This is a genomic window from Pseudomonas sp. GW821-FHT10C09, assembly GCF_059415465.1.
In genome coordinates this window covers 281612-338076 of record NZ_JBWKNG010000001.1, presented here as the reverse complement: position 1 = coordinate 338076, position 56465 = coordinate 281612, and the positions used below count along the sequence as shown (strand labels likewise).

Here is a 56465-nt window from a genome sequence, read left to right as displayed (position 1 = left end):
GCAGCTTCACGGAACTCGGCGATCTGGTCGAAGGACAGGTAGCGGTAGACATCGGCCGCCATGCTGTCGATCTTGCCAGCGTATTCCATGTACTCCTCGACGGTCGGCAGGCGACCCAGGATGGAAGCCACGGACGCCAGCTCAGCCGAAGCCAGGTAGACGTTCGCGCCGTCACCCAGACGGTTCGGGAAGTTACGGGTCGACGTCGACACCACAGTGGCGTTCGGCTCCACACGTGCCTGGTTACCCATGCACAGCGAGCAGCCCGGCATTTCCATGCGCGCGCCGGCCTTGCCGTAGATGCCGTAGTAGCCTTCTTCGGTCAGTTGGTGAGCGTCCATTTTGGTCGGCGGCGACAGCCACAGACGGGTTGGAAGCTGACCCTTGACCTGATCCAGCAGCTTACCGGCAGCGCGGAAGTGACCGATGTTGGTCATGCACGAACCGATGAACACTTCGTCGATCTTCTCGCCAGCAACGCTGGACAGCAGACGGGCGTCGTCCGGATCGTTTGGCGCGCAGAGCACAGGCTCTTTGATGTCGGCCAGGTCGATCTCGATGATTTCAGCGTATTCGGCGTCAGCATCGGCAACCATCAGCTCAGGGTTGGCGATCCAGGCTTCCATCGCTTGAGCACGACGTTCCAGAGTACGTGCATCGCCGTAGCCTTCGCCGATCATCCAGCGCAGCAGGGTGATGTTGGAGCTCAGGTACTCGGTGATCGACTCTTTCGACAGCTTGATGGTGCAACCGGCAGCCGAACGTTCGGCCGAGGCGTCGGACAGCTCGAAAGCCTGTTCGATGCTCAGGTTGTCCAGGCCTTCGATTTCGAGGATGCGGCCGGAGAAAGCGTTCTTCTTGCCTTTCTTCTCAACGGTCAACAGGCCAGCCTGAATCGCGAAGTAAGGAATGGCGTGAACCAGGTCACGCAGGGTGACGCCCGGTTGCATCTTGCCTTTGAAGCGCACCAGGATCGATTCCGGCATGTCCAGCGGCATAACGCCGGTGGCTGCAGCAAACGCAACCAGACCGGAACCGGCCGGGAACGAAATGCCCATCGGGAAACGGGTGTGCGAGTCACCACCGGTGCCGACGGTGTCCGGCAGCAGCATACGGTTCAGCCAGCTGTGGATGATGCCGTCGCCCGGACGCAGGGAAACGCCGCCGCGGGTCATGATGAAGTCCGGCAGGGTGTGGTGGGTGGTCACGTCGATCGGCTTAGGGTAAGCCGCAGTGTGGCAGAACGACTGCATCACCAGATCAGCGGAGAAGCCCAGGCACGCCAGGTCTTTCAGTTCATCACGGGTCATTGGACCGGTGGTGTCCTGGGAGCCGACGGTGGTCATCTTCGGTTCGCAGTAGGTGCCTGGACGCACACCGGCTACGCCGCACGCCTTGCCGACCATTTTCTGCGCCAGGGTGAAACCTTTGGTGCTTTCGATCGGGGCATCCGGTTTCTTGAACAGGTCGAACGCTGGCAGACCCAGTTCGGCGCGAGCCTTGTCGGTCAGGCCACGGCCGATGATCAGCGGAATACGACCGCCGGCACGGACTTCGTCCAACAGCACCGGGGTCTTCATTTCGAAGGTAGTGATGACTTCGTCGGTACCGTGCTTGCAGACTTTGCCAGCGTGCGGGTACAGGTCGATCACGTCGCCCATGTTGATGTTGGTCACATCAAATTCGATTGGCAGGGCGCCGGCATCTTCCATGGTGTTGTAGAAGATCGGGGCAATTTTGCTGCCGAAGCAGAAACCGCCAGCGCGCTTGTTCGGCACGAAAGGCACGTCGTCGCCGAAGAACCACAGCACCGAGTTGGTGGCGGATTTACGCGACGAACCGGTACCGACCACGTCACCGACGTAGGCGATCGGGAAGCCGCTGTTGCGCATTTCTTCGATCTGCTTCATCGGACCGATGGAGCCTTGTACGTCCGGCACGATGCCGTCGCGAGCCATTTTCAGCATGGCCAGGGCGTGCAGCGGGATGTCCGGGCGGGACCAGGCGTCCGGAGCAGGGGACAGGTCGTCGGTGTTGGTTTCGCCGGTGACCTTGAACACGCGCAGGCTGATCTTGTCGGCCAATACCGGGCGGTTCTTGAACCACTCGCCGTCAGCCCAGGATTGCAGCACGCCTTGTGCGTGAACGTTACCGTTCTTGGCGCGTTCAGCGACGTCGTGGAAGGCATCGAACATCAGCAGAGTGTGCTTGAGTTCTTTGGCAGCCACTGGCGCCAGTTCGGCGTCGTCCAGCAGGTTGACCAGGGTCACGATGTTGTAGCCGCCCTGCATGGTGCCGAGCAGTTCTACAGCGCGTTTCTTGTCGATCAGAGGGGATTTGGCTTCGCCTTTGGCGAGGGCGGACAGGAAGCCGGCCTTTACATAGGCTGCTTCGTCCACGCCAGGTGGAACGCGATTGGTGATCAGGTCAACGAGGAAAGCTTCTTCGCCAGCCGGAGGATTCTTCAGCAGCTCGATCAGGCCTGCAGTTTGTTCGGCGTTAAGCGGCTGGGGAACGATACCCAGTGCTGCACGCTCTTCGATATGTTTGCGGTAGGCTTCAAGCACAGTTATTACCCTCATCAGTGGTCCCAAATGGGTGTCCGGGACGCTCATCCCGAAATTGCCGTACTCATGCGCTGCGTGGCGTTGTGGGCCACTTAGCCAGAATTACCGACAATTCCTTACAGAAGCTGCTTTCAAAGTTTTACGCCTGCAGAACGGGAGCTGATGAGGGTTGGCGTTGGACTTTTCCCCGCTGGAAAAACCCTTCGCCAACACCGCTCTGAAGGAACGACTGTGCTCGTGACGCTTTGAAAACAGCTTCTAACGGACATTGGCGCCTTAAAAGGCTGGCTGATTCTACGGCAAAAAAAATATAAACGTAAGTTAGCCCCTGAACTTTGAGGGGTGATGAATGTTAGACAAAGGGCTAACATGCCGACCTGTTCTGCTTTCCCGTGTTTTGCCTACCTATGCCCAATCAGACCATCAAGACCCCCTGCGTCGGCCTCTGCTCCACTGTTTACGGTGACTTGGTGTGCCGTGGCTGCAAGCGTTTCCACCATGAAGTGATCAACTGGAATGGTTACAACGAGGAGGAGAAGCGCGCGGTATGGCTGCGTCTTGAGCAATTGCTGTCCCAGGTGATGGCCAGCAAGCTGGAGGTTTTCGACTCACAGCGCCTGCGTCTGCAACTGGAGCAACGCAAGATTCGCTTTGTGCCACATCAGTCGGAGTATTGCTGGGCGTATCAGCTGATTGCCCGTGGGGCGCGGGTGATCAATAACCTGGAGGCGTACGGGATGGTGCTGATGCCGGAGTTTCGTGACTGGAATTTGCCGGAATTGCGTGATGCCATTGATCGGGAATTCTTTTTGCTGTCCGAGGCGCATTACCAGCGGTACATCGCACCCGGTTTCTTAAAAGACGCCTTCGGCGCCTAAAAGCTTCGCGAGCAGGCTCGCTCCCACACTGGATCTCCAGTGTTCATAAATCCCTTGTGGGAGCGAGCCTGCTCGCGAAGGCGTCAGTGCCGACACCGCCCATCTCAATGCTGAGCCAATTCCTCAAGGTGATCCTCAATCTCCTGCGGCTTGAGCACCAACACATCACTCTCCACCGAATCCAGCACCACTTCCGCCGTATTCCCGATCAATGCCCCCGACAACCCCGACCGCGCCACGGTGCCGATCACGGTCACCGCTGCCTGCAGCTTGTGCACCATGAACGGAATCAACACATCCGCCGGACCTTCCTCGATGTGCAAATGCGCATCGTCGATGTCGAATTCAGCCTGGAATGACTTGCACTGTTCGCGATAGCGCGCCTCGATGGTTTCCTTGAGCTGGAAGGTCGGATCGGCCGACGACAGCATCGGCGAGGGATGCGCACTGATCACGTGCAGATGCGCCTTGGCCAAACTGGCGATGTCATAGCCGTGATCGACGATAGTGTTGTGCAAGTGGCGATGTTCGAGGTCGGTGTTGCCCACATCAATGGCAGCCAGAATGACTTTGTCTTTCCAGGAACCGGCCGTTTTTACCAGCAGCACCGGCGTCGGGCATTCACGCAGCAGCTTCCAGTCATCCGGGGTCAGCAGCGCCTTTTTCAGCGAACTGTCCGGGTAATGCTGCTTGACCACCAGCCCACAGCCTTCGGCCTGCTGCACGTCAATGATGGTTTGGTGCAGGCTGTCATTCCAGGCCTGTTCGGTGGTGACGCTAAAGCCGTCCGCCAACAAGGCTGCCTTGAGCACGCCCAACATGCCACTGTGATCATGCTTGCGGTCGCACACCAGCAGATGCAACTGCGCCTGAGTCACTCCGGCAATCAGTTTGGCCCGTTTGAGCGCCAGGCTCTCCGAGTGTTCGGGTTCGATGACCACCAGGATGCTGCGAATGGCTTGCATGATCGGGATCTCCATAAACGGCTAAAAAGCACGGCGTTGCACAACTATAGTTGCTGCTCGCCAACCAGGTACTTGATGCATATCAACGGTTGGCGACTGGTGGTCTGCCGGCAGGCCGGTATAATCGGCGCCCTTCGTTTTGACCATTTATCCGTGAGCCCCATGATCCTTCCCGAAATTCACGAGTTCCTCGGCTGCCGTACCCCTGACGGCTGGGTGCAGGCCGCACTGGCCGATCAGGAAACCTTGCTGATCGACCACAAGAACTGCGAATTCAAGGCCGCCAGCACGGCGCTGAGCCTGATTGCCAAGTATCACTCCCACGTCGACCTGATCAACCTGATGTCGCGCCTGGCCCGGGAAGAACTGGTGCACCACGAGCAAGTCATGCGCCTGATGAAAAAGCGCAAGATCGAGCTGCGCCAGTTGTCCGCCGGGCGCTACGCCTCGGGCCTGCGCAAAGTGGTACGCAGCCATGAGCCGGTGAAACTGGTGGATACGCTGGTGGTGGGCGCCTTCATCGAAGCCCGAAGCTGCGAGCGTTTCGAAGCGCTGGTACCGCATCTGGACGAAGAACTGGGCAAGTTCTACTTCGGCCTGCTGAAAAGCGAAGCCCGGCATTTCCAGGGTTACCTGAAGCTGGCTTACCAGTACGGCGACGCCAAGGACATCGCCCAAGTGATCGACAAGGTGCGCGCGGCCGAGCAGGAACTGATCGAGTCACCGGACGTGGAATTCCGTTTCCACAGCGGTGTGCCTGCTGCGGCGTGATGCTTTTTCAGCGGCAAGCGTTCAAAACGTAAAACCTTCGCGAGCAGGCTCGCTCCCACAGGGGGAACGCATTCCCAATGTGGGAGCGAGCCTGCTCGCGAAGGGGCCATCAGCAACACCACCAATTTGAAATGGCTTAGCGGCTTAATCCCAGCCGTTCATGCCAGTCGGCGATGGACTCCTCGGGATACACCTCGAACTGCTGATCCCCCGCATGCACATCAACCTCCACCCACGGTGCTTTTGAACCGAGCATCAAGTGCGTGTGCTCCGGTGGTACCGGCAGCGGGGTGTCGATGGCGGAGGCAAACGGGTGGATCAGCTCCGGCCATTCAGGGCTGAACAGCCACAGTCCCGTCCCGCACAGCGAGCAGAAATGCCGCTCGGCAGTGCTGCTGTGCGCACGTTTATCGCCTTCGTCCTTCATGCGCGCATGGTAGATCGCGATGTGTTTGCGACCGCGTACCTTGAGGCTCCCGGCATCGCCGCCGAGGTTGATCGCGAACCCGCCACCGCCCTGGGTCTTGCGGCAGATCGAGCAATAGCAACGCTGATAAGGGTAGGGGTGGGCGCTGTTCAAACTGAACGACACCGCACCGCAATGGCAGGAACCTTCGAGTTGCATGGCAACCTCCGACCGGTCTGGGGTTTATCCAGACAGACTAGACCGGCACCAGAATCGCATCACCCGTCGCCACCAGTTTGAGTTGATCACCGCTCTGGGCAAACAGCTCGGCGCGGGCGAATACCTGTTTCTTGCCGGCCTTCACCACCCGGCCGCGCGCGATGAACACTTCACCGACGGCTGGTGCCAGGCAGTTGACCGAAAAGTGTGAGGCCAGCACGTTGCCGGCGACCGTGCCAGCGGCAAAACCGCACGCGGTGTCGAGCAGCGCGCCGATCAGGCCAGCGTGCAGGAAGCCTGCATATTGCGCCATATCGGTGTCGCGAAAAGCCATGGTCACCTCGGCTTCACCGCTGGCGGCATGGGTCACTTCGAATCCGGCCCAGCGGTTGAAGGCTGAGGTTGAGTTGATCTGTTTGAGTGCGTCAAGCATGGCGAATCCCTCCGGTTGAGGCACCAACATGCGCCGGGTCTGGAGGGAAGTCATGGTGGATAAGGGAGGGTGATGGGGCGGTGGATCTGTGGTGAATGTGCTGGCCCCTTCGCGAGCAGGCTCGCTCCCACATTGGATCTTCGGTGTTCACAAACCCCCTGTGGGAGCCGAGCTTGCTCGCGATGAACGATAACGCGGTCCCGCTGGACGCCCGCGAATGGCCAAGGCAGCATGGACGCCCCCATCACCCGGTCCGAACTCATGCGACGACTACCCTCTCTGGCCGCCCTGCGAACCTTCGAATGCGCCGCCCGTCACGCGCACTTCGGCCGGGCCGCCGCCGAGTTGTGCGTCACCGACAGCGCCGTCAGCCATCAAATCCGCCAACTCGAAGAACACCTCGGCGTTTCGCTGTTCATCCGCGAAGGCCGACAGATTCGCCCGACCATGGCCGCCGGCCGACTGATGCAAAGCCTGCAGCAAGCCTTCGAACTGATCGGCGATGCCTGCGATGAGCTGCGCGATCCGTCATCGCTGGCGGTGTTGCGCCTCGCTGTTACCGCCGAGCTGGCGCAAAAGTGGCTGATGAGCCGGCTCACGGATTTCTATGCGCGTTATCCGCACATCACCTTGCACCTGTACGAGCAACCGATTGACGGCACGGCGCCGGGTGAAGACATCGACCTGGCGATCACCTACGGCACCGGTCCGGTGGACAGCAGTGCGTACTTCGTCAGGCCCTTGCCGGCGTTGCAGTTCTTCCCGGTGTGCAGCCCCGGCCTGTTCAATCAGGGCACATTGAAAACGCCGAAGGATCTGGCGCGGCATTGCCTGCTGCACGACGATCAGGACGGCAAGACCTGGACCGCCTGGCTGACCAGTCATGCCGGTGATCAACGCCCCGAACGGCAGCTGTATTTCGCTCACGCCGGCCTCGCGCTGGAAGCCGCGGCCCAAGGGCAGGGCGTGGCCATGGGCGATAACCTGACGGCGCAGGAAGATCTGCTCAGCGGGCGCCTGGTCCGGCCTTTCACCTCGAGCATGACTGCCCTCGGCCAATACGCGCTGGTGTGCGAGCGGGTGCGGCTGGAGCGTCCGGCGGTGGCGCAGATGCTGGAATGGTTCAACGATCAGTTGATCGATTGATGAGTTGAATTCAACTATTCCGAAATAATCATCGTTGGCGAGGACGGCGCCAGCGACCTTAGCCTGTGGTCATTCCAACCCCCGCTGATGAGGTTTGACCATGGCACGTTTGCTCGATTCCACCCCCAAGCAAGACGGTTTCCGTTTGCCCGGCGAATTCGAAACCAAGTCCGGTTGCTGGCTCGGCTGGCCGGAGCGCACCGACGTCTGGCGCAACGGTGCCAAGCCTGCGCAGAAAGTCTGGGTGCAAATCGTCACGGCGATCTCGCACAGCGAACCGGTCACCGTTTGCGCCTCAGCCGCGCAGTTCGCCACTGCCCGCCGCCAGTTGCCGCCGCAAGTGCGCGTAGTGGAGATGACCTGCAACGACACCTGGTTCCGCGACAGCGGGCCGTGCTTCGTGGTCAATGACCACCGCGGCGAAGTGCGCGGCGTCGACTTTGAATTCAACGCTTACGGCGGTCTCGACGGTGGTTTGTACTACCCGTGGGACAAGGACGATCAGATCGCCAGCAAAATCCTCGAAATCGAACGCTTCGACCGCTATCGCGCACCGCTGATCGCCGAACTGGGCGGCATCCAGAGTGACGGCCAGGGCAGCATCCTCACCACCGAACAATGCCTGCTCAACCGCAATCGCAACCAGCATCTGGGCAAAGAAGAAGTCACGCGGCGCCTGACCGATTACCTCGGTGCCGAGCAAATTATCTGGCTGCCTCGGGGCTGCAAATTCGACGAAACCGACGGCCACGTCGATGACCTCGCGTGCTTCGTGCGCCCCGGCGAAGTGGTGCTGCAATGGACCGACAACCGCGATGATCCGCAGTGGGAAATCTATCAGGAGGCCTACGACATCCTGCGCAGCACCCGCGACAGCCGTGGCCGAGAGTTGATCGTGCACAAACTGCCCCAACCGGACGTATTGGAGTGGACCGCCGAAGAAGCCTAGGGCCTGGATCAGCAAGACAGCACGCACACGCGTCAGGCCGGGACGCAAATCTGCGCGTCGTACATCAACTACTACGCCGGCAACACCTCGATTGTGGTGCCGCTGTTTGGTGATCGCAACGATCAGGCGGCCATGGCGACCCTCGCCGAACTGTTCCCGCAGCACAAAATCGTCGGCATCGAAAACTCCCGGGAAATCCTCCTCGGTGGCGGCAACGTGGCGTGCATCACCATGCCTCAATACGCCGCGCCTGCCAGCCACAAAAAGGGAGTATGAACATGGGCCTGCACAAACTGACTCAAGCGTTAATGCTGGTGCTTGCACCCCTGTGTGTGCAGGCCGCCGACACCGCCAAACCGGTGGTCAACCTGTACATCTGGGGCGAGTATCTGGCACCGGATACCCTGACCAATTTCGAAAAACAAACCGGCATTCATGTGGTTGCCGATCACTTTGATTCACTGGAAACCGTCGAGACCAAATTGCTCACCGGTCGCAGCGGTTATGACCTGGTGTTGACGGCGGGGCAGCATTTGTCCCGCGCGATCCAGAGCGGTGCGATCCAGACGCTGGACCGCAAGCAAACGCCGCACTTTCAAGGCGTCGGCGAGGAGTTCCGCCAGCACATGGCGGTGTTCGATCCGGGCAACCGTTACGCCGGCATCTATGCCTGGGGCACCACTGGTGTCGGTTACCAGGAAGAAGCGGTGAAGCAGCGCCTGCCCGACGCGCCACGGGACAGTTGGGCGATGCTGTTCGACCCGGCGGTGGTGTCGAAATTTGCCGATTGCGGGGTCAGCTTGCTCAACGATCCCAACGAAGTGTTCGCGGCGGTCATGAAGTACATGGGCCTGGACATCAACCGCCAGAACCTCGATGACCTGAAGCTCGCTGAACAGCAATTGGCGAAGATCCGCCCGTATATTCGCTACTTCGACAATGACCTGAATATCAGCGACCTGGCCAACGGCAACACCTGCGTGGCGATGTCGTGGAACGGCAACGTGGCCATCGCGGCGGGGCAGGCCGAGGCGGCGAAGAAACCGTTCACGCTGAAGTACCGGATACCCAAGGAAGGCACGTTGATCTGGTTTGACGCCATGGTCATTCCCAAGGATGCGCCACACCCCGAGGCGGGGCTGGCGTTGATGGATTACCTGATGACACCAGAAGTGATCGCCCCGATCACGGACACCATTCACTACGCCAATGCGATTACGGCGGCGGACGGGCTGGTTGATCCGGCGATTCGTGATGATCCGGGGACGTATCCGTCGGCGCAGGTGAGGGCTTCGTTGTATAGCAAGAATGACAATGGGAAGGTGTTTAATCGGGCGTTGATTCGGGCGTTCAGCCGGTTGAAGTCGGGGTTGTGATTGGCTTGAGGGATGCGTCGTACTTTCGGACGTCTTCGCGAGCAGGCTCGCACACATTGGAATGCGGTTGGCTGTGGGGGATGAGCTGGGCAGGGGTTGATGGGTTGTTTTTGCTGGCCTCTTCGCGAGCAGGCTCGCTCCCACATTGGAATGTGGTTGGCTGTGGGAGCGAGCCTGCTCGCGAAGGCGGTCTGTCAGGCGTAACCGAGTGTGCGTCTGACCTTGTCCAGCAATTCACTGATCTGGAACGGCTTGATCAACATTTCCATGCCGTCCCCGAGGAACACTTGGCGGTTGATCGCGTTTTCCGCATAACCGGTCATGAACAGGATCGGCAATCCCTCCCGCCACCCTCGCGCTACATCCGCCAATTCGCGGCCGTTCATGCGCGGCAGGCCAACGTCCGTCAGCATCAGATCGATCGACGGATCGTTCTGCAGGCGCTCCAGGGCCGCCTCGATATCGCCCGCCTGAGTGCAGCGATAACCCGCATCCACCAGCACCTCGGCGACGAACATGCGCACCGAAGGCATGTCCTCGACAATCAGCACATGTTCACCCGAGCCTTGTTGATCCACCGTCTCTGAGACGACATCGGCCGTGGTCGGGTCCGAACTGGCTGGCAGCATGATGGTCACTTCGGTGCCGCGTCGGGCCACGCTGCGGATGTGCGCATCGCCGCCTGATTGCCGGGCGAAACCGTAAATACTCGATAGTCCCAGACCGGTGCCCTGGCCCAGCGGCTTGGTGGTGAAAAACGGGTCGAACACCTTGTCGATCACACTGTGCTCGATGCCGGTACCGTCATCTCGAACCGACAGTGCAACGTAGGCGCCATCCGCCAGTTTCAGGTCGCCGTGGGAGTACGCCGCATAGGTGCTGACCCAGATGTTCCCGCCTTGCGGCAAGGCATCGCGGGCGTTGATCACCAGGTTGAGCACGGCGCTTTCCAGCTGGATCGGGTCGACCAGTGCGATTGCGGCTTTGGAAGTCAGCTCGAGTTTCAGCGCAATGTGTTCGCCGATGGTGCGCACCAGCAATTCTTCGAGGGAGCGAATGTGTTCGTTGATGTCCACCGGCCGCGTATCCAGCGGTTGCTGACGGGCGAAAGCCAGCAGGCGATGGGTCAGGGCGGCGGCGCTCATGGCCGAGTTCAACGCCGCATCGGCATAGAACGCAACCTTGTCGGTGCGAGAATCGGCGACGCGTTTCTGGATCAGCTCCAGGCTGGTGATGATGCCGGTCAGCAGGTTGTTGAAGTCATGGGCGATGCCGCCGGTCAACTTGCCCAACGCGTCCATTTTCTGCACTTGCAGCAACTGGGCTTCGGTGCGCACGCGCTCGGCGATTTCACGTTCCAGTTGTGAAGTGGCGTCGTCGAGTCGGGCCAGGTGCGAGCGTTCGCGATGGCGGTGTTCGGTGACGTCTTCGACGAACACCAGGCTCAAACCCGGTGTACGGTACGGCGAAATCTGCCACTCGGTTTCGCGCAACTCGCCTTCCACGCGCATGTTCAAAATGCCTTTCCAGCGCTCGCCCGCGATCAGGCGCAGGCGCAGTTCCTCGATCACCGCTTCCTGGTCCTCGGCGAAGCATTCACCCAGCGTATCCGGGTCAACATTGTCCTGAATCAATCGGGAAAAAGCGTGGTTGCATTCGTGCACTTTGAAATCCGCGTCCAGCACCGCGATCGGTGCCGACACGTTGACGAAAATCTCGCGGAACCGCGCCTCGCTTTCACGCAGGGCGTTTTCAGTGTCGCGCACCCGCAGCAGGGTGCGCAGCGTGGCCAGCAACACGTCCGGGTCCACGGGGTGGATCAGGTAGGCATCGGCCCCGGCATCGAGGCCGGTGATGATGTCGCCGGTCTGGATCGAGGCGGCCGATACGTGAATCACCGGCAGCAGCGCGGTGGCAGCCTCGGAGCGCAGCTTGCGCACGATGTCGAAGCCACTCATGTCCGGCAGGTTGACGTCCAGGATCAGCGCGTCGATGGTTTCGCTGTCGATCAGCGCCAGGCCATCGCCACCGGTCCCGGCCTCCAGCACCAGGTAACCGTGAGCTTCCAGGCGCCGGCGCAAGGCATAGCGCGTCGCAACGTTGTCGTCGACGATCAGCAGGCGGATGTCACGTTTCATCGGCAGGCTCCATGGCGATGGCCAGCGGGATGATCACGAAGAAGGTCGAACCGACCCCCGGTGTACTCTCGACCCCGACTTCGCCGCCCAGCAACGCGGCGAAGCGTTTGCACAGCGACAATCCCAGGCCGGTGCCGCGCAAGCGCTTTTGCAAGGGCGAATCGACTTGGGAGAAGTCCTCGAACAATGCGCCATGTAGCTCGGCAGCGATACCAATTCCGGTGTCGCTGACGGCGAAGCGCACGTGGTCGATGCCTTGGAGCCGGGCCGACACTCGCACTTCACCGCGCGTGGTGAACTTCAGCGAATTGGAAATGAAGTTGCGCAGGATTTGCGCGAGCTTCTTGTCATCGGTGTACAGGCGCGGCAAACCCACCGGTTCTTCGAAGATCAGGTCCACGGCGCTGGCGTCGACAATCGGGCGAAACATGCCGCGCAGGGCGGAGAACAAGTCGAACATGTCGAACCACGCCGGGGAAATGGTGATGCGCCCGGCCTCGATTTTCGCCAGGTCGAGCAAATCGTCGACCATGTCGCTCAACTCCCGCGCGGCGGTGCTGACGAAGGTCACCTGCTTGTGTTGCTCGGGGCTCAGTGGGCCATCGAGTTCATCGCTCAACAGGCTGGCAATGCTCAGGATCGAGCCCAGGGGCGTGCGAAATTCATGACTCATGTACGACAGGAAACGGCTTTTAAGGTCCGAGGCCTGACGCAACTCTTCGGCCTGGGTGTCGAGTTCGGCGTACAGCGCGAGCACGCCTTGATTGGTTTCATCGAGCTCCTCGCGCAAGGCTGCAGTTTCACTTTGCAGACGTGCGATCAGTGCCGAAGGATCGTCGGGCGTGAGGGTGGGTGACTCAGCCATGGGCGGTCTCCAGGGCAACGACCAATACCGTCACATCGTCCCGCCCGCGACAGAAGTCGCGGTGCAGGACGGCGGCTATCACGGCGGGATGCCGGTGCACCAGGCCGGGGTAGTCATGCAAATTCCATCGGGACTGCAAGCCGTCGCTGTACATGATCAGTAGATGTCCATTCACGTGAGCATAGTCAAAGGGTTGGGCTTTTCGATACTGGCCGCCAACGATGCCGGGATGGGACGCCAGGCCACGGGACTTGTCCGCTGCGATCAGGCTGGCACCAATGTTACCGATGCCGGTGAAGGTCAGCTTGTCGAGTTGCGCGTCGAACTGTGCGAAGGCCAACGCCCCACCACGGGTGCCGATCATGGCCTGGTGAATGTCTTCAAGCAGCAGCACTGGCGAGGCGAATGGCGCGTGCGCGAAGGCTTTTTCACCGGCACGGCCGGCGCGTTCAGCTTCTTCGCCATGGCCGAGGCCGTCAATCACCAAGACGCTTAGATTCTGCCCGTCAATCGCCAAGTGCCAGACATCACCGCACGCCGGGTCATTGGCCAGCGAGTGCTGGCTGACGCCCAATCGCAGGTCCACGACCTTGTGGGTGCGCGGATACAAACGGGCCAATAGAACGGCGCCCCTTGAATCGGCGTATACATCGAACACGTCGGTCTGACGTGACACCGCACCCAGGCCAATGCCCTGTGTGCCTCCGGTGGAGAAACCATCCGTCAGGCACGCGTGCACATCAAAGCCCTGTGCGCGATCCACCGCCAGCATCTCGATCCCGTGACCGTTTTTAAACGGTAGGGTCCGCAGGTGCAATTCGCCACGGGTGGCATGCTTGAGCACGTTGCTCGCCAGTTCCGTGGCCACCAGCGCCACGCGCCCGGCATCGGTGGCGTCAAAGCCGATTGTTTCGGCGAGTTTTTGCGCGGTGCGCCGGGCGTGACCGATCTGGCTGCTGTCTTCGATCATCAGCACCTCGGTCAGGGTGCCTGTTATGTTCATGTCCATCGGGTGATCGTTATGCGAGTGCCCTGGCCGGGCGCGGTGTCCAGTTCGAACTCATCGACCAACCGTTTGGCCCCGGTCAGGCCCAGCCCGAGGCCGCTGCCGGAGGTCCAGCCGTCGGTCATCGCCAGTTTGATGTCGGGAATGCCCGGGCCCTCGTCGCGGAAGGTCAGGCGCAGACCGACGCGCGAATTTTCGTCGATGATTTGCCAGTCCATGTCGCCACCGCCGCCGTAGACCATGGTGTTACGCGCCAGCTCGCTGACGGCGGTCACCAGTTTGGTCAGGTCGATCAGGCGCATGCCGCATTCGGTAGCGAGCTTGCGCGCCAATTGCCGGGCCAGCACCACGTCCTGCTCAATGTGAATGGGATGAGTGCCACTGCTGCGCGGGGTCATTGTTCGTGCACTCGTTCCAGCAGCAATTTCATCCCGCGCTCGACGTTCAACGCCGTGCTGACGCCGGGCAGGGTCAGGCCCAGCTCGACCAGGGTGATCGCTACCGCCGGCTGCATGCCCACCAGCACGGTTTCGGCGTCCATGATTTTCGACAGGCCGGAAATGGTCCCGATCATCCGGCCAATGAACGAATCGACCATATCCAGCGCAGAAATATCGATCAACACGCCACGCGCCGATGTCCGGCTGATGCGCTCGGACAAATCGTCCTGAAGGGTCAGGGCGAGTTGGTCGTGCATGTCGACCTGGATGGTCACCAGCAGAAAGTCGCCCATCTGCAGAATTGGAATTCGATCCATGGGCTTATACCGTCTTGCTGACGGTGATTCCCAGGCGGGTCAGGGCCAGTTTCAGGGCATCGGCCAGGTTGGCCTTGGTCACCACGCCTTGCAGGTCCAGGCCCAGGTGCACGATGGTTTGGGCGATCTGCGGACGTACGCCACTGATGATGCAGTCGGCACCCATCAGGCGAATGGCCGTCACGGTTTTGAGCAGGTGTTGAGCCACCAGGGTATCGACGGTTGGCACGCCGGTAATGTCGATGATGGCGATTTCCGAACCGGTGTCGACGATCCGTTGCAGCAGCGATTCCATCACGACTTGGGTGCGCTGCGAATCCAGGGTGCCGATCATCGGCAGCGCCAGAACGCCGTCCCAGAGCTTGACCACCGGGGTCGACAGCTCCAGCAGTTCTTCCTGCTGACGCTTGATCACCGCTTCGCGGGATTTCTGGAAAGTGCGAATGGTGTGCATGCCCAAGGCATCGAGCAATTCGGAGACTTCCCAAAGTTGCTCGGCGAGTACGGCCGGGTTGTCTTTGTAATGGCTTTGCAGCAGGCCGAACAGCGGGCCTTTGAGCGAGAAGATGAAGCTGGCGGTCTGGTGGGAGTCCTGGCCGAGCAGGGCGCGGCTGTGGGAGAGTTTTTCGAGGTACTGACGCGCCTCGTCCCAACCCGGCGCGGCGACATTCTGCCCGTTGCCCTTTTCAAGGCCGCTGACCACCAGATGCAGAAACTCGGCGGTTTGTTGCTTGAGGTCCTGTTCTTTAAGGTTACGGGCAGCGCCATTGGCTTCCAGTCCCTTGATCCATTCGGTAAGCAGTTGAGCCTGATTGTTTTTCATCGCATCGAGTGTGCTGATTTGCAGTGCTGCCATGTCCTTGCGCTCCTGAATGAGTCTTTGCCGGTTCCCTGTGAAAAACGACCGGCGTGAAGTCAATGACCTTTGCCGAATGAAATAGTTGTTCGTTTTGCCCAGGTTTTTTTCGTTACGGCGGTAAGTTGCCCGGTAACTCTAGTCGGCACTGCTTCAGGCGGCGATTTTTTGACTGGAATGCGGGAGGCGCCACACCTGTTTTCGGGTCACCTGCGCAGATCAAATCGTGGCGAGGGAGCAAGCTCCCTCGCCACAGGTTTGTGTGGTGTTATTTGTCGGGGTGGGCGGCCTGGAGTTTTTTCGCCATTTCTAGGTGTTTTTCCAGGGCGGGCAGCATTTGTTGTGCGAAACCTTTCAACGCTGTGGCGCCTTTGACCTTGTCGTCCGTCACGGTGTTGGCTTCTTTCTTGAACAGCTCGATGGTGTCTTCGTGGGCTTTTACCTGGTTGTTGGCATACGCCGCGTCGAAGGACTCATCGCGCATGTCGAGAATTTTCTCCTTGGCCTGCTTGACCAGCGTCGTCGAGTCCGGCACCTCGATGTCGTTCTTTTTCGCCAGGGCCGCCAGTTCATCGTTGGCCTTGGAGTGATCGGTGATCATCATGTTGGCGAACGCCTTGACGTCGGCTGAAGAACTTTTTTCCAGCGCCAGGCGGCTGGTTTCGATCTCGGCAATGCCGCCAGCGGCCGCTTTGTCGACGAAATCATTGGAGGTGGCGGCAAATGCCGTGCCCATGCTGCTGCTCAAGGCGACGGCCAGGGCGAGGTGGCGCAGGGTGAATCCGTCCATTGGTCATTCTCCACACAGGTTTGGGTAGGCGATCCGGTGGATCGTTACTCAGTGGAGGTTGGCGCCGGAGCAAAGGTTTTATCGCATTTGCGACAGGACGACGAACGGACACCGCTGGTCTGACAGGTGGTCGACAGAACGCGCAAACCAAGGCCATTCTGATAGTTGGTGAACGCAATCGATCGCGTTTGCTACCGATCATCAAACGGAGGTGTTCCATGCCGGTGAACCATGACCTGTATCAGGACTTGAAGGTATCAAAGGAAGAGATCCAGCAAAGACGCACCAAGGATCCGTTACTGGATTCGCTGATCAACAAATATTCCCAGGCGGACGCTGAAGTGGTGAAGGCCGAGACCGCGAAATCCGATGCGCCCAGTGATGACCAGTTGAAGAAACTCAAGGAACATCGCTTGTTGGTCAAGGACAAGATCGTCCAGCAATTGCAGGCATCGTCCTGATGCGTCGTACCGAGTCACCGACGACCGGTGACTGAAAAGTGGAACGGCGTCAAAACCGGCACCTCGAATGTCATGAGTCATCGTTAACGACTCACTGAGAGGTGCCTTATGTCCAATCCCAGATTTCCGAGCGAAGAGCAGGGCGGGTACGACCCGATCCCGACTCATCCCGAGCCGTTGAGCCCGAACCACATCACGACCCATCCGGATGCCGAGGATGACGACCCGTTGCGCGAGCGTGAAGAAACGGCGGACGCCCCAGATCCTGAGTAACCCACAAGGGTTAGTGTTATTTCTGGAGGGCGGTGGCGAGTGGCAATCGCGCCATGTTTTTCGCCTTCAATGACCCGAAATACAGCCAGTCTCCGTACTCGCGCACCGTCGTGATCGGCGAATAATTGCCGCTGCTGCCGTCCTGCAGATTGGCAATCACCTTGCCATCCACATCCAGCCCGAGAGCAAAGGCCCGGTTCTCCACCGGTTTAGGCAGCACCTTCAGCGCCCGGACAATCATCTTGCGCACGAACGGGTGCGGTGCCGTGCGGTCGAGCAAGCCGTTGCGCGGTGAATAGAGTGCGACCCAAAACCGGTCGCGGCCGTTGAACGAAAGGTTATCCGGCAGCCCCGGCAAGTTGTCGATAAACAGGTCGTGCGTGCCGGCTTTCGGTCCGCTCAGCCAGAAGCGGCTGATGCGGTAAGCGCCGGTTTCGTTGACCAACACAAAGGCGTCGTCCGGCCCCAGCGTCACACCGTTGGCAAACTCGAGCTTGTCCAGCAACACATCGGTCTTGCCGGTCTGAAAGTCATACCGCAGCAAACGCCCGTCGCCGCCATGCTCGATGATCGCCTCGCCATCCTTGCCGTAGCCCCAACGGCTGGAAGCGTCGCTGAAATAGGCGAAATGCCCGGCCTTGTCGATGGCCACGTCATCGGTAAAGCCAAAAGGCACGCCGCCCGCCGTGGTGCTCAACGGAATCAACTGGCCTTGGGCATCCAGCGAAAGCAGCCCTTTGACCCCGTCCGCGACCACCAGCAAGCCATTGGGGTGACGCGCCAGGCCCAATGGTCTGCCGCCGGTATCGGCCAGCACTTTGGTTTGTTTGCCGTCGATGCTCGTGCGAATCAACCGGCCGTCATGCAAGCCGGTAATCAGCGAATCGCTCTCCAGCAGCAGTGCCTCCGGCCCCTCAATGTCAGCCGGGCCGACACGCTCCACGCCTTTGAGGCGTTCATTGTCGGCGTAGACGCCGCTGGTGAGGGAGGGCGCCGGCGGCGGATTCCAGGCCACCGGGCGGACTTTGGTCGGGAACAGCAACAGGAAGGCACACAGGGCAATCAAGAGCAGTAACACCAGATGCCGGAATTTGATAAGTCTTCTCACACAGGGGCTCCGGCGAGTGTCAGTTGTTGTTGCGCCATCTCGCGCAAGGCCAGCATGGACTCAGCGGATTCACGCTCGATGCGCCGCTTGAGCAATAGCTGATTGGCGATGCGCATCGCCATCCCCGCGAATTGATACTCCAGCGTGCGTATAAATTGCGTGCCGTCGGCGTCGGCCGCGCATTCGTAAGTCACCACCAGCGACAAGCCGTGATCGCCCCGCGCCTGGGCACTCCAACGGCGCCCCGGCAGGTATTCATTGACCTCCCAGCTCAAGTGCCCGTCGCGCCCGCCGGCCCTGATGTCTTCCTCGAACCGCGAGCCGGCGTGCAGTGGCCCGGGCTGACCGTCGACCTTGAGCGACGACGGATGCCACTCCGGCCAACGGGTGACGCTGCTGGCGTAGGCCAGCACGTCAATCGGGTTTCCAGCGATAACGATCTGGTGCTGCATGCGGGTCATGGGCGTTCTCGTCAGGGGCAAAGGGTCATGATCCGGTTCCCAGTACAGGGTGCCGAACAGGTAATCCATCAGCGGAAACACGATGTTGAAGTTACGTTCCTGCATCAGCTCGCGGCGGTGATGCAGTTCATGCAGGCGACGCATCTGGCGAATCCATGGCAAGCGCGTGACCGGGTTGCCGGGCGGCAGGTGTTCACAGGCATGAAACACTTCATAGGTCAGGTAGCCGAGCACCAGACAACCGCCAAACAAGCCGGCGACGTTGGTATCGAACCTACCCAGCAGCCACCACAGGGGCAGGGTAATGACCACGGTATGCACCACGATCAGCCAGGCTGGAAACAGAATCACCCGCCAATCCCGGGCGCTGTCGAAAGTCATGTGGCCAGGGGCGAAAAAGCTGTGATGGTCGCCGGCATGACGAGCGTAGAACATCCGCGCGAAGCTCTTTTTGTGATGCCCCAGCTCTCGGTGCACCTTGTACACGCCGAAGTTGAAGAACAGCAGCGTGATCGGCACCGCCAGCCATTCCAGCGGTGTGACCTGATGCACGGTGCTCCAGAATCCGCCGATGGCCAGCACCCCGAAAACCAGCACAAATGCGCCGTGCAGCCAGGGGTTGTAGAGGGGGTGTATAGCGGCGCGATAGCGGCTGCGGAAGTCTTGGGTGGTTTGCCTCACTGCGTTCACCTGTGCTTATTGTTATAACCAGCAGATTAGCTGATCTCCCTGCAAAGGCTGGCGCTACTTAGAGGACACAAACGCCATGATCCGGTGTGCTCAGGTCAGTGGATTCCAGCGCTGCGACCAGTCTTCATCGGACTGGATCAATTCACGCAACAAATCGAAGGCCCGCTGCAGGGTCGCCGAGTCACGATCACGCGAGTACACCAGGTAGGTCGGGTAACTGAACTCCGGGGCCTTGGGCACGGCTTCCAGTACACCGCTTTCCAGGTAACTACGGACCACGCGCGTGCGGAAATAGCCGCTGCCGCCATTTTCCAGGATGTACTGCAAGCCGAGCGGGCCGAGGTTGAAGCTCAGCGGGGCTTTGGCTTTTTCCGGCAGGGCGGCATCGTGCTGGCGTCGGAAGTCCGCTCCCCAGTCGATGTACACGTAAGGATCGGGTTTGCCGGCGAGGCGCACCTGCACCAATTTTTCTTCCAGTACCTGCTCGACTTGCAGTCGCGGCCAGTACTCCGGCTGATAGACCAGCGCGGCATCGAGTACGCCCAGTTCCAGTTGCCGCAAGAGGTTTTCGCCGTCGCGAATTTCCATGCGCAGGGCGTGGCTGGGAATCTTCTCGCGCAGTTCGCCGGCCCAACTGAGCATCAACGGGTTGCACAGGCTGACTTCGCCACCGATGTGCAGCACATCGCGGTAACCCTCAGGCAACGGCAAATCCCGACGCGCCGCTTCCCAGGTCTCGACCAGTTGATTGGCGTAGACCACAAAGGCCTCGCCATTGGGTGTCAGGCGCGCGCCGGCGCGGTTGCGCACGAACAGCGTGCTGCCCAGCTGACTTTCAAGCTTCTGCACGCGCGCGGTGATCGCGGTCTGGGTGACGTGGAGCTTCTCGGCGGCGGCAGCGAGGCTGCCGTGGCGGACGATTTCCAGAAAGGTGCGGGCGAGGTCGATGTCCATAGGGCGGCCGGTGCGAGAAGTGCGAGCATTGTAGGAGCACTCCCACCCTGTGGCGAGGTGTCATGGTTTTCACATTGCTGGTGGGGCGTGCGCACTACACTGCAACCGTCTCCAGCCCAACGGCCCGACCCATGACGGTAAAGCACGCAGCAAACATCCTCGATACCACTGAAGGCCTGCGTCTGGCTGGCAGCCATGCCGAGGCCTGGCGCGAATGGGGGCCTTACTTGAGCGAACGCCAATGGGGCACGGTGCGCGAAGACTACAGCGCCGACGGTGATGCCTGGCGCTATTTTCCTCACGAACACGCCCGCAGCCGGGCCTATCGGTGGGGCGAGGACGGGCTGGCCGGGTTCAGTGACAAGGCTCAGCACTGGTGTCTGGGGCTGGGCTTATGGAATGAGCGTGACCCGATTCTCAAGGAGCGTCTGTTTGGCTTGAACAACGCCGAAGGCAATCATGGCGAGGACGTCAAAGAGCTGTATTTCTACGTCGATGGCGTGCCCAGTCATGCCTACATGCGCATGCTCTACAAGTATCCGCAGGCTGAATTCCCCTATGCAGACCTGGTGGCCGAAAATGGCCGCCGTGGCTTGGCCGATACCGAGTATGAAATCCTCGACACCGGCGTGTTTGAAGACAACCGTTATTTCGACGTGACGGTGGAATACGCCAAACAGGCGGCAGATGACATTTTCATGCGCGTCACCGTGCATAACCGATCCGATCAGCCAGGACGGCTTCACGTGTTGCCGCAACTCTGGGCGCGCAACACCTGGAGTTGGGCGGCGGACGTGCCGCAACCAAGCCTCTCGCTGAGCGGCGATGAGGTCCTGGCCCGGCACCCGCAAACCGCCGATCGGCAGGCCCGCGCCTGGGGCGAGGAAGACTGCCAATGGCTGTTCTGCAACAACGAGAGCAACTTTCCCAAACTGGACGGCGTGGCAGCGAGTGGTCCGTTCAAGGACGGCATCAACGACTTCATCGTCGATGGCCACAACGATGCGATCCGCGATGACACGGGAACTCGCGTGGCCGCGCATTTCATCCTGGCGTTCGAGGCTGGCCAGAGCCGATGCGTCTACCTGCGTTTTGCCCCGACCGACGCGGCCCGGGTCAATGCCAAAACACTGTTCGAGCGGCGTCGCGCTGAAGCCGATGAGTTTTACGCGGCGCTGCAAACCGGTATCGCTGATGCGGATGCGCGCAATGTTCAGCGTCAGGCGCTGGCCGGGTTGCTCTGGTCGAAACAGCTGTATTACTTCGACGTCAACCAGTGGCTCGACGGCGACCCGGCGCAACCGCCGCCACCTGCCGGGCGTTCGCACATTCGCAATACGCATTGGCGGCACTTGTCGAATTTCGACATCGTCTCCATGCCCGATACGTGGGAATACCCGTGGTACGCCTCGTGGGACCTGGGCTTTCAGGCGGTGGCGTTCGCGCTGATCGACCCTGGATTCGCCAAGCATCAATTATTGCTGCTGGTCAAAGACCGCTTCATGCACCCTAATGGCCAGCTACCGGCCTACGAATGGCGATTCGACGACGCTAACCCGCCGGTGCATGCCTGGGCGTGTTGGCGGGTGTATCAGCAGGACAAGGCGCTGACGGGCGTCGGCGACATGGACTTCCTTGAACGGATCTTCCACAAACTGCTGCTGAACTTTTCCTGGTGGGTCAACCGTAAGGACGCGGAAGGTCGCAATCTGTTTCAGGGTGGATTTCTCGGGTTGGACAACATCGCATTGTTCGACCGTTCGGCGTTATTGCCACCCGGTTATCAACTGGATCAGGCCGACGGCACGGCGTGGGTCGCCGCTTATGCGCTGGACCTGATGCGCATCGCGCTGGAGTTGGCCAAGCGCAACAGTGTGTACGTCGACATTGCGGTGAAGTTCTTCGAACATTTCCTCTACATCGCCGGGGCAATCAACCGGGTTGACTCCGACGCCGAAGGATTGTGGGACGAACAGGATCAATTCTTCTACGACGTGCTGCATCGTCCCGATGGCGTCAACGAACCGCTGCGGTTGCGCTCGATTGTCGGCCTGATGCCGCTGTTTGCCGTGCAGGTGCTGGAGCAACACGAGCATGAAGGGTTACCCGGATTGCGTGAGCGTCTGCTCGGTTTCATGCGCCATCGCCCGGACCTCGCCAGCCTGGTTTCACGCTGGACGGAACCGGGCGAAGGCAACCGGTTCCTCCTGGCTTTGTTGCGTGGCGAGCGCACCAAGGACCTGCTCAGGCGCATGCTCGATGAAAGCGAGTTTCTCTCCCCGTTCGGGATTCGTTCGTTGTCCAAAGCCTTTGCTGAACAGCCCTTTGGATTGCTGATCAACGGTGACCAACTGTGTGCTCATTACGAGCCGGCAGAATCAGAGTCCCGGCTGTATGGCGGCAATTCCAACTGGCGCGGGCCGGTGTGGATGCCGATCAACTACATGCTGATCGAATCCTTGCGCGAGTTTCATCGTTATTACGATCAGAACTTTTCAGTGGAATACCCTACGGGGTCGGGGTTCCTGGCGTCACTGGAAGAGGTCGCCGACCGCTTGAGCCAGCGACTCACCGGGCTGGTGCTTCGCGATGACGCGGGCAATCGGCCGTCAATGGCGGCGTATCCACAGCTGCAGGCAGATCCTGCCAGCCGCGACCTGGTGTTGTTCCATGAGTATTTTCATGGGGAAACCGGACGCGGGATGGGGGCGAGCCATCAGACGGGATGGAGCGCGCTGATCGCGTTGTTGCTGCAACCTTGATCGACTGAGCGACGCAGAACCAATGTGGGAGCGGGCTTGCTCGCTCCCACAGGGGACTATCCGTGTCTTCTGGACCCTACATTCAAAACGCAAAACACGAACAGCCAAACGCGCCCCAGAATCCCTGAAAGTCACTGACCGGCGCTGACGACATCCGCGCCCGCTCATGGCTGTGCGCATGCACCGCGCAGGCACCTGCGCATTGATGAACCTGTGCGGTCATCGGTGTCAGGTGTTTCCAGTGCCCCGGCACCTTGGTCACCGGCGACCACTCCGGCACCACAGGAATCGGCGGCGGCCCGAGTTTTTCGAACTCATGGGTGCCGTGGACAATCTTGCCGTCGACAATGGTCAGCACCGACTCGATCCATTTGATCGCTTCATCCTCGATGTGGAAATAGTCCGCCGACAGTGCAATCAAATCCGCCAGTTGCCCGACTTTGATCATGCCTTTCTTGCCCTGCTCGGAAGAGAACCAGGCACTGCCATGGGTGAACAGCTCCAGCGCCGTGTCGCGGCTCAAGCCTTGCGGGTACAGTTCCAGGCCACCGACCGTGCGGCCACTGACCAGCCAATACATCGACGTCCAGGGGTTGTAGCTGGAAACGCGGGTGGCATCGGTGCCGGCGCCAACCGGAAGGCCTTCGGCGAGCATGCGCGCGATGGGCGGGGTGTGTTCGGCGGCTTTGGCACCGTAACGGTCGACGAAATACTCGCCCTGAAACGCCATCCGGTCCTGTATCGCAATACCACCGCCCAAGGCTTTGACCCGTTCGATGTTTTGCGGCGTGATCGTTTCGGCGTGGTCGAAAAACCACGGCAGACCGTTGAATGGAACGTCGCGATTAACCTTCTCGAACACATCGAGCATGCGGCTGATGGATTCGTTGTATGTGGCGTGCAAGCGAAACGGCCAGCGTTGCTCCACCAGATGCCGAACCACCGGTTCCAGTTCCTGCTCCATGGTTTGCGGCAGGTCCGGGCGCGGTTCGAGGAAGTCTTCGAAATCCGCCGCCGAGAACACCAGCATTTCCCCGGCACCGTTGTGCCGCAGGAAATCGTCGCCCTGGCCGTAATGTGAAGTGCTGGTCCAGTTCTTGAAGTCGGTCAGTTCTTCCTTGGGTTTCTGGGTGAACAGGTTGTAGGCGATGCGCACCGTGAGCTGTTGGTCTTTGGCCAATTGCTGGATGACCTGATAGTCGTCCGGGTAGTTCTGGTAACCGCCGCCGGCATCGATGGCGCTGGTGATGCCCAGGCGATTGAGTTCGCGCATGAACTGGCGGGTCGAGTTGACCTGGTATTCCAGCGGCAGTTTCGGCCCCTTGGCCAGGGTCGAATACAGGATCATTGCATTGGGTCGGGCGATCAGCATGCCGGTCGGGTCACCGTTGGCGTCGCGCTGGATTTCACCGCCCGGCGGGTTCGGGGTGTCGCGGGTATAACCGACCACTTTCAGTGCGGCGCGATTGAGCAGGGCGCGGTCGTAGAGGTGCAGGACAAACACCGGGGTATCTGGCGCGGCCTTGTTCAATTCATCAATCGTTGGCAAGCGCTTCTCGGCAAACTGGAATTCGTTCCAGCCACCAACCACCCGCACCCATTGCGGCGTGGGTGTGCGATCGGCCTGGTCCTTGAGCATGCGCAAGGCATCGGCCAGTGACGGCACGCCTTCCCAGCGCAGTTCGAGGTTGTAATTGAGGCCGCCACGGATCAGGTGCAGGTGCGAGTCATTGAGGCCGGGAATCACTGTGCGACCGTGCAGGTCGATGATGTGCGTACCAGGGCCTTGCAGGGCCATGGCCTGGGCATCGCTGCCAACCACCACAAAGCGTCCGTCCTTGATCGCGACGGCGCTGGCCTGGGGTTTTTTGCGGTCAACGGTGTGCAGGCGTCCGTTGTACAGAATGAGGTCGGCGGGGGTATCGGGCATGGTTTTACTCCCTGCGAAAAGCGGGCTGATCCAGGCACCGACAGCACCTGCCGAAAGGCCTTGCAGTACACGTCGGCGGTTAAAACCGTCAGGGTCGTCAGGTGGGCTCATGGCCGTGCTCCGCGCAATGGGGTCGGGGGGCAAACAGCCGATGTCTGACGCATGCGGCCAGAAGGAATATAGACGGTGAATCCGCAGGGGGGCGTTTTCCGCGGTCGGAAAACGACGAATCCCGCCACAAGGGGCGGGATTCGTTGATAGCCAGACAGGCTCCCGAAGGTCGGGAGCCGCCGTCTTAGCCTGGGAACAGCTCGGACAGTTTCATCGCCAGCATCATGTCGCCTTCAGCGCGCAGTTTGCCGCCCATGAACGCTTGCATGCCGTCGGTCGAACCGTCAACGATGCCTTCCAGGGTTTCGCCGTCCATCACCAGGGTGACCTGGGCGTCAGGGTTTTCGCCTTCTTGCAGCTCGCAGGTGCTGTTTTTGACGATCAGCGAGAAGTTCTTGGTGTCGTCGATGCGGAAACCGAATACCAGGTCCAGACCGGCAGCAGCGGCTGGGTTGAACTTGGCTTTCATTGCTTGTACGGCATCAGCTACGGAGGTCATGGTTCGATCCTTTCTTGGGTAATAAGAGCAGGGTAATTACAGCTGGGTGATTACAGCCAGGGTCACAATAGTCCGGACTCAACGAAACGTGATGAGTTCCGGGGCCTTCAGCAGTTGCAGGTGTGCATGACTGTTGAAGGAAGCCAGCGCCACCTCGCGACCACGGAACTTCAAGTGGTTGAGCGAGGTGTTGACGATTTGCCAGTTCAGTTCGAATGCCTGCCGGGCAGGCATGTGTGTAATGAGGTGGAGCAGGGCAGTGATGGTGCCACCGGAGGTAAACACGGCGATTTTCTGGGTGCTGTCGGCACTTTCCAGGATTCGTTGCAGGCCGGCTTGCACGCGCTCGACAAAACCCAGCCAGCTTTCCAGGCCCGGCGTGTCATAGGTGCCAGCTAGCCAGCGTTCGATGATCAGGGCAAAGATGCGCTGGAATTCGGCGCGGTTTTGCGCGGCGTTGCGCAGGATGTCCAGCGCCTCGGGTTCGTCCTCCAGCATGGCCGGCAGCAGCGCGCGGATGACCGCGTCGGCGTCGAACTCATTGAAGGCAGGATCGATTTCCAGGGTCGGCACTGGCAGGCCCACGGCGGCATACTGTTCCAGCGCGCTGTTGGCGGTATGTTGCTGACGGCGCAGGTCACCCGAGAGGCAGCGATCGAAGCTGATACCCAGCTCGGCCAGGTGTTGGCCGAGGATTTCTGCCTGGCGAATACCGGTCGGCGACAGGACGTCATAGTCGTCTGCACCAAAGGAGGCCTGGCCATGTCGAATCAAATAGATACTGCCCACGTCCGCGTCATCCCGGTACGTTGAAGGTTTGGCGAGGTTATGAGGATGGCGCTGAGCTGTCAATGAAAAAACATACGCTTGTTTGAAATGGCCGTTACAGGCCTGTTGCCAGAGGTTTCACGGCTGGTCGTCGGGCTGGCGCATGGGTATGCTGAACACATCCCGCGCGTGATTTAAGTCGCGCATCGTCATGAAGGAGTCAATGTGGAGTTTCTCACCGAGTACGCCAGCTTTCTGGCCAAGACCGTGACACTGGTGATCGCCATTCTGGTGGTCCTGGCCAGTTTTGCGGCATTGCGCAGCAAAGGTCGACGCAAGGCGGCCGGCCAGTTGCAAGTCAGCAAGCTCAATGATTTCTACAAAGGGCTGCGTGAACGCCTGGAGCAAACCTTGCTTGACAAGGATCAGCTCAAGGCCTTGCGCAAGTCCCAGGTCAAATCCGAGAAAAAGCAAAAGAAAGTCCCCGAGGCCAAGCAACGCGTGTTTGTGCTGGATTTCGACGGCGACATCAAGGCGTCTGCCACCGAGAACCTGCGCCACGAAATCACCGCGCTGCTGACGCTGGCCACGCCCAAGGATGAAGTGGTGCTGCGGCTGGAAAGCGGCGGCGGCATGGTTCACAGCTACGGCCTGGCGTCCTCGCAACTGGCGCGGATTCGCAATGCCGGCGTGCCATTGACCATCTGCATCGACAAGGTCGCGGCCAGCGGCGGCTACATGATGGCGTGCATCGGCGAGAAGATCATCAGCGCGCCGTTCGCGATCCTCGGCTCGATTGGTGTGGTGGCACAGTTGCCTAACGTCAACCGCCTGCTGAAAAAACACGACATCGATTTCGAAGTGCTGACCGCCGGCGAGTACAAACGCACCCTGACCGTGTTTGGCGAAAACACCGAGAAGGGCCGCGAGAAATTCCAGGAAGACCTGGACATTACTCATCAGCTGTTCAAGAACTTCGTCGCGCGCTATCGCCCGCAACTGGCCATCGATGAAGTGGCCACCGGCGAGATCTGGCTCGGTGTCGCCGCCCTCGACAAACAACTGGTCGACGAACTCAAGACCAGCGATGAATACCTCGCCGAACGGGCAAAAAATGCCGAGCTCTTTCACCTGCACTACGCCGAGCGAAAAAGTCTGCAAGAGCGCATTGGCATGGCGGCCAGCGGTTCGGTCGATCGCGTTTTGCTGACCTGGTGGAGCCGGTTGACCCAGCAACGCTTCTGGTAATCGTCAGCGCAAATTGTCTTGAAGAAAAAACCGGGCTCATGTCCCGGTTTTTTTTGCTTTGGCTCCGTCCACATTCCTTCCTGAAATGGGGAAATCTCCTAAGGCGGCCGTCGTCGCTGTCCTGCATCCAATGGAACAGCGGCTGGTTAGGGTGGTGTTCCAAATGTTCGCAATGGAATGCACATGACCGACCTCAATCAAGGCCACGACTCCGGCCCGCTACGAATGCGCGACGAGCTCAACGCCGCCGTGAACATCGCGCTGCCACAAACCCCTGATCAGTTTGGGGCACGCTTGATCAAGGAAAAGTGGGGGGCGGATATCGATCCGCAGGCGGCGCTGCTGGTCACGCTCGATTACAACTACAAAGGCCATCCTGCACAGGACGGCATCCAGCAGGGGCAAGTGGCGAGCTCGCAATCGCTGTTGCAAGTGCTGCTTTCCAATTATCAAACGGTGGGCGACGGACGATTTGCAGAAACCGTGTTTGGCCTGTACACGGCACCGGACATCGGGCCATCCGTTCGCATCGTGCCGCATGTCGATGAGTTCGCTGATCACGGCAGCGGCAATCACCAGACCTACGAAGGCATTTATCGCCAGACGACCCCGCAAACCTATGGGCCATCAACGCAGATCCCCTTGAAGCCCGCAGACTTCAAAAAGTGGGTGTGGGAGCTGGATTTACAGAGTTTGTACAAGGCGTATCTCGATCAGGCCTGGCCGTCCGACGAGGCGATTGTCGCGCCGCAATCCTATGCATTGAGGACGTCGGTCAAAGCGGCATTTGTCATGACTGCCTGGCTGCAGCGGCATGAGCAACGCTTGAGTCAAAAGGGACTGGAGCTTGCGATGCAGGTAGCCGGTTTACCGGTGGATCAGGCATGGGAAACGCTGACGATCGAATCATTGCAAGCGCCCACCCGAATCCCCTCCACGGTTACGGCGAGCCGTTTAAAGCTGTATGGCTACATCGCAATCGACATCTGGACCTTTCGTCTCGCCGCCGGCCCCCAGGTGTTGATGTACATCCCGGGCAACTCCTCACCCCTGCATGACTTCGCCGACGTCTCGCAGTTGCACCAATGGGTGGTCGCACAGAGCAAGGACAATGCAACGAAGCAAGCGTTGGCGGCTCACTTTACCGACGAGGATCGCCAGGACGGCACCTTCCATGCCGGTGTACTGACAGCGCTGGACGGCATGGCGATTTACCCGCAAAAGCATTGGCTGAAGAGCAATGCCGGTTTCTTCAACAATGACGGGTATTGGGACCCAGCCGAGTACATTGGCTTCGACGATCAGCCACCTGCGACCGATCCGTTTGCACGGTGGGTTTTGACGATGAAGCAGGCTGCCCGAGAAAGCGCCAAAACCATCCGGGACGACGCGCAAGTCAACCGCGACAATTTGAGCGCGGTGGTCGAACCAGTCGTGCAATGGATAAACCGGTTTGGGCCGTTGGCCCTGTTTGTGCCGGGGGGAGAGGGAGTATTGGCGCTGGCCGGACTCATCGACGCTGGTTACGGGCTGGATCAGGCCGTGAACGGTAAAACGCCCAGCGAGCGCAAGGAAGGCATATCCCGCACAGTATTTGGTTTGCTCAATGCGCTGCCGCTGGCCGGCGCGGGGGCGGACGTTAACGTTGGAAGCGCCGAGAACGAGGCAATTGGGCCAAGTGAACACGTCGCCCTCGTAGCGCCGGTCGAGGAAAGTGTGGCAGCGCCTTCCAGGCTATCGCGGCTGGAACTGATCCGCGGCATTGGCCCCTCGGTCGCGTCATTCAGCGATGAAGTCCTGGCGCAGATCGGCAAAGTCAGTGCGGTAGATGACGACATGCTGCGGTTGATGAACGCCGGTCGGCCACCGACGCCGTTGTTGGCCGACACGATCAGCCGCTTCAAGCTCGATCAGGAATTGGGTGGGGCTGGGCAAACCGAGTTGTTCAACAGTCGTTATGCCGCGCTGCAGCAATCAGAGCATGAATGGGTCCGGCTGTTTCAGCGCCAGTATCCGGGGCTTCCAAAAAGTGCCATTGAGCAAATGCTTGACCGCGACGGCGTAGACATCAGCACGACGCCCGACGCTGTCGAGGTCAGGACAGTATTCCAGCGTCTCGACAGCAAGGCCCGTCAGTACCAGCAGCATGTGCGCCTGAATCGTGCCTACGAAGGCCTTTACCTTGGGTCGGTTGCCAATGCCGAGACGGATACGCTGGCGTTGCACTCCCTCCAGAATGTGCCCGGATGGCCCAAAAACCTGCGGATAAACATTCTTGACCATTCTCCCGCTGGGCGGGTTCTGGACAGCTGCGGTCCACTCGATGCAGCTAATACTCGCATCCTCATCAGCGCGCAAAACCGCTATCAGCCTCCAACCATGCCATCGGACTTCTATGAGGCTGTGCTCGCCATTTTGTCCAAGGACGAACGCTCGGCGTTACACCTGACGTCAGACGATCCCGCCAATGAGTTGCGGCTCAAGGTCGGCGCAGTCGCGCTGCCTCGTTCGCAAACCCTGCTCGGGTTGCAAAGGATGGACAGCGGACTGACGTTTGAGCCTCAGGGGTTGCGTGGCGGAGGTTATCCGACGACACCGCAAGGCACAGCCATGACCCACGAGATGATGAGGTTGCAGCTCAAGGATATTTATCCCGACTTCACCTCAGCGCAGGCCGATGAAACCCTGCAGCGGGTGGGCAATACTGCGCAAGCTTATATTGATGGGCTAAAACAGCAATTACGGCAACTGCACACTGATTTAAACGGCTGGATAGATCAGGTTCCCCAGGATGTCGATGACATGGACCTTGCTTTTCTGGCTGTTGGCGATGTGGCGGCTCAGGGTTTGAACCCTGCACAAATCGCGGCCTATAACGTCCAGCTGCTGATGGAGGAGATGCAGGACGAGCGAGCCCTGAGGACGGAGCTCGCCGAAGAATTGATGAACATATGGCAAAAGCGTGGCGGTTCCCCACGTACCACGCTGGGTATGAATTTCGAAAACTATCACCGATTGCCAACGTTGAATGTGCGTTTCGACGACGTGACCGAGCTTTTGATGCAGGGCTTCCATCTGACCGAGCAAGACAGCCTTAACGGGTTTCTCGAGAGCTTTCCAAATCTTGAGATATTGAATCTGGAAAGCGTGGACTTGCGTCACTACTTCGTGGCCGGCGATGCGGGTCGCTCTTTGCCGCCCGCCATCGGTCAATTGACACACCTTCGCACTCTGAACCTGCGAGCAACTGAGTTGGTATTCACTGACAGTGCCGCTTCACAGCTGCGTGACCTGACCCATCTGCAATCGCTGGATTTAAGTGACAACCCGCTGGCTGTGCCCCCTCTGGTGTTGGGCATGAACGAACTACGCCAGCTCAACCTGAGAAATACACACATCAGCCGGTGCCCGATCGGTATCAAGGACGAGCCCTATCTGACAACCCTGGATTTACGGGATAACCAGATCACCCGGGTACCGTCAGCGATCATAAACCAGGCAATCGAAGATGATCGTGTGTTGCTCTTGGGGAATCCGCTGACAGACGAAGACACGCTACGCCGGTTGGTCAGCCATCGAGAGGAGACAGGCATCAATTTATGGCTCAACGCGCCCGGCGCCGGCTATGGCTCGCCGAGGGTATGGCTGCGAGATTACGACCCGGCGTTGCAGCAGTCCCGACAAGCACTTTGGCAACGACTGGCAGGCAAACCTTCCGGCACCCGGTTTTTAGCGGTCATGGACAGGCTGAGTCTGACGGCCGATTTTCAAGTCAGCTATCTGCCGCTACAAACACGAGTCTGGAGATTGTTGAACGAGGCCGATGCGTCTGAGGAAATGTGGAATCGACTAAGTCACAGCAGCGGGCGCTTTGATCATCCGATGGCGGCTTTCAGGGCACTGGAGGAGCGGGCCAATCTTTGAATTGAAGCAGGAGGGGAGCCTTGAACCCCGAAAGGGGTTCAAGGGTTGACCATCAGCGGCGACGGAACAGCGGCAGCGGTTCGTCGGTGGCGGCCTGATACGTCACCGAGAAGTCCTTGAGACCTTCCAGGGCTTCGTACGGGTCTTTATCGGGGCGTACTGCAAACGCATCAAAACCGCAGCGATGCATGTAGAACAACTGGTCGCGCAGCACATCACCAATCGCCCGCAATTCGCCTTTGAAACCGTAACGGTCACGCAGCAGACGGGCATTGGAGTAGTTGCGGCCATCGGTGAAGGCCGGGAAGTTCAAGGCAATCACCTTGAACTGCTCCACGTCTTCACCGATTTCTTCAGCTTCCTCGTCGGCATCCAGCCAAACGCCAAGGCCGCCATCGCGGGCCTTGAGCATACGGCTGTGTTCGCGCCACAGTTGCAACGGGACGATCAGGTCATCGCAGTTGCTGATCTCGTCAATGTTGAAATCCTTGGGCAGCAAGTGCCAGGTTTCGTCGACGACCTCGTTGTTCTTAATGATTCGCTGCATAGACGCGTTCCTTGAAGAGGTCGATGCCAATACGCTGGTAGGTGTCGATGAAACGCTCGTCTTCGGTACGTTGTTCGATGTACACGTCGATCAGCTTTTCGATCACGTCAGGCATGGCTTCCTGGGCAAAGGACGGGCCAAGGATCTTACCCAGGCTGGCGTCACGGCTGGCGCTGCCGCCGAGGGACACCTGGTAGAACTCTTCGCCTTTCTTGTCCACCCCGAGGATGCCGATGTGGCCGACGTGGTGATGACCACAGGCGTTCATGCAACCGGAGATGTTCAGGTCCAGTTCACCAATGTCGAACAGGTAATCCAGGTCGTCGAAGCGACGCTGGATCGATTCGGCAATCGGGATCGACTTGGCGTTGGCCAGCGAGCAGAAATCACCGCCAGGGCAGCAGATGATGTCGGTCAGCAGGCCGATGTTCGGCGTGGCGAAACCTTGCTCGCGCAACTCGCCCCACATCGCGAACAGTCGCGACTGTTCGACGTCGGCCAGGATGATGTTCTGTTCGTGCGACGTTCGCAGTTGACCGAAGCTGTAACGATCGGCCAGGTCGGCCACGGCGTCGAGCTGCTTGTCGGTGATATCGCCCGGTGCCACACCGGTCGGCTTCAGTGACAGGGTCACAGCCACATAGCCCGGCTTCTTGTGCGCCAGGGTATTGCGCGTGCGCCAGCGGGCAAAGCCCGGGTGCTGCTGGTCGAGCTCGGCCAGTTCGGCGCTCTGGTTGTCCAGGGCCTTGTAGTCGGGGTCGACGAAATGCTTGGCAACGCGATGCAGTTCAGCCTCGGTCAGCGTGGTCTGGCCACCGCGAAGGTGTTCCATTTCCGCGTCGACCTTTTGGGCGAAGACTTCAGGCGTCAGCGCCTTGACCAGAATCTTGATCCGCGCCTTGTACTTGTTGTCGCGACGGCCATAGCGGTTGTACACCCGCAGGATGGCGTCGAGGTAGCTCAACAGGTCTTGCCACGGCAGGAATTCATTGATGAACGCGCCCACCACTGGCGTACGACCGAGGCCGCCGCCAACCAATACACGGAAGCCCAATTCACCAGCGGCGTTGTGCACCGGTTCAAGGCCAATGTCATGGACTTCAATGGCGGCACGGTCAGACGTCGAACCGTTGACCGCGATCTTGAACTTGCGCGGCAGGTAGGCGAATTCCGGGTGGAACGTGGTCCACTGACGGACGATCTCGCACCATGGGCGCGGATCGATCAATTCATCGGCGGCGACACCGGCGAACTGGTCGGTGGTGACATTGCGCAGGCAGTTGCCGCTGGTCTGGATCGCGTGCATCTGCACGGTCGCCAGTTCAGCCAGAATGTCCGGAATGTCTTCCACGGCCGGCCAGTTGAACTGCACGTTCTGGCGGGTACTGATGTGGGCATAGCCCTTGTCATAGTCGCGGGCAATCTTGGCCATCATGCGTATCTGACGCGAAGTCAGTTGGCCGTAAGGCACCGCCACACGCAACATCGGCGCGAAACGCTGGATATAAAGCCCGTTTTGCAGGCGCAGGGGGCGGAATTCTTCTTCGCTCAGCTCGCCTGCCAGATAGCGTCGGGTCTGATCACGGAACTGCTTGACGCGGTCCTCGATGATCCGCTGATCGTATTCGTCGTATACGTACATATAAGTCCTGTTCTCAGGCTTGGGTCGCTCGGATACAGCTGCGTTTTTGTGCTTGCCGGAGTCCGAAAGAGCCTCTGCAATTCTGCGCGCACGGCCGCGCACTCCCTACGGAGCCGGGGCAAGATACCAGTTTGCAGTTATGCGCAAAAGTGATGTTTGAGTATATGTAAAGAACCAAAACGCCTAACAAGAACCGTTATTGCTAAACCCTTATTTGTGGTGCGGGCAATCGTCGTCTTTACTGTGGTCGAGTCTTTATGCAATCACCGATAAAACCGACAAGAGGCGATGCAATGAGCAACCCTACCAAAGCGACAAAACCTGATAGCACGGTCGATGCTTGGGCGATTCTGTTCCTGATCATTCTGGTCGTGGGCACAGCGGTATTCTGGGTCAGTCACCAGTAACCGCACCCGTCCGGGCTCCGCTGCGGCCATTGACGGGCGAAAACCGCAACAAGCGTCTTTCACGGACATTCGCTGGCTTCGAGGCGCAGCGAATGGCCGGGGAGGGGGCGCGTCAAACCCCGGCCAGCATCAGCACCAGTTTCACGATGCCAAACAGCATCAGGGCAAACACCACCGTGAACCCAATCCCCAAAATCACGAAATGACTGGGCTTGCCGTGGGTAAAGTCGCGGGCGCGGTTTTTCCCGCTTTGTACGCCGAACGCTGCCGCCATCACGCTGTGGAGCATTTGCCAGAAGGTCGGCGGCTTGTTGTCTGAATCGTCCATGGGGCCTCACGCGTTGTGATGTCTACTCACCCTAGGGTAGTCAAGTTTACCGCTAATCGCGGCAATCCTGGCTGTGTGAACAAGTGTTACCGCTATAACTATGTACCGCTATTGCCGGACACGGGCGTGATGTCCTGACACCTCATTTTCAGGTATCAGGAACGACTTCATGCCAGCCCCTTCAACACCCGCCGGACCAGGGCTCCACGCCTCGTTGATCAAGAGCCGACTACCCGGTTGGATCGAGCATCTCACGCCCGCCCATATTCAGGCGATGGATCAGGTTCGGGACCCCGCGCAGCAGTTCATCGCAGCGTACCCCCAGCAGTTTGCCCAGGCATCGCCAGCGCTGCGCCAAGCCTTGCTGGACAGCCAGGCGCAGAGCAGCGCCTCCAACCTGGCGCTGTCCAAGACCCTCAAAGACTTCAAAGGCATCACCGACTTTGCCAAGCCATTGCTGGTAGAGGCCATGCGCAAGACGTTCGGCCAGACCCCGGATGTCAACCGCACGCTGCTGTTTCATCTGCTCGGGCCCTATCAGTACGACAAGCAGTCACTGCTGCAGGCGGCGCTGCGCAACTTCGAGGCCGATGAACCTTTTGACAAGGTTGTCTTGCAGGAAACCAGTGCCTTGGCCCCCGAGGGCGCACTGGAAACCGTGGTGAACGATGAGAACGCGAATTATCCCTTCAACAACGACCGCTTCATCATCCACAACAAGCTGTCGATCAAGCCTGCCGAGTTTGCAAGCCTGTGCCGGGAGCTGGACCTGGGCAAGCAATACCAGGATCACCTGAGCGCAACGTTTGATGCGCCGGACAAGGCCGCGAGGGTCCGCGAGCAGACAATTGCGGCAAACAAGGACCGGATGCGCGTGCAAGCGCATATCGCCCGGATGCGCTCGAACATTGATGAAGCGGCCTACGTCACGTTGAAGGCGATGCTCAATGACACGCCGCAGGCGGCATCGGTGGCTTATAGCCGGCTGCAGGTGTTTGGCTCGGACTTGAGCGATATCCTGGTCATCGGCGCCGGGGGGCGAAAATTGCGCAAGCTTGCCGAGAGTCCATGGGCATTGCCGGTGCCTGTGTTACCCGAACTTGCGAGGTTTCTGCCTGACACTGAAATCATTGTCTACATCCCGGCGGACCCTCTGAGTCCTTTCAAACAATATGCCTCCTTGAGCGCGTTCTCCAAGGCGCTGGCAATCAATCTGCGGTCTGCCAGCTATCAGCGATTCTTCTCAGGCTTTGTCCCCCGGGATGAGTCCGCAAGGTTCTTTCGTCGACTCAAGAACCAGCTCAAGGTTTACCGTTGGAATCCGAACCCGGTTTACCCAGGCCCGCCTTACAACCCGGCGGCGTTTCGCAACGGCATATACGAAGAAGTCTGGAACGACGACGCCGATCTGGCGATGGATGAAGCTTTCATTGACGGAGAGGTGTTTGGTGAGCGCTATAAAAGTCATCTTGCCAGGATCAAAGCCGATGCGCTGTTGCTGGCAGTTCCCACCGCAGAAGTGGACCACGAGGCCTGGATCGCGCGGATCAAACACTACGCTGAATGGGGGCTTAACGTACTGAACGTGGCCGCCTTTTTCGTGCCGGGGCTGGGGGAGGTGATGATGGCAGTGACCGTTGTCCAGCTCTCGGTTGAGGTTTACCACGGGGTTGAAGCCTGGAAACAGGGCGATGCCGAAGAGGCATGGACACACCTGCGATCGGTTTTGCAAAACGTCGCATTCATTGCCGCATTGGGTGTGGTCGGCGCAAAAGCTGGCAGACCTCCACAAATCAGGGGCAGCCATCTGGTGGACGGGTTGCTGCCGGTCAAGCTGCCCTTTGGCCAGGTACGGTTGTGGAAGCCCGACCTTGCTCCCTACGAAAGCGACGTGTTGCTGGGCCAAACGCTCAAGCCCAACGCTCAGGGCGAATATTCGGTGAACGGTAAAAGCTACATTCGCCAGGACGGCAAGGTCTACGAAAAACACTTTGATTCACAGATCAAAAAATGGCGGCTCAAGCATCCGACCGACCCCGAGGCATACCAGCCCATCTTGCACCACAACGGCCTGGGTGCCTGGCGTCACAGCCTGGAACGACCCCTGGAATGGGGTCGCCCCACGCTGTTGCGGCGAATGGGCCATGTGACGGAGCCCTTTACCGATGAGGTGCTGGCGCACATCGCTGACGTCAGCGGAGTCAGCGACGAGGCGCTGCGCGCCATGCACATCGATCACCAGCCACCGCCGCCGCTGCTGACCGAAACCTTGAATCAGTTCAAGACCCACCAGGAAATCACTGCGCTGGTCGAGCAGCTTCGCGCGGGTAAAGGCATTGCCGATGACCGTGCCAATCTTGTGTTGCCATTGCTGGTTGATATGCCCCGCTGGCCCTTCGGCCGGGTGATCGAGGTGTTCGAAGGTCCTCGGCTTGTGGGTCAGTCGACGCGCTACGGGGTTACGCCTGCAACTGCCAAGCCTACGATCAAGGTCACCGGAACGCAGGTTGCCAGCGGTCAACTGCCTGAGTCTGTGCTGTCTGCGCTGGATGAGCGCGAAGTCAGCCAGCTACTCGGGGGCGAAGGCGCCAGGCTCAGGAGCGAGCGGGTTGCCGAGTTCAACAAACAGTTTGCTGAACACTTGAGCACCCACAAGGTCTCTATGTTTAGCCGTATTGAGAGAGGCACAGGCTCCGTTGAAACGGATTTCAAAGTACTGCAGCGGGCCAATCCTGGCATGCCTGACAGCGTCGCACGACAGCTGCTGAGCGAGGCCACCGAGCTGGAACGCCTGAGCCTGAGCAAGCGCCAACGCGTGCCGCTGGCCATGGCCGAAAAGGCTCGCGGGTTCATGCAACAGGCCCGCCTGAACCGGGCCTTCGCCGGCCTGAGCCTGGACAGCCTGGCGTCGCTGGACAGTGATCGTGTCGCCCTGCATGCGCTGGAGCACTTGCCGGGCTGGCAAGGCAAGGTGCGCCTGGAGATTCGCGAAGGCAGCGTCGAGGGCCGCTTGGTCGACAGCATCGGCAGCGATACGGCGTCCGAGCGTAAATACCTGGTCGTCCGGGACAATCAGTTCCAGGCCTATGACGCTGAAGGCAACACCTTGAACAATGTGCCCAGCCAGGGTCGCAATTGTTATTCCTCTATCCTTCATGCCCTGCCGGACGGCGTGCGGCGTGATCTGGCGATACCCAGCGTGGGGCAGAGTGCGGACTTGCAAAAGGTATTGACCGATTACGCCATCCGCCATCGCAATGAAATGTCTCGGGCATTGAAACTACAGCCACCCAGACGCGGGTTCAGGGGGCCGGAACACGGCGCTTCAGCCTACGGGCTGAGTGGGCGAGGCGCCGGCGCGCAGGTGGGCTACAACGCTTCACTGGTTGTCCGGGTGCAGGACATCTACCCTAACCTGACGGAGGACATGGCTGGCCGGTTTGTAAGCGACCTGATGCTTGGTGGAAGTACCGATCAGCAGATTTACACGTTATTGAGCAACCGTTCCCGTGAGTTCGATGAGTTGTCCGCGACGCTTCGTGGGTGGGTTGAACCCCAAGCAGGGTCCTCGCTCAGTGTTGAACGGCTGAGTCGACAAACCGTTGTCGAACGGTTGATCCAATGCTGGCGATTGGGGCTGCACCGCGACGGCAACGCCTACGTTGACCTGGATCTCTCTGGCGTCAGCGACCTTCCTCGCCTGGCGGCTGACTTCTCCCACGTCAAAGAGCTAAAACTCAGTAGCGCAATGTCCGCTGCGCCCGCTGCCGGGGAGCTGTTGAATCAGTTTCCCAACCTCAGGAGCGTTCGTGTCACGATCGCAGGGGGCGCACTGTTGCCTCCGTCGGTCACGGCAGCCACTGGCCTTCGCGAGCTGCACCTTGAAGGTTGGGGGCTTAGCCATTCGGCTGAGTTGCAGGCGCAACTGAACGCGATGCCGCAGCTGCAAACGCTCAGCATCCGAGGGAACATGGAAGGGCTTGACCTGAGTCGCCTGACCCATTTGCGTCAGCTCGATTTGTCCTTCTGCCAGTTGCAGCAGTGGCCGCCGGGCGTTCTGCAGTTGGAACACTTGCAGCAACTGAATCTATCGGGCAACTCGATCAGCAGGCTGCCGCAGGCACTGTTCAGCGCTCATGAGCCGCTGTGGAGAGGTCTGAGCATGGATTGGAGCGCCCTTGAGCATCCGTCATTCATGTCGGCCTATCGCTATGTGCTGGACAACCCTGCCCACCTGGCTGACGCCGAGCAAATGGCCAACCTTTACCGGCGGGGTTGCTTGAAAAGCCGAGTGCCTGAACTCGAGCAGGCCCGTTTCGAACCGAGTCCCAGGGACGAGGGCGTCACCACCGCCACTATGCTGGAGCAGATCGGCGACTTGCGCCGGGAGGAGGACCAGTTCGTGCGGCAACTGGATGAGTGGAAGGCCCAATCGAAGCGGGTCCAACGCATGGGCTATGACGGTGATCATCGCCAGGTCGTTGCCGATCGTCTGCTGACCTCGTGGCGTTATGGTACGCGCGCACGTTGGGGCGCAGGAGCCCAAGAGAGCGTGGCAGTACAAGTACTGGATTTGTCAGGCGGCCTGTTAAGCGACTTGCCCGCTCTGCCGTCGGCCGCCTACGCCCATGTGCGGACCCTGAACCTGCATGGGACATTGCTTGCGCAAGACGAGGTGAACCGTCTTCTGGCAAGGTTGCCGCAGCTGCAAAGCCTCGACCTGAAGCACAACGGCTTACACGAGCTACCGACTGCCGTGGATCAACTCACCCAGTTGCGGGTGCTGGATTTGAGTCATAACGATCTGACAATTACCCCGGCCATTCAGGGTCGTTTGAGCAGCTTGTCCACCCTTAAGGTGCTGGATCTGAAACACAATCGGGTGGGGGCGCTGGACATCAGTGGTCTGACCGCACTCGAAACCCTGGACTTGAGCAGCACTGCCATTACCCAGTGGCCGACCGGGGTGCTGGGCTTGCCCAATTTGCGTAGCTTGAAACTCAACAACAGCGGCATCACCTCATTCCCACAACCAATAACCGCAGCGAACGAGGCGCTGTTGGCCGCGACTCAAGTGCGTGGCTGCCGACTGACCGATCAGGCCATCGCCGTGCAGCTGGAGGTCTCAAATCGGGTCCGGGTACGTTTAGGATTTCCTCCCTTGCCCGCTCTCCCGGTTCCAGGACGAAGTCAGCTTCAATTCATGCTTGAGCCGGATCAACCGCTCTATTATCCGGACCTTGAGGCGATACGTGCCGAAAGCGTGTTGCCTGACTTGCCTGCCGAGGCAGTCCCGGGTGAGCCGGCGCTCAGCGCGCACGAACGCTTGCGTACGCTCGATCCGGACATGAGCCAGGCGATGGCGCAGAAGGTAGTCGAGGGGCTTGAAGGGCAGGGCCTGACCCCGGCGCAGATTGATGCGCGCATTACGCAATGGCGCCAGGCGTATGTAACGATGAGGGACACACTCAATACCTGGATCAATAGCCGGGTCCTCGGGGAGGCGGGGCGGGACGTCTCGCAGCTGTCCCGTCGGCGCGCTGCAGACAGCATGCTGTGGTGCTGGCGCCGGGAAGTGCTGGTCGGCGCGGCTGAGCCGGCACCTGACGGCGGGGTGATCCTCGACCTGACCGACCTGCGGGTGGGGGATTTACCGGCCCTGGCGCAGCCTCTAACCTGGGTTCATACCCTGAAGTTGGGTAGCGCAGGGTTGAGTGAGCAAGGTTCCAATGGGTTTCTCAACAGTTTTCCCCGACTGCGCAACCTGGTGCTCGATCAAAACCGGCTCGACAGTTTGCCGGACGCACTGACTGGAATGCGTGACCTTACGCGCTTGCAACTGCGCTACAACGAATTGTCGATGAGTGAGGCGTTGCAACGCCAACTCAACAGCCTGCCGGCGCTCAAGGAGCTGGACCTGGGCAACAACCGCCTGCTGGCGTTCAACGTCAGCGCAATGCCCCGGTTGGAGAGTCTCAATCTGGAAGGCAACAACCTGGCCGAATGGCCAACCGGAGTGTTACAGGTCCCGGGGCTCAGGGCACTGAACCTGAGCCGCAATCGATTGACGACGATTCCCGAGGCGTTGTGGGATACGCAGATTGGCCTGCCTCGGGGGCCGTACGTGAACACTGTGCTCAGGCATGATCGCTTGATCAGTGGCCTGGACATCAGCGACAACCCGCTTTCGCAGGCGGTCGTTGCAGGCATTCTCGATTGTTCGCGAGAGTACGGCCATCGCCTCGGTTATTCCCAGCAAGAACTTGAGCGAAGTGCGTCGGACGAGGATTTGATGTCGGACGAGGAGCAAACGTCTGACGAGTCTCTGGAGGAGGCAGGCAGTGAGGCAGGAGGTGAGCAACTGACACGCTGGCTGCCCGGCGACGCGACGAATACCGCAACCAGAAGAGCCGTTTGGGCGCGGCTCAAGGCACAAGAGGGCAATGAGGCGTTCTTTCATTTGCTTTCGGAACTCAGGGAAAGCGCCGACTTTGTCCGAACCCGAGCCGACCTCACCCAACGCGTCTGGCAAGTCATGGAGGCTGCTGACCGTAATGACTCACTTCGTGAGCTGCTATTCGTCGCCGCGCGATCAGGCTACACCTGCGGGGATGGCCGCATTCTGCTGTTCAGCGACCTGGAAGTTCAGGTGCTGGTGTTCGCTACCGAACAGTCCGTGGAAAGCGGGCAACAAGGTGCCGCGCTTCTTGGGTTGGCAAAACGGCTATTTCGACTGGACAAGGTCAAAGCTATTGCCGACGAGCGGGTCAGAGCCAATCGCGGAACGGATCCGGCAGAAATCCGCCTGGCCTACCGCAGGGGCCTGGCAGACAGACTGCAGTTGCCCAACCAGCCACGGGACATGCTGTATGAAGGTATGGCGAACATTTCCGATGCGGATCTCGATGCTGCATTCTCACAGGTCACGGCGGCGGAACAGACCGATGAACTCGTGAGGAATCTTGCGGAGCGTACCTTCTGGAGCGACTACCTGAAGAAAACCTACCCGCAAAGGTTTACCGAGTTCCAGCGGCTGCAAGAAGTTGAATACGAACGGTTGGAAGATCTGCATCCAGTATTCGATGAAGCGCGCGAACTGGCGATACAGGCCTGGACCATCGACAAAAACGTCGCGGAACTGGCATTGAAGCTTGAGCTCACCGCATTGGAACGAACTAAGCTGGCCCTCTAAGCCCGACAGGGCGGCCGCTGCCATCGACAGGATGGCAGCGGCTTGCGCGGATCGAATCAGTTGTCATACCCAAGGTTGGGCGCCAACCAGCGTTCGGTCACGCTCAACTCCTGGCCTTTGCGCGAGGTGTAGCTCTGCACCTGGTCCTTGTCGATCTTGCCCACGGCAAAATACTGCGCCTGCGGGTGAGCGAAATACCAGCCGCTGACCGCAGCCGCCGGGAACATTGCGTAGTGCTCGGTGAGGAACACGCCGCTGCGGCCGGCCTTGAGCTCTTCAGCTTCCGGGTCCAGCAGTTTGAACAGCGTGGATTTCTCGGTGTGATCCGGGCACGCCGGGTAGCCCGGAGCAGGGCGGATGCCGGTGTATTGCTCTTTGATCAGCGCCTCGTTGTCGAGCGTCTCGTCCTTGGCGTAACCCCAGTAGTCTTTACGCACTTGCTGGTGCAGCCATTCGGCGCACGCTTCCGCCAGTCGGTCGGCCAATGCCTTGACCATGATCGAGTTGTAATCGTCGCCAGCGTCCTGATAAGCCTTGGCCACTTCCTCGGCGCCAATACCGGCGGTGGTGATGAAACCCCCAACGTAGTCGGTGACTTCGCTGTCTTTGGGCGCGACGAAGTCGGCCAGGGAGAAGTTCGGCTTGCCATCGGTCTTGATGATCTGCTGGCGCAGGTGATGCAGCTTGGCAATCGGCTTGCCGTCATCGCCGTAGACTTCGATGTCATCGTCGCGCACCTGGTTGGCCGGCCAGAAGCCGAACACCGCACGGGCACTGATCAGCTTCTCGTCGATCAGCTTGGCGAGCATTTCCTGGGCATCGGCGTACAGCGAGGTTGCGGCTTCGCCGACCACTTCGTCCGTGAGGATGCGCGGGAATTTGCCGGCCAGGTCCCAGGAGATAAAGAACGGCGTCCAGTCGATGTACTCGGCCAGCACCTTGAGGTCGATGTTGTCCAGCACCTTGGAGCCGGTGAACGTCGGTTTGACCGGCGCGTAAGTGCTCCAGTCGAACTGCGGCTTCTTGGCAATGGCGGCCGGATAGCTCAGGCGTTCGGTGCGCGCGCTGCGGTTGGCGGTGCGTTCGCGAACGTCGATGTATTCCAGGCGGGTCTTCTCGACAAACGCCGGTTTCAGTTCTTTGGACAGCAACTGTGTCGCCACGCCCACGGCGCGGGAGGCGTCCGTCACGTAGATCACCGCGTCGTTGCTGTACTTCGGCTCGATCTTCACTGCCGTGTGCGCTTTGGAGGTGGTTGCGCCACCGATCATCAGCGGCAGGTGGAAGTCCTGGCGCTGCATCTCACGGGCGACGTGGACCATTTCGTCCAGCGAAGGCGTGATCAGGCCGGACAGGCCGATGATGTCGCACTTCTGCTCCTTGGCCACTTGCAGGATTTTTTCTGCCGGGACCATCACGCCGAGGTCGACGATGTCGTAGCCGTTACAGCCCAACACCACGCCGACGATGTTCTTGCCGATGTCGTGCACGTCGCCTTTTACCGTCGCCATCAGGATCTTGCCCTTGGCTTCCGGTTTGTCGCCTTTTTCCAGTTCGATGAACGGGATCAAGTGGGCCACGGCCTGCTTCATTACGCGGGCGGATTTCACCACCTGCGGCAGGAACATTTTGCCGGCGCCAAACAGGTCGCCGACGATGTTCATGCCGGACATCAGCGGGCCTTCGATGACTTCGATCGGACGGGCGAACGACTGACGCGATTCTTCGGTGTCTTCAACAATGTGCGTGGTGATGCCCTTGACCAGCGCATGCTCCAGACGCTTGTTGACCGGCCAGCCGCGCCATTCTTCGGTCTCGGCTTCCTTGACGCTGCCGTCGCCCTTGTACTTGTCGGCAATGGCGAGGAGGGCGTCAGTGCCGTGCGGGGTGCGGTTGAGCACCACGTCTTCGACGGCGTCGCGCAGCTCCTGCGGGATCTGGTCGTAGATTTCCAGCTGGCCGGCGTTGACGATGCCCATGGTCAGGCCGTTGCGGATCGCATACAGCAGGAACACCGAGTGAATCGCCTCACGCACCGGGTTGTTGCCCCGGAACGAGAACGACACGTTGGACACGCCGCCCGAGGTCAGCGCATACGGCAGCTCGTCGCGGATGTAGGCGCAGGCATTGATGAAGTCCACAGCGTAGTTGTTGTGTTCTTCAATACCGGTAGCCACGGCGAAGATGTTCGGGTCGAAGATGATGTCTTCCGGCGGGAAGCCGACTTCGTTGACCAGGATGTCGTAGGAGCGTTTGCAGATTTCTTTCTTGCGCGCTTCGGTGTCGGCCTGGCCGGCTTCGTCGAAGGCCATCACGACCACCGCAGCGCCATAGCGCTTGCACAGTTTGGCGTGGTGAATGAACTGCTCGACGCCTTCTTTCATGCTGATCGAGTTGACGATGCCCTTGCCCTGGATGCATTTCAGGCCGGCTTCGATCACTTCCCACTTCGAGGAGTCGATCATGATCGGGACGCGGGAGATGTCCGGCTCGCCGGCAATCAGATTGAGGAAGGTCACCATGGCCTTCTTCGAATCGAGCATCCCTTCGTCCATGTTGATGTCGATCACCTGTGCGCCGGCTTCGACCTGCTGCAGGGCGACTTCCAGGGCTTCGGTGTAGTTGTCTTCGCGGATCAGGCGGGCGAATTTGGCCGAACCGGTGATGTTGGTCCGTTCGCCGACGTTGACGAACAACGAACTGCGATCAATGGTGAACGGTTCCAGGCCCGACAGACGGCAGGCCTTGGGGATTTCCGGGATTTGACGCGGCGCGTAACCGGCCACGGCTTTGGCGATGGCTTCGATGTGGCCCGGGGTGGTGCCGCAGCAGCCGCCGACAATGTTCAGGAATCCGCTTTGAGCGAATTCTTCGATGACCTTGGCGGTGTCCACCGGCAGTTCGTCGTACTCACCGAATTCGTTCGGCAGACCGGCGTTCGGGTGCGCAGACACATGGGTGCCGGCCTTGTTCGACAGCTCTTCCAGGTACGGACGCAGTTCGCTGGCGCCGAGGGCGCAGTTCAGGCCGACCGAGATTGGCTTGGCGTGGGCCACGGAGTTCCAGAACGCTTCGGTGGTCTGGCCGGAGAGGGTACGGCCGGAGGCATCGGTGATGGTGCCGGAGATCATGATCGGCAGCTCGATGCCCAGTTCTTCGAACACGCCTTGCACGGCGAAGATCGCCGCTTTGGCGTTGAGGGTGTCGAAGATGGTTTCGATCAGGATCAGGTCGGCGCCGCCTTCGATCAGGCCCTTGGTGGATTCGGTGTAGTTTTCCACCAGCTCATCAAAGGTCACGTTGCGGTAGCCGGGGTTGTTCACGTCCGGGGACAACGAACAGGTACGGCTGGTCGGGCCCAGTACACCGGCGACGAAGCGCGGCTTGTCCGGGGTTTCCAGGGTCTTGGCGTCGGCGACCTTGCGGGCCAGGCGTGCGCCTTCTACGTTTAACTCATACGCCAGGCCCTGCATGCCGTAGTCGGCCAGGGAAATCTGGGTGGCGTTGAACGTGTTGGTTTCCAGAATATCGGCGCCGGCATCCAGGTAGGCTTTCTCGATACCACCAATCACATCCGGGCGAGTCAGCACCAACAGGTCGTTGTTGCCTTTGACATCGCTTGGCCAGTCAGCAAAACGTTTGCCACGGTAATCCTGCTCTTCGAGCTTGTAGCTCTGGATCATCGTGCCCATGCCGCCATCGAGAATCAGGATGCGCTCTTTGAGGGCGTGCTTGAGAGCTTGAAGGCGAACACTGCGATCGGACATTTGGACTACTCGGAAAGACCATGACGAAGGGGCGGGATCATAGCAAACCTGTGCGCTTTTAGAGCATCACCCGGTTTTGCATGAATATCGTTCATGTTGGTGGGGGTGCCTGACCGGTAGAATCGCGGCGATTTTTCATGATTGGGACCAGGGATATGTCGTATCGCGTCATCACCAGCATTTTCATGCTGCTTTTAAGCTGGGGCGCCGCTGCGCAAGGTCCGGCCATTTCCTCTGCGATTTCCTACAGCCGCGACATTCAACCGATCTTTACCGAAAAGTGCGTCGCCTGCCATGCGTGCAACGACGCCGCCTGTCAGCTCAATCTGGGCAGTGGCGAAGGCGCCGCGCGTGGCGCGACGAAAGTCCCGGTCTACGACGGCGACCGCAGTACCGCCGCCGCTCCAACCCGGTTGTTTTACGACGCGTTCGGCAAGCACGCCTGGCAACAGAAGGGCTTCTTTCCGGTGCTCGACGCCCAAGGCAGCCAAGCTGCGCTGATGGCACGGATGCTTGAGCTGGGCCACAAAACCCCGTTGCAACCCAATGCCAAATTGCCGGAAGACATTGTTCTCGGTCTGAACCGGGAAAACATGTGCGCCATGCCGGCGGAGTTCGACGGCTATGCCAGTTCACATCCCAAAGAGGGCATGCCGCTGGCGGTCACGGGCCTGACCGATCAGCAATACCAGACGCTGCAACGCTGGTTGGCGTCGGGTGCGCCGATCGATGAACAGGCGCTGATGCCGAGCGCGACAGAAGCGCTGGAGGTGGTGCAATGGGAAAACCTGCTCAACGCGCCCGGCTCCCGGCAAAGCCTGGTGGCGCGCTGGTTGTTTGAGCACTGGTTTCTGGCTCACATCTACTTCAAGGACGGCGAGCCGGAGCACTTTTTCCAATGGGTACGCTCGCGTACGCCCACCGGCCAGCCGATTGACCTGATCAACACCCGCCGTCCGAACGACGATCCAGGCACCCAGGTGTATTACCGCTTGTGGCCGGTGCAGGGGGTGATTGTGCAGAAAACCCACATCACCTATCCGCTGAGTGCGGCGAAGATGGCGCGGATCAAAAGCCTGTTCTATAGCGGTAACTGGCAGGTCAACGCCTTGCCGGGCTACGGGCCGGAACGACGGGCCAATCCGTTCGCTACGTTCGAGGCGATCCCGGCGCAGGCGCGCTACCAGTTCATGCTGGATAACGCCGAATACTTTGTGCGCACCTTTATTCGTGGCCCGGTCTGCCGTGGCCAGATTGCCACGGACGTGATCCGCGACAACTTCTGGGCGCTGTTCCAGGCCCCGGAACACGACCTCTATATCATCGACCCGAACTACCGCGGCCAGGCCACGCCGTTGCTGGCCATGCCAGGGCAGAACGATGACGTCGGCAGCGTCTTGAGCCTGTGGCATGACTACCGCGACAAACGTAACGAGTACGAAGCGCTGCGCCGGGACAGCTACGCAGAAGCTCCGGCGCCGAGTTGGTCGACCTTGTGGGCGGGGAATGACAACGCGCTGCTGAGCATCTTCCGCCACTTCGACAGTGCATCGGTGAACAAGGGCCTGATCGGCGATGTGCCGCAAACCATGTGGCTGTTCGACTTCCCGTTGCTGGAGCGCACCTATTACCAACTGGCGGTCAATTTTGATGTGTTCGGCAACGTCTCCCATCAGGCCCAGACCCGTCTGTACTTCGACCTGATCCGTAATGGCGCCGAGCAGAACTTCCTGCGCCTGATGCCGGCCGATTCCCGGGATGGCTACCTCGACGATTGGTACCAGAACAGCGGCAAATTCAAGATGTGGCTGGATTACGAGGCCATCGACGACGACACACCGACTGCGCTGAAACTCGACGAGAAAGACCCCAAGCGCGACTTCGCCCTGCAGTTGCTGGCCCGTTACGGCGATCTGAATGCCAAGCCCGATCCGATCAACCGCTGCAACGGCGCGTATTGCTCGCGACCGAACATCGATCCTGACTTGCAGAATGCCGAACAGGCCCTGAGCAGCCTGACATCGCGGCCGGCGGCTGGCTTGAAGGTCATCGACCAGTTGCCGGAAGCGACGATGTTGCGCATCGAAACGACGAGCGGCAAACGCGAGGTCTACAGCCTGCTGCGCAACCGCGCGCACAGCAACGTGGCGTTCCTGCTGGGTGAGTCGCTGCGCTACCAGCCGGGGCTCGACACGCTGACGATTTTCCCGGGCGTACTCAGCAGTTACCCGAATTTCATGTTCAACATCCTGGCCGACCAAGTGCCGGCCTTCGTTGATGCGATGGAAAACGCCAGGGACACCGACAGCTTTGAGAAAATCGTCGAACGCTGGGGAATTCGTCGCAGTCATCCGCAATTCTGGTTGTATTTCCACGACCTCAGCCGCTACGTCCACGAGACCGACCCGGTGGAAGAGGGCGTGCTGGACATGAATCGCTACGAAAACCTCTGACTCACCGCGATCTCGCTCCCACAGGGGATCAGGGGATTGTCGGAATCTTTCCCGACAAAAATACTAGGACTTTGTGCGGCGCGTTGATTGGCGTAAACTGCGCCCAAGCCTGCGAGGAGTTTCCATGACCGCTATAACCATTACCGACGCCGCCCACGATTACCTGGCTGACCTGCTCTCCAAGCAGAACACCCCGGGTATCGGCATCCGCGTCTTTATCACCCAGCCTGGCACCCAGTACGCCGAAACCTGCATTGCCTACTGCAAGCCGGGCGAAGAAAAACCTGAAGACACGGCGTTGGGGCTCAAAAGCTTCACCGCTTATATCGATCACTTCAGCGAAGCCTTCCTGGACGACGCGGTAGTCGACTACGCCACCGACCGCATGGGCGGCCAGCTGACCATCAAGGCGCCAAACGCCAAAGTACCGATGGTCAACGCCGACAGCCCGGTCAACGAGCGCATCAATTACTACCTGCAAACCGAGATCAACCCGGGGCTGGCGAGCCACGGCGGTCAGGTCAGCCTGATCGATGTGGTCGAAGACGGCATCGCCGTGCTGAAGTTCGGTGGCGGTTGCCAGGGCTGCGGCCAGGCAGACGTGACCCTGAAGGAAGGCATCGAGCGCACGTTGCTTGAGCGTATTCCCGAACTCAAGGGTGTTCGTGACGTGACTGACCACACGCAGAAAGAAAACGCCTACTACTAAGGTGTTCGCTGCGACATGAAAAAACGGCACCCGTGAGTGCCGTTTTTTTATGGGTGAAACTCACTGGCCCTTTCGCGAGCAGGCTCGCTCCCACATTGGTTCAGTGGCGTCCCCGGATTTTGAACACACCCGCATCCCCCTGTGGGAGCGAGCCTGCTCGCGAAGAGGCCCTATTGGCGATAGAGATGCGCATGCCCAGCGCGATACAGCGACGACTCGCTGAATTGATCACTCCCCAACACCCGTCCCACCAGAATCAACGCCGTGCGCCGAAACCCCTTGGCCGCAACCTTTCCGGCAATATCCTCAAGTGTCCCCACCACCCAATCCTGATCGGGCCATGTCGCCCGGTGGATCACCGCAATCGGACAGTCCGCGCCGTAATGCGGCAGCAGCTCAACGAGGATTTTCTCCAGATGATTCACACCCAAATGAATCGCCATGGTCGCCCCATGCTGCGCCAGGCTACCCAATTCTTCGCCTGCAGGCATGGCGGTCTTGTCGGCGTAGCGGGTCAAAATCACGCTCTGTGAAATGTCCGGCAAGGTCAGCTCAGCCCCTAAAAGCGCTGCACACGCCGCCGTCGCCGTCACACCCGGAATGATTTCAAACGCAATGTCGAGTTCACGCAGGTAGCGAATCTGCTCGCCAATCGCGCCATACAGACTCGGATCTCCGGAGTGCACTCGCGCCACGTCCTGGCCGTTGGCGTGGGCGGTTTTGATCAGATCAATGATCTGTTCCAGGTGCAATTCGGCGCTGTTGACCACCTGTTCGGCGCGATGGCCTTCCAGCACGGCTGCCGGCACGAGGGAGCCGGCATAGATGATCACCGGGCAGCTGCGAATCAGCCGTTGGCCTTTGACCGTGATCAGTTCCGGGTCGCCGGGACCTGCGCCAATGAAGTAGACGGTCATCGTCGTTTCCTGTGAAAAAAGAGGCTGGGCAACGCTTCAGATGAAGATTGCTCATGATCGAATGCGCGATTATCGGGGATTTTACGCAGCGCCGGCCAATGCCAGGGTCGCTTGCGCATATTTTTGTCGGGGGATCAGCAGTTTTACCGGCGCCTGAGCCAGCTGTTCGGCGAGTGCCAGGGCGGCACTTTCCGCTACGCCATAGCAGCCGGTGCGCTCGAACGCGATGTCGGAACGATGGCTGAGTCTGGCTTGATATCCGGCCAATTGTTCGCTGTTGAAGAACATCAACGGCAGTGCGAGTTGTTCTGCGAGTTCGATCAGGCCAGGTTCGTCGCGCTTCAGGTCAATGCTGGCGAGTGCCTTTATTTGGTGAAGCCCGATTTGATGAGCCTGCAGTGCCTGATCAAACAGTGCCCGCAACGTGCTGGCGGGGCAGCCGCGCTGGCAGCCCAGGCCGACCACTAGCGTCGGCGCTGTGCTGGCATCGGTCATGCGTGGTATTGGCCATCGCTTTTGCGGCGGAACAACCAGGCACTGATCAGGCCCAAGGCCAGCCAGAACGCCACGTTGGTCAACTGCGAAGCGATTTTGAATTGAGCTTCCAGGGCTTGCGGCGCGAGCATCGAATGCACTTCCGGTTGTGGTGCGCCAATCACGTGTGGAACGGCCAGAATCGCCACGCCCAGCACTTTCATCAGCCAATGACGGCTGAACACGATCAGCGCAATCCCGACGGCGGTGGAGGCCGCGGTGCCGATCCACCAGATCTGCCGTTGCGCCAGGTCCGCCGCAGCGGTGCCCGGCAGTTCAGGCGGCAGGCCCAAGGTGGGTGCGAGGACAAACGTCGCATAACCGGCCAGACCCCACAGCAGACCTTGAGCGGTGCTGTTGGGGGCACGCAGGGTGTAGAGACCGGCGAGCATCAGGGCGAAACCAACGGCCACCACCAGATTGCCGCCAGTGGTCGACAGCACGCGCTGCCAGCCGTCTTGCGGCTCCCAGGCTTCGGCGTCGTGGGTGTGTGCGGCCATGGCGCCATCGGCGTGTTCATGGGGTTGAACCACCGCCGGCTCGGATTTCTCGTAGGTTTCCGCTTGAAGAATCAGCGGTGCGACCCAGAAGCTTTGCAGCAGGGTCAGCAGCAGGGCGGCCAGTAGCCCGGTGAACCCTGCGGTTTGCGCAATACGCTTGATCATGTCGTCAGCTCTCAATGGCACGGGAACGCGGAGCTGTGACGGGTATCGTGCGCGGCGTTGTGCACCGCTTCGATGTGCGAGAAACCGGCGAAATACACAAGGCTGGCGCCCAGGATCGACGCGCAGATGGCGGCGGTCAGGCGTTGAGTCAGGGTGGAAGTGGTGCTGGTCGTTGTGTGGCCGGTGCTGCTGATGATCGACATGGCGCATCCCTCTGGTCTGTCAGCGGGTGAATAGAGCGCATGGAAAACCCCTGCGAGTCGGGCACGCAGACGTTCAAACAGCGCCCGCCCACCGCGGGTTTGTTGTTCAGTGATCGTAACGGTCACTTTGTGTTGCGGGCCGGTCTCCGGGCTCACGAGGGGCGCTGGCTTTCGCCTTGACCTGCAAGCATCACCTTCCCATGCCGAACTGCTGGCACAGTGGATTTGATGCTTCGCTCGCTTACCGTTGCGGGGGCAGCACCGGACTGACATGGCTTTGAGTAAAGCACATGATTCACCGGTTTCCCGTTTCACCCTGTGAAGGGCACCCGTAACAAAGTGCGTAGGAGAGCATGGCCGGGGGATTCGCGTCAATTGGCAAGGGTTCTCAACTCGAAGCCTTGTTGACTTCATCGCGAGCAGGCTCGCTCCCACATTGGAACGCGGTCACCTGTGGGAGCGAGCCTGCTCGCGAAGGGAGCGCCGCCAATGTCATGTGAACATTGACCCGCCCCAGCCCGATGCGTAGCCTTGCGCTTTCGAGGTTCTTCGGCGATTGCCGAAGCTAAGAAGGGAACGCGGTCAATGCCGCGGCTGCCCCCGCAACTGTGAACGGTTCAGTTTCTGCCATGCCACTGCATGCGCCAGCCATGGCGCGAGCGGGAAGGCGCAAAAACCGCCAGTCAAACGACTGGCCAGCCGTCAGCCAGGAGACCTGCCTCGACACAGATTCTGACTTTCAACCGGGCGGGGTGATCCGGTGGCGAAATCTTCCGCGCAGCGTGTGTTGCAGCGGTCGTCGTCCCGTATGCCCGCCACCTTGCCAAAGGGCATCCGATGAAAACACTGGCCAAACTCCCCGTCACCATCGTTACCGGCTTCCTCGGCTCGGGCAAAACCACCTTGCTGCGGCACATGCTCGACAACGCTCAAGGCCGTCGCATTGCGGTGATCGTCAACGAGTTCGGCGAGCTGGGCATCGACGGCGAAATCCTCAAGCAGTGCTCCATCGGCTGCACCGAAGAAGAAGCCAACGGTCGCGTCTACGAACTGGCCAACGGCTGCCTGTGCTGCACCGTCCAGGAAGAATTCTTCCCGGTGATGCGCGAACTGGTGGCCCGTCGCGGCGACCTCGATCACATCCTCATCGAAACTTCGGGCTTGGCCCTGCCAAAGCCGCTGGTCCAGGCCTTCCAGTGGCCGGAAATCCGCAGCGCCTGCACCGTTGACGCAGTGATCACGGTAGTCGACAGCCCGGCAGTGGCCGCCGGCACCTTCGCCGCGTTCCCGGATCAAGTCGACGCCCAGCGCAAACTCGACCCGAACCTGGACCACGAATCGCCGCTGCACGAGCTGTTTGCCGACCAACTGGCCAGCGCCGACCTGGTGATCCTCAACAAGGCTGACCTGATCAGCCCTGAAGACCTGGCGCGCGTGCGCCTTGAAGTCGCCGAAGAACTGCCGCCTGCGGTGAAAGTCATCGAAGCCAGCAGCGGTCGCGTGCCACTGGACGTGTTGATCGGCCTCGGTGCTGGCTCCGAAGAACACATCGACAGCCGTCACAGCCATCACGATCATCACCATGAAGGTGAAGACGGCCATCACGATGAGCATGACCACGACGCGTTTGACTCGATCTCCATCGAGCTGCCGCAAGCCGACGAAAGCCTGCTCATGGACGCCCTGACGCAACTGGTGGTCAAGCACGGCATCCTGCGCGTCAAAGGTTTCGCCGCGATCCCGAACAAGCCGATGCGTTTGCTGATTCAGGGCGTGGGCACACGTTTTGACAAGCACTTCGACCGTCAGTGGGGCGCCGAGGAAGCGCGGACCACGCGCCTGGTGTTGATCGGCCAGGAACTGGACGCCGTGCAGCTCGAAGCGCAATTGCGCGCCGCGCTCAGCGTTTAAGCCATGCACCTGCTCAGGACCCAGCCCGGCGGTTTCGTGTCGGATGACAACATCGCCGACCTTGGACAAACCCCCGCCGAGCTGGTGATCCTGTGCAGCGGCGATTCCAGCCTGGCGCTGCTCGCCGAAGCCGCGCAGCAACTGCCCGACGACTACCCGAGCGTGCGCCTGGCCAACCCGATGCAGGTGCAGAATCACGCCTCGGTCGATTTGTATGTCGATGAAGTGCTGCGCCACGCCAAGGTGATCCTGATCTCGCTGCACGGCGGTATCGCCTATTGGCGTTATGGCGTCGAGCGGCTGGTGCAATTGTCCGAGCGTGGCGTGCAGCTGATTCTGGTGCCGGGCGATGATCGTCCGGACCCGGAACTCAGCGACCTCAGCACCGTCGAGGCCTGCGACCGTGATCGGCTCTGGCAGTTTTTGCGTCAGGGCGGCATGAGCAATGCCCTGGACTTTTTCCGTTGCCTCGCCACTCGCTGGCTGGGCCGCGATTACGCCTGGGCCGAGCCGCAAGTCCTGCCGCGCACAGCGATTTACCACCCACAAAAAAGCCCCGCCGAACTGAGCGATTGGCAAGCCGACTGGCAAGCCGATCAACCGGTGGCAGCGGTGCTGTTTTACCGCTCGCATTTGCAGGCGGCCAATACCGCTTTCATTGATGTTTTCTGCCAGCGTTTGCAAGCGGCCGGGTTAAACCCTTTGCCGATTGCCGTGGCCAGTTTGAAAGAGCCCGGCTGCCTGACGGTGGTCGAGGATTGGCTGGATGAAGTCGAGGCGGGGGTGATTTTGAACACCACCGGTTTCGCCCAGTCCAGCCCCGAAGCGCCGCATTTGCGACCGTTTCGCCGCAACATTCCGGTGATCCAGGCGATTTGCGCCCAGGACAACGAACCCGGCTGGCGCGCCAGCGAGCAGGGCCTCGGCCCGCGCGACCTGGCAATGCACATCGCGTTGCCAGAATTGGACGGCCGGATCATCAGCCGCCCGATCAGCTTCAAGGACCTGGCGTGGCGCAGCGAGCGCAGTCAGTCGGACGTGGTGTGTTATCGACCGCAACCGGAACGCATGGACTTCGTCGCCGAACTGGCGCGACGCTGGATTGATCTGGCGCGGGTGCCGAACCGCGAAAAGCGCATCGCCCTGATTCTTGCCAACTACCCGACCCGTGATGGGCGGATCGGTAATGGTGTCGGCCTCGACACGCCGGCCGCTGCGTTGAACATCCTGCGTGCGCTACATCACGAAGGTTATCCGTTGCCGGCCGAGTTACCGGGCAGCGGCACCGCGTTGATTCAGCAATTGCTCGGCGGCGTCAGCAACGACCTCGACACCCTCGACCAGCGTCCGTGTCATCAAAGCCTCGCGCTGGACGAATACCAGCGCATGTTCGACGCCTTGCCCGAGGCCAATCGTCAGGCCGTGCTGGAACGCTGGGGCCCACCCGAAAACGACCCGATGTACCGTGGCGAACGGATGATGATTGCCGGTCTGCGCTTCGGCCTGACCTTCGTCGGCATTCAACCGGCACGCGGTTATCAGGTGGACCCGAGTGCGGTCTATCACGACCCGGACCTGGTGCCGCCTCACGGCTATCTGGCGTTCTACTTCTGGCTGCGCAACACCTACGGCGCCCACGGCGTGATCCACGTCGGCAAACACGGCAACCTCGAATGGCTGCCGGGCAAAGGCGTAGGGCTTTCGGAAAGCTGCTGGCCGGATGCGCTGCTCGGGCCGCTACCGAACATCTATCCGTTTATCGTCAACGATCCGGGCGAGGGCGCACAGGCCAAGCGCCGCACCCAAGCGGTGATCATCGACCACCTGATGCCGCCGCTGACCCGTGCTGAGACCTACGGGCCGCTGCGCAACCTTGAGCTGCTGGCCGACGAGTATTACGAAGCGCAACTGCTCGATCCGCGCCGCGCCCGGGAATTGCAGCGCGACATCCTGCAACTGGTGCGTGACACGCACATCGATCGCGAACTGCAACTGGACGAAAAACTCGACAGCGACGCTGATGCGGCGATCTGGTTGCCGCGGCTGGACACGTATTTGTGCGACTTGAAGGAATCGCAGATCCGCGATGGCCTGCACATCTTTGGCGAATCACCGACAGGGCGATTGCGCATCGACACCTTGCTGGCGTTGCTGCGGATTCCCCGTGGCGATGGGCGTGGCGCGCAATCGAGTTTGCTGCGGGCGTTGGCGAAGGCGTTTGAGTTGGGGTTCGATCCGCTGGATTGCGCGCTTGCTGATCCCTGGAGCGGTCCGCGTCCGATGGAATTGCAAACTGTCAGTGACGAAGTCTGGCGAACCGCCGGTGATGCCCGCGAACGCCTGGAATTGTTTGCCGCTCAACTCATCACCCACACTTTGTTGAACGAACCAGAACCCCCTCGCCACAAAGGCACCCTCCCACAGGGGGTACGCTGGGCCGAGGTGCATGCCATCCTCGACAGCCTGCGCGAAGTCGTCGCCCCACGCCTTGACGCCTGCGGCCCAGCCGAAATGCGCGGCCTGCTCGACGCCTTGAACGGCCGCTTCGTCCCCGCCGGCCCCAGCGGCGCACCCAGTCGCGGTCGTCTGGACGTGCTACCCACCGGGCGCAACTTCTATTCGGTGGACGTGCGCAACCTGCCGACCACCACCGCGTGGCGCATCGGCTTCCAGTCCGCCAACCTGATCCTCGAACGGCACCTGCAAGACCACGGCGATCACCTGCGCCAGCTCGGCCTGTCCGTCTGGGGCACCGCAACGATGCGCACCGGCGGCGACGACATCGCCCAAGCCATGGCGCTGATGGGCGTGCGTCCGGTCTGGGCAACGGGCAGTCAACGGGTCGACGATTTCGAAATCCTGCCGCTGAGCCTGCTCGACCGTCCGCGTGTGGACGTGACCTTGCGCGTTTCCGGGTTTTTCCGCGATGCCTTCGCCAACCTGATCCGTCTGTTCGACGCAGCGGTGCAAGCGGTCGCAGCGCTGGATGAACCCGACGACCTCAACCCCTTGGCCGCCAAAGTGCGCGCCGAGCGTGAAGCGCTGATGCAATCGGGTCTGGATGAAGACGCTGCAAATCGCCAGGCCGGCTGGCGAATTTTTGGTGCCAAACCCGGTGCCTATGGCGCCGGTGTGCAGGGCGCCATCGACGGGCGCCTGTGGCAAAGCCGTGATGACCTGGCCGAGGTTTACCTGAATTGGGGCGGCTATGCTTACGGCGGTTCCGACGAAGGCACCGCCGCCCGCGAACAATTCGCCCAGCGCCTGAGCCAGGTGCAAGCGGTGCTGCAAAACCAGGACAACCGCGAACACGACTTGCTCGATTCCAACGACTATTACCAGTTCCAGGGCGGCATGCTTGCTGCGGTGGAAAGCCTCAGCGGTGAAGCAGCGGCCAGTTACCACGGCGATCACAGTCAGCCGGATTTGCCGAAGATCCGTACCTTGAAGGAAGAGCTGAATCGGGTGATCCGCTCCCGGGCGGCCAATCCAAAGTGGATCGAGGGGGTAAAGCGTCACGGCTACAAAGGCGCGTTTGAACTGGCAGCGACGGTCGATAACCTGTTTGCCTTCGATGCTACGACGCAGTTGATTGACGATCACCAGTACGCGTTGCTGGCCGACGCTTATTTGCTCGACCCGGCGACGCGTAAGTTTGTTCGCGAGCACAATCCGCACGCCTTGCGTGACATGACCGAACGGATGCTGGAAGCGCAGCAGCGGGGGATGTGGAAGGAGCCGGGCGAATACCGTGAGGCCCTCGAAAACCTGCTGCTGGATATAGAAGAAGACAGCTGATGCACCTCAAATCCCTGTGGGAGCGAGCCTGCTCGCGAAGAGGCCATCACATTCAACATCATCGTTAGCTGAAAAATCGCC

General features: G+C 60.1%; 39 protein-coding genes, 1 pseudogene and 2 riboswitches. Of the genes and pseudogenes, 15 read left to right on the top strand and 25 right to left on the bottom strand.

The annotated features are described in order from the left end of the window. Positions 1–2567 (bottom strand): bifunctional aconitate hydratase 2/2-methylisocitrate dehydratase (gene acnB / locus AC07N8_RS01470; protein ID WP_493147215.1); only part of this gene is annotated, 2567 nt, incomplete at its 3' end. 407 nt (positions 2568–2974) lie between these two features. On the opposite strand from acnB, the gene AC07N8_RS01465 reads away from it, so the two are divergent. After that, positions 2975–3445, top strand: coding sequence for a DUF1289 domain-containing protein (locus tag AC07N8_RS01465; RefSeq protein ID WP_265045023.1), 471 nt, complete (start codon positions 2975–2977; stop codon positions 3443–3445). 104 nt (positions 3446–3549) lie between these two features. On the opposite strand, the gene AC07N8_RS01460 is transcribed toward AC07N8_RS01465, so the two are convergent. Then, positions 3550–4410, bottom strand: a complete 861-nt coding sequence (locus AC07N8_RS01460; RefSeq protein ID WP_493147213.1) for a universal stress protein — start codon at positions 4408–4410, stop codon at positions 3550–3552. A gap of 162 nt (positions 4411–4572) precedes the next feature. Between AC07N8_RS01460 and AC07N8_RS01455 the strand changes: the two genes are divergently transcribed. Continuing rightward, a complete protein-coding gene (locus tag AC07N8_RS01455) occupies positions 4573–5181 on the top strand; it encodes a MiaE family protein (RefSeq protein WP_046032069.1) in 609 nt (202 codons plus the stop codon). Positions 5182–5317: 136 nt separating this feature from the next. On the opposite strand, the gene AC07N8_RS01450 is transcribed toward AC07N8_RS01455, so the two are convergent. Next, positions 5318–5806, bottom strand: a complete 489-nt coding sequence (locus AC07N8_RS01450; RefSeq protein WP_493147210.1) for a GFA family protein — start codon at positions 5804–5806, stop codon at positions 5318–5320. 37 nt (positions 5807–5843) lie between these two features. Then, complete coding sequence (locus AC07N8_RS01445) at positions 5844–6239, bottom strand: PaaI family thioesterase (RefSeq protein ID WP_493147208.1); 396 nt, start codon at positions 6237–6239, stop codon at positions 5844–5846. Between the two features lie 261 nt (positions 6240–6500). Between AC07N8_RS01445 and AC07N8_RS01440 the strand changes: the two genes are divergently transcribed. From AC07N8_RS01440 to AC07N8_RS01430, 3 genes and pseudogenes are all read left to right on the top strand, one after another. Further along, complete coding sequence (locus tag AC07N8_RS01440; protein WP_046032072.1) at positions 6501–7385, top strand: LysR substrate-binding domain-containing protein; 885 nt, start codon at positions 6501–6503, stop codon at positions 7383–7385. A 100-nt stretch (positions 7386–7485) separates the two neighbouring features. Then, positions 7486–8610 (top strand): annotated as a pseudogene (aguA, locus tag AC07N8_RS01435) (agmatine deiminase). 2 nt (positions 8611–8612) lie between these two features. After that, positions 8613–9710, top strand: coding sequence for an extracellular solute-binding protein (locus AC07N8_RS01430; protein ID WP_493147205.1), 1098 nt, complete (start codon positions 8613–8615; stop codon positions 9708–9710). A gap of 194 nt (positions 9711–9904) precedes the next feature. Here AC07N8_RS01430 and AC07N8_RS01425 read toward each other — a convergent pair whose 3' ends face one another. The 7 genes from AC07N8_RS01425 to AC07N8_RS01395 form a co-directional block, all read right to left on the bottom strand. Continuing rightward, positions 9905–11848 (bottom strand): response regulator, encoded by a 1944-nt coding sequence (locus AC07N8_RS01425; RefSeq protein ID WP_493141986.1) that lies wholly within the window; start codon positions 11846–11848, stop codon positions 9905–9907. Beyond that, the gene (locus AC07N8_RS01420) at positions 11838–12713 is read right to left on the bottom strand and encodes a sensor histidine kinase (RefSeq protein ID WP_493141984.1); all 876 of its coding nucleotides are present in this window, start codon (positions 12711–12713) and stop codon (positions 11838–11840) included. The genes AC07N8_RS01425 and AC07N8_RS01420 overlap by 11 nt, the downstream gene beginning before the upstream one ends. Further along, complete coding sequence (locus AC07N8_RS01415; RefSeq protein ID WP_493142006.1) at positions 12706–13716, bottom strand: ATP-binding protein; 1011 nt, start codon at positions 13714–13716, stop codon at positions 12706–12708. Before AC07N8_RS01415 ends, AC07N8_RS01420 begins: the two co-directional genes overlap by 8 nt. Further along, a complete protein-coding gene (locus AC07N8_RS01410; RefSeq protein WP_483842429.1) occupies positions 13713–14117 on the bottom strand; it encodes an anti-sigma regulatory factor in 405 nt (134 codons plus the stop codon). The genes AC07N8_RS01415 and AC07N8_RS01410 overlap by 4 nt, the downstream gene beginning before the upstream one ends. Next, entirely contained in the window at positions 14114–14476 is a 363-nt protein-coding gene (locus AC07N8_RS01405; protein ID WP_493141982.1) for an STAS domain-containing protein, read from the bottom strand. Before AC07N8_RS01405 ends, AC07N8_RS01410 begins: the two co-directional genes overlap by 4 nt. Before the next feature lie 4 nt (positions 14477–14480). Further along, on the bottom strand, positions 14481–15332 hold the full coding sequence (locus AC07N8_RS01400; protein ID WP_483842427.1) for an STAS domain-containing protein: 852 nt from the start codon (positions 15330–15332) through the stop codon (positions 14481–14483). Between the two features lie 268 nt (positions 15333–15600). Continuing rightward, positions 15601–16122, bottom strand: coding sequence for a DUF4142 domain-containing protein (locus AC07N8_RS01395; protein ID WP_483842426.1), 522 nt, complete (start codon positions 16120–16122; stop codon positions 15601–15603). A 218-nt stretch (positions 16123–16340) separates the two neighbouring features. On the opposite strand from AC07N8_RS01395, the gene AC07N8_RS01390 reads away from it, so the two are divergent. Beyond that, on the top strand, positions 16341–16583 hold the full coding sequence (locus AC07N8_RS01390) for a DUF465 domain-containing protein (protein ID WP_027923752.1): 243 nt from the start codon (positions 16341–16343) through the stop codon (positions 16581–16583). Between the two features lie 108 nt (positions 16584–16691). Next, on the top strand, positions 16692–16856 hold the full coding sequence (locus AC07N8_RS01385; RefSeq protein WP_483842425.1) for a hypothetical protein: 165 nt from the start codon (positions 16692–16694) through the stop codon (positions 16854–16856). A gap of 16 nt (positions 16857–16872) precedes the next feature. Here the strand turns inward: AC07N8_RS01385 and AC07N8_RS01380 are convergent, their stop codons facing one another. The 3 genes from AC07N8_RS01380 to AC07N8_RS01370 all read right to left on the bottom strand — a co-directional run bounded on the left by AC07N8_RS01380 (position 16873) and on the right by AC07N8_RS01370 (position 20069). Beyond that, positions 16873–17964, bottom strand: a complete 1092-nt coding sequence (locus AC07N8_RS01380; protein ID WP_493141981.1) for an SMP-30/gluconolactonase/LRE family protein — start codon at positions 17962–17964, stop codon at positions 16873–16875. Continuing rightward, positions 17961–19106, bottom strand: a complete 1146-nt coding sequence (locus AC07N8_RS01375) for a sterol desaturase/SRPBCC family protein (RefSeq protein ID WP_493141979.1) — start codon at positions 19104–19106, stop codon at positions 17961–17963. The genes AC07N8_RS01380 and AC07N8_RS01375 overlap by 4 nt, the downstream gene beginning before the upstream one ends. Positions 19107–19205: 99 nt before the next feature. Continuing rightward, positions 19206–20069 carry a LysR family transcriptional regulator gene (locus AC07N8_RS01370; protein ID WP_483842422.1) on the bottom strand — a complete coding sequence of 288 codons (864 nt, stop codon included), beginning with the start codon at positions 20067–20069 and terminating at the stop codon, positions 19206–19208. 131 nt (positions 20070–20200) lie between these two features. Between AC07N8_RS01370 and AC07N8_RS01365 the strand changes: the two genes are divergently transcribed. Next, on the top strand, positions 20201–22831 hold the full coding sequence (locus AC07N8_RS01365) for an MGH1-like glycoside hydrolase domain-containing protein (protein ID WP_493141978.1): 2631 nt from the start codon (positions 20201–20203) through the stop codon (positions 22829–22831). 82 nt (positions 22832–22913) lie between these two features. On the opposite strand, the gene AC07N8_RS01360 is transcribed toward AC07N8_RS01365, so the two are convergent. The 3 genes from AC07N8_RS01360 to AC07N8_RS01350 form a co-directional block, all read right to left on the bottom strand. Next, a complete protein-coding gene (locus AC07N8_RS01360) occupies positions 22914–24761 on the bottom strand; it encodes an amidohydrolase (protein WP_493141976.1) in 1848 nt (615 codons plus the stop codon). A gap of 295 nt (positions 24762–25056) precedes the next feature. After that, positions 25057–25371, bottom strand: coding sequence for an SCP2 sterol-binding domain-containing protein (locus AC07N8_RS01355; protein ID WP_483842419.1), 315 nt, complete (start codon positions 25369–25371; stop codon positions 25057–25059). A 78-nt stretch (positions 25372–25449) separates the two neighbouring features. Further along, positions 25450–26160, bottom strand: a complete 711-nt coding sequence (locus AC07N8_RS01350) for a histidine phosphatase family protein (protein WP_493141974.1) — start codon at positions 26158–26160, stop codon at positions 25450–25452. A 204-nt stretch (positions 26161–26364) separates the two neighbouring features. On the opposite strand from AC07N8_RS01350, the gene sohB reads away from it, so the two are divergent. Both sohB and AC07N8_RS01340 read left to right on the top strand, forming a co-directional pair. After that, a complete protein-coding gene (gene sohB, locus AC07N8_RS01345; protein ID WP_483842417.1) occupies positions 26365–27387 on the top strand; it encodes a protease SohB in 1023 nt (340 codons plus the stop codon). A gap of 183 nt (positions 27388–27570) precedes the next feature. Then, on the top strand, positions 27571–31311 hold the full coding sequence (locus AC07N8_RS01340; protein WP_493141971.1) for a dermonecrotic toxin domain-containing protein: 3741 nt from the start codon (positions 27571–27573) through the stop codon (positions 31309–31311). A 52-nt stretch (positions 31312–31363) separates the two neighbouring features. Here the strand turns inward: AC07N8_RS01340 and AC07N8_RS01335 are convergent, their stop codons facing one another. The 3 genes from AC07N8_RS01335 to AC07N8_RS01325 form a co-directional block, all read right to left on the bottom strand. Further along, complete coding sequence (locus AC07N8_RS01335; RefSeq protein ID WP_483842415.1) at positions 31364–31858, bottom strand: DUF934 domain-containing protein; 495 nt, start codon at positions 31856–31858, stop codon at positions 31364–31366. Next, a complete protein-coding gene (locus AC07N8_RS01330; RefSeq protein WP_493141969.1) occupies positions 31842–33500 on the bottom strand; it encodes a nitrite/sulfite reductase in 1659 nt (552 codons plus the stop codon). Before AC07N8_RS01330 ends, AC07N8_RS01335 begins: the two co-directional genes overlap by 17 nt. A 519-nt stretch (positions 33501–34019) precedes the next feature. Beyond that, complete coding sequence (locus AC07N8_RS01325; RefSeq protein ID WP_493141967.1) at positions 34020–34235, bottom strand: DUF2970 domain-containing protein; 216 nt, start codon at positions 34233–34235, stop codon at positions 34020–34022. 169 nt (positions 34236–34404) lie between these two features. Between AC07N8_RS01325 and AC07N8_RS01320 the strand changes: the two genes are divergently transcribed. Further along, a complete protein-coding gene (locus AC07N8_RS01320; protein WP_493141965.1) occupies positions 34405–41427 on the top strand; it encodes an NEL-type E3 ubiquitin ligase domain-containing protein in 7023 nt (2340 codons plus the stop codon). Between the two features lie 56 nt (positions 41428–41483). On the opposite strand, the gene metH is transcribed toward AC07N8_RS01320, so the two are convergent. After that, positions 41484–45194: a methionine synthase gene (metH, locus tag AC07N8_RS01315; protein WP_493141963.1), complete on the bottom strand. Its 3711-nt coding sequence runs from the start codon at positions 45192–45194 to the stop codon at positions 41484–41486. A gap of 155 nt (positions 45195–45349) precedes the next feature. Between metH and AC07N8_RS01310 the strand changes: the two genes are divergently transcribed. Together AC07N8_RS01310 and nfuA are read left to right on the top strand one after the other, a co-directional pair. Then, positions 45350–47647: a fatty acid cis/trans isomerase gene (locus tag AC07N8_RS01310; protein WP_493141961.1), complete on the top strand. Its 2298-nt coding sequence runs from the start codon at positions 45350–45352 to the stop codon at positions 47645–47647. A gap of 124 nt (positions 47648–47771) precedes the next feature. After that, the gene (gene nfuA, locus AC07N8_RS01305; RefSeq protein WP_007941757.1) at positions 47772–48356 is read left to right on the top strand and encodes a Fe-S biogenesis protein NfuA; all 585 of its coding nucleotides are present in this window, start codon (positions 47772–47774) and stop codon (positions 48354–48356) included. Between the two features lie 170 nt (positions 48357–48526). Here the strand turns inward: nfuA and cobM are convergent, their stop codons facing one another. The 4 genes from cobM to AC07N8_RS01285 all read right to left on the bottom strand — a co-directional run bounded on the left by cobM (position 48527) and on the right by AC07N8_RS01285 (position 50675). Next, entirely contained in the window at positions 48527–49273 is a 747-nt protein-coding gene (gene cobM / locus AC07N8_RS01300) for a precorrin-4 C(11)-methyltransferase (protein ID WP_483842409.1), read from the bottom strand. Positions 49274–49354: 81 nt separating this feature from the next. Beyond that, positions 49355–49768 (bottom strand): cobalamin biosynthesis protein, encoded by a 414-nt coding sequence (locus tag AC07N8_RS01295; RefSeq protein ID WP_483842408.1) that lies wholly within the window; start codon positions 49766–49768, stop codon positions 49355–49357. Further along, the gene (locus AC07N8_RS01290; RefSeq protein WP_483842407.1) at positions 49765–50472 is read right to left on the bottom strand and encodes a CbtA family protein; all 708 of its coding nucleotides are present in this window, start codon (positions 50470–50472) and stop codon (positions 49765–49767) included. The genes AC07N8_RS01295 and AC07N8_RS01290 overlap by 4 nt, the downstream gene beginning before the upstream one ends. 11 nt (positions 50473–50483) lie before the next feature. Further along, positions 50484–50675, bottom strand: a complete 192-nt coding sequence (locus AC07N8_RS01285; RefSeq protein ID WP_483842406.1) for a CbtB domain-containing protein — start codon at positions 50673–50675, stop codon at positions 50484–50486. A 120-nt stretch (positions 50676–50795) separates the two neighbouring features. Then, a riboswitch (cobalamin riboswitch) is annotated at positions 50796–51023 on the bottom strand. Between the two features lie 177 nt (positions 51024–51200). After that, positions 51201–51412: riboswitch (cobalamin riboswitch) on the top strand. Between the two features lie 100 nt (positions 51413–51512). Here AC07N8_RS01285 and cobW point away from each other — a divergent pair. Next, on the top strand, positions 51513–52586 hold the full coding sequence (cobW, locus tag AC07N8_RS01280) for a cobalamin biosynthesis protein CobW (RefSeq protein WP_483842405.1): 1074 nt from the start codon (positions 51513–51515) through the stop codon (positions 52584–52586). Between the two features lie 3 nt (positions 52587–52589). Continuing rightward, on the top strand, positions 52590–56384 hold the full coding sequence (gene cobN / locus AC07N8_RS01275) for a cobaltochelatase subunit CobN (protein ID WP_493141958.1): 3795 nt from the start codon (positions 52590–52592) through the stop codon (positions 56382–56384). The last annotated feature ends 81 nt before the right edge of the window (positions 56385–56465 follow it).

Bases quoted from the DNA above. Each gene is read 5' to 3' on its own strand.
- AC07N8_RS01465 (WP_265045023.1), top strand. From the start codon at position 2,975: ATGCCCAATCAGACCATCAAGACCCCCTGCGTCGGCCTCTGCTCCACT.
- AC07N8_RS01460 (WP_493147213.1), bottom strand. From the start codon at position 4,410: ATGCAAGCCATTCGCAGCATCCTGGTGGTCATCGAACCCGAACACTCG.
- AC07N8_RS01455 (WP_046032069.1), top strand. From the start codon at position 4,573: ATGATCCTTCCCGAAATTCACGAGTTCCTCGGCTGCCGTACCCCTGAC.
- AC07N8_RS01450 (WP_493147210.1), bottom strand. From the start codon at position 5,806: ATGCAACTCGAAGGTTCCTGCCATTGCGGTGCGGTGTCGTTCAGTTTG.
- AC07N8_RS01445 (WP_493147208.1), bottom strand. From the start codon at position 6,239: ATGCTTGACGCACTCAAACAGATCAACTCAACCTCAGCCTTCAACCGC.
- AC07N8_RS01440 (WP_046032072.1), top strand. From the start codon at position 6,501: ATGCGACGACTACCCTCTCTGGCCGCCCTGCGAACCTTCGAATGCGCC.
- AC07N8_RS01430 (WP_493147205.1), top strand. From the start codon at position 8,613: ATGGGCCTGCACAAACTGACTCAAGCGTTAATGCTGGTGCTTGCACCC.
- AC07N8_RS01425 (WP_493141986.1), bottom strand. From the start codon at position 11,848: ATGAAACGTGACATCCGCCTGCTGATCGTCGACGACAACGTTGCGACG.
- AC07N8_RS01420 (WP_493141984.1), bottom strand. From the start codon at position 12,713: ATGGCTGAGTCACCCACCCTCACGCCCGACGATCCTTCGGCACTGATC.
- AC07N8_RS01415 (WP_493142006.1), bottom strand. From the start codon at position 13,716: ATGAACATAACAGGCACCCTGACCGAGGTGCTGATGATCGAAGACAGC.
- AC07N8_RS01410 (WP_483842429.1), bottom strand. From the start codon at position 14,117: ATGACCCCGCGCAGCAGTGGCACTCATCCCATTCACATTGAGCAGGAC.
- AC07N8_RS01405 (WP_493141982.1), bottom strand. From the start codon at position 14,476: ATGGATCGAATTCCAATTCTGCAGATGGGCGACTTTCTGCTGGTGACC.
- AC07N8_RS01400 (WP_483842427.1), bottom strand. From the start codon at position 15,332: ATGGCAGCACTGCAAATCAGCACACTCGATGCGATGAAAAACAATCAG.
- AC07N8_RS01395 (WP_483842426.1), bottom strand. From the start codon at position 16,122: ATGGACGGATTCACCCTGCGCCACCTCGCCCTGGCCGTCGCCTTGAGC.
- AC07N8_RS01390 (WP_027923752.1), top strand. From the start codon at position 16,341: ATGCCGGTGAACCATGACCTGTATCAGGACTTGAAGGTATCAAAGGAA.
- AC07N8_RS01385 (WP_483842425.1), top strand. From the start codon at position 16,692: ATGTCCAATCCCAGATTTCCGAGCGAAGAGCAGGGCGGGTACGACCCG.
- AC07N8_RS01370 (WP_483842422.1), bottom strand. From the start codon at position 20,069: ATGGACATCGACCTCGCCCGCACCTTTCTGGAAATCGTCCGCCACGGC.
- AC07N8_RS01365 (WP_493141978.1), top strand. From the start codon at position 20,201: ATGACGGTAAAGCACGCAGCAAACATCCTCGATACCACTGAAGGCCTG.
- AC07N8_RS01360 (WP_493141976.1), bottom strand. From the start codon at position 24,761: ATGCCCGATACCCCCGCCGACCTCATTCTGTACAACGGACGCCTGCAC.
- AC07N8_RS01355 (WP_483842419.1), bottom strand. From the start codon at position 25,371: ATGACCTCCGTAGCTGATGCCGTACAAGCAATGAAAGCCAAGTTCAAC.
- AC07N8_RS01340 (WP_493141971.1), top strand. From the start codon at position 27,571: ATGACCGACCTCAATCAAGGCCACGACTCCGGCCCGCTACGAATGCGC.
- AC07N8_RS01335 (WP_483842415.1), bottom strand. From the start codon at position 31,858: ATGCAGCGAATCATTAAGAACAACGAGGTCGTCGACGAAACCTGGCAC.
- AC07N8_RS01330 (WP_493141969.1), bottom strand. From the start codon at position 33,500: ATGTACGTATACGACGAATACGATCAGCGGATCATCGAGGACCGCGTC.
- AC07N8_RS01325 (WP_493141967.1), bottom strand. From the start codon at position 34,235: ATGGACGATTCAGACAACAAGCCGCCGACCTTCTGGCAAATGCTCCAC.
- AC07N8_RS01320 (WP_493141965.1), top strand. From the start codon at position 34,405: ATGCCAGCCCCTTCAACACCCGCCGGACCAGGGCTCCACGCCTCGTTG.
- metH (WP_493141963.1), bottom strand. From the start codon at position 45,194: ATGTCCGATCGCAGTGTTCGCCTTCAAGCTCTCAAGCACGCCCTCAAA.
- AC07N8_RS01310 (WP_493141961.1), top strand. From the start codon at position 45,350: ATGTCGTATCGCGTCATCACCAGCATTTTCATGCTGCTTTTAAGCTGG.
- nfuA (WP_007941757.1), top strand. From the start codon at position 47,772: ATGACCGCTATAACCATTACCGACGCCGCCCACGATTACCTGGCTGAC.
- cobM (WP_483842409.1), bottom strand. From the start codon at position 49,273: ATGACCGTCTACTTCATTGGCGCAGGTCCCGGCGACCCGGAACTGATC.
- AC07N8_RS01295 (WP_483842408.1), bottom strand. From the start codon at position 49,768: ATGACCGATGCCAGCACAGCGCCGACGCTAGTGGTCGGCCTGGGCTGC.
- AC07N8_RS01290 (WP_483842407.1), bottom strand. From the start codon at position 50,472: ATGATCAAGCGTATTGCGCAAACCGCAGGGTTCACCGGGCTACTGGCC.
- AC07N8_RS01285 (WP_483842406.1), bottom strand. From the start codon at position 50,675: ATGTCGATCATCAGCAGCACCGGCCACACAACGACCAGCACCACTTCC.
- cobW (WP_483842405.1), top strand. From the start codon at position 51,513: ATGAAAACACTGGCCAAACTCCCCGTCACCATCGTTACCGGCTTCCTC.
- cobN (WP_493141958.1), top strand. From the start codon at position 52,590: ATGCACCTGCTCAGGACCCAGCCCGGCGGTTTCGTGTCGGATGACAAC.